This is a genomic window from Oliverpabstia intestinalis (assembly GCF_009696065.1).
Taxonomy (GTDB): domain Bacteria; phylum Bacillota; class Clostridia; order Lachnospirales; family Lachnospiraceae; genus Oliverpabstia; species Oliverpabstia intestinalis.
Genome location: NZ_VUMS01000005.1, coordinates 57672 through 115342, shown reverse-complemented (window position 1 = coordinate 115342; position 57671 = coordinate 57672). Strand labels below are relative to the sequence as shown.

48 protein-coding genes and 1 other annotated feature (2 of these 49 cut by a window edge) are annotated in these 57671 nt (G+C 43.5%); of the genes, 4 read left to right on the top strand and 44 right to left on the bottom strand.

Annotated features, from left to right (window positions below; all coding sequences use genetic code 11):
- Positions 1-228, top strand: partial view of a histidine phosphatase family protein gene (locus FYJ57_RS03810; RefSeq protein WP_154431591.1) — the 3' portion only. 504 nt of this gene lie to the left of the window's left edge; 228 of the gene's 732 nt are visible here — the last part of the coding sequence; the start codon falls outside the window, past its left edge; its stop codon occupies positions 226-228.
- Positions 229-387: 159 nt separating this feature from the next.
- Here the strand turns inward: FYJ57_RS03810 and FYJ57_RS03805 are convergent, their stop codons facing one another.
- Positions 388-3285, bottom strand: a complete 2898-nt coding sequence (locus tag FYJ57_RS03805) for a YhgE/Pip domain-containing protein (RefSeq protein WP_154431590.1) — start codon at positions 3283-3285, stop codon at positions 388-390.
- A gap of 365 nt (positions 3286-3650) precedes the next feature.
- On the opposite strand from FYJ57_RS03805, the gene FYJ57_RS03800 reads away from it, so the two are divergent.
- On the top strand, positions 3651-4274 hold the full coding sequence (locus tag FYJ57_RS03800; protein ID WP_106493199.1) for a TetR/AcrR family transcriptional regulator: 624 nt from the start codon (positions 3651-3653) through the stop codon (positions 4272-4274).
- A gap of 295 nt (positions 4275-4569) precedes the next feature.
- Here the strand turns inward: FYJ57_RS03800 and FYJ57_RS03795 are convergent, their stop codons facing one another.
- The 15 genes from FYJ57_RS03795 to FYJ57_RS03725 all read right to left on the bottom strand — a co-directional run bounded on the left by FYJ57_RS03795 (position 4570) and on the right by FYJ57_RS03725 (position 17181).
- Positions 4570-5223 (bottom strand): SGNH/GDSL hydrolase family protein, encoded by a 654-nt coding sequence (locus tag FYJ57_RS03795; protein ID WP_154431589.1) that lies wholly within the window; start codon positions 5221-5223, stop codon positions 4570-4572.
- 230 nt (positions 5224-5453) lie between these two features.
- Positions 5454-6806 carry an MATE family efflux transporter gene (locus tag FYJ57_RS03790; protein WP_154431588.1) on the bottom strand — a complete coding sequence of 451 codons (1353 nt, stop codon included), beginning with the start codon at positions 6804-6806 and terminating at the stop codon, positions 5454-5456.
- Between the two features lie 338 nt (positions 6807-7144).
- A complete protein-coding gene (locus tag FYJ57_RS03785) occupies positions 7145-7840 on the bottom strand; it encodes a DNA alkylation repair protein (RefSeq protein WP_154431587.1) in 696 nt (231 codons plus the stop codon).
- 269 nt (positions 7841-8109) lie between these two features.
- Positions 8110-8964, bottom strand: a complete 855-nt coding sequence (locus FYJ57_RS03780; RefSeq protein WP_334296347.1) for a YitT family protein — start codon at positions 8962-8964, stop codon at positions 8110-8112.
- 753 nt (positions 8965-9717) lie between these two features.
- The gene (locus tag FYJ57_RS03775; RefSeq protein ID WP_154431585.1) at positions 9718-10674 is read right to left on the bottom strand and encodes a helix-turn-helix domain-containing protein; all 957 of its coding nucleotides are present in this window, start codon (positions 10672-10674) and stop codon (positions 9718-9720) included.
- A gap of 150 nt (positions 10675-10824) precedes the next feature.
- Entirely contained in the window at positions 10825-11145 is a 321-nt protein-coding gene (locus FYJ57_RS03770; protein WP_154431584.1) for a DUF3784 domain-containing protein, read from the bottom strand.
- 41 nt (positions 11146-11186) lie between these two features.
- Positions 11187-11519 (bottom strand): DUF3784 domain-containing protein, encoded by a 333-nt coding sequence (locus tag FYJ57_RS03765; RefSeq protein WP_154431583.1) that lies wholly within the window; start codon positions 11517-11519, stop codon positions 11187-11189.
- 51 nt (positions 11520-11570) lie between these two features.
- Positions 11571-11942, bottom strand: a complete 372-nt coding sequence (locus FYJ57_RS03760; RefSeq protein ID WP_235904375.1) for an eL24 family ribosomal protein — start codon at positions 11940-11942, stop codon at positions 11571-11573.
- Between the two features lie 117 nt (positions 11943-12059).
- The gene (locus tag FYJ57_RS03755; RefSeq protein WP_154431582.1) at positions 12060-12434 is read right to left on the bottom strand and encodes a TnpV protein; all 375 of its coding nucleotides are present in this window, start codon (positions 12432-12434) and stop codon (positions 12060-12062) included.
- A 4-nt stretch (positions 12435-12438) separates the two neighbouring features.
- Entirely contained in the window at positions 12439-13857 is a 1419-nt protein-coding gene (locus FYJ57_RS03750; RefSeq protein ID WP_154431581.1) for a plasmid recombination protein, read from the bottom strand.
- 197 nt (positions 13858-14054) lie between these two features.
- Positions 14055-14282, bottom strand: coding sequence for a DUF5348 domain-containing protein (locus tag FYJ57_RS03745; protein ID WP_055053912.1), 228 nt, complete (start codon positions 14280-14282; stop codon positions 14055-14057).
- A gap of 150 nt (positions 14283-14432) precedes the next feature.
- The gene (locus tag FYJ57_RS03740; RefSeq protein ID WP_154431620.1) at positions 14433-14654 is read right to left on the bottom strand and encodes a complexin-2; all 222 of its coding nucleotides are present in this window, start codon (positions 14652-14654) and stop codon (positions 14433-14435) included.
- Between the two features lie 127 nt (positions 14655-14781).
- A complete protein-coding gene (locus tag FYJ57_RS03735) occupies positions 14782-15783 on the bottom strand; it encodes an AAA family ATPase (protein ID WP_205839904.1) in 1002 nt (333 codons plus the stop codon).
- Entirely contained in the window at positions 15755-16972 is a 1218-nt protein-coding gene (locus tag FYJ57_RS03730; RefSeq protein WP_154431579.1) for a site-specific integrase, read from the bottom strand. The genes FYJ57_RS03735 and FYJ57_RS03730 overlap by 29 nt, the downstream gene beginning before the upstream one ends.
- A gap of 14 nt (positions 16973-16986) precedes the next feature.
- Positions 16987-17181: a helix-turn-helix domain-containing protein gene (locus tag FYJ57_RS03725; protein WP_154431578.1), complete on the bottom strand. Its 195-nt coding sequence runs from the start codon at positions 17179-17181 to the stop codon at positions 16987-16989.
- A 102-nt stretch (positions 17182-17283) separates the two neighbouring features.
- Between FYJ57_RS03725 and FYJ57_RS03720 the strand changes: the two genes are divergently transcribed.
- The gene (locus FYJ57_RS03720) at positions 17284-17949 is read left to right on the top strand and encodes a helix-turn-helix domain-containing protein (RefSeq protein WP_235904374.1); all 666 of its coding nucleotides are present in this window, start codon (positions 17284-17286) and stop codon (positions 17947-17949) included.
- 217 nt (positions 17950-18166) lie between these two features.
- Here FYJ57_RS03720 and tuf read toward each other — a convergent pair whose 3' ends face one another.
- The 16 genes from tuf to FYJ57_RS03640 all read right to left on the bottom strand — a co-directional run bounded on the left by tuf (position 18167) and on the right by FYJ57_RS03640 (position 38180).
- Entirely contained in the window at positions 18167-19360 is a 1194-nt protein-coding gene (tuf, locus tag FYJ57_RS03715) for an elongation factor Tu (RefSeq protein ID WP_154431577.1), read from the bottom strand.
- Positions 19361-19516: 156 nt separating this feature from the next.
- Positions 19517-21634, bottom strand: coding sequence for an elongation factor G (gene fusA / locus FYJ57_RS03710; protein WP_154431576.1), 2118 nt, complete (start codon positions 21632-21634; stop codon positions 19517-19519).
- A gap of 14 nt (positions 21635-21648) precedes the next feature.
- Positions 21649-22119 carry a 30S ribosomal protein S7 gene (rpsG, locus tag FYJ57_RS03705; protein WP_022398582.1) on the bottom strand — a complete coding sequence of 157 codons (471 nt, stop codon included), beginning with the start codon at positions 22117-22119 and terminating at the stop codon, positions 21649-21651.
- Positions 22120-22334: 215 nt separating this feature from the next.
- Positions 22335-22748, bottom strand: coding sequence for a 30S ribosomal protein S12 (gene rpsL / locus FYJ57_RS03700; RefSeq protein ID WP_022008863.1), 414 nt, complete (start codon positions 22746-22748; stop codon positions 22335-22337).
- A gap of 244 nt (positions 22749-22992) precedes the next feature.
- Entirely contained in the window at positions 22993-26709 is a 3717-nt protein-coding gene (rpoC, locus tag FYJ57_RS03695; RefSeq protein WP_154431575.1) for a DNA-directed RNA polymerase subunit beta', read from the bottom strand.
- 86 nt (positions 26710-26795) lie between these two features.
- Positions 26796-30623 carry a DNA-directed RNA polymerase subunit beta gene (gene rpoB, locus FYJ57_RS03690; protein WP_117525041.1) on the bottom strand — a complete coding sequence of 1276 codons (3828 nt, stop codon included), beginning with the start codon at positions 30621-30623 and terminating at the stop codon, positions 26796-26798.
- Between the two features lie 232 nt (positions 30624-30855).
- Positions 30856-31227 (bottom strand): 50S ribosomal protein L7/L12, encoded by a 372-nt coding sequence (rplL, locus tag FYJ57_RS03685; RefSeq protein ID WP_154431574.1) that lies wholly within the window; start codon positions 31225-31227, stop codon positions 30856-30858.
- A 150-nt stretch (positions 31228-31377) separates the two neighbouring features.
- On the bottom strand, positions 31378-31866 hold the full coding sequence (gene rplJ / locus FYJ57_RS03680) for a 50S ribosomal protein L10 (RefSeq protein ID WP_118568443.1): 489 nt from the start codon (positions 31864-31866) through the stop codon (positions 31378-31380).
- A 35-nt stretch (positions 31867-31901) separates the two neighbouring features.
- Positions 31902-32036, bottom strand: a sequence feature (ribosomal protein L10 leader region).
- Positions 32037-32321: 285 nt separating this feature from the next.
- The gene (gene rplA, locus FYJ57_RS03675; RefSeq protein ID WP_022172801.1) at positions 32322-33014 is read right to left on the bottom strand and encodes a 50S ribosomal protein L1; all 693 of its coding nucleotides are present in this window, start codon (positions 33012-33014) and stop codon (positions 32322-32324) included.
- Positions 33015-33107: 93 nt separating this feature from the next.
- The gene (rplK, locus tag FYJ57_RS03670) at positions 33108-33533 is read right to left on the bottom strand and encodes a 50S ribosomal protein L11 (RefSeq protein WP_154431573.1); all 426 of its coding nucleotides are present in this window, start codon (positions 33531-33533) and stop codon (positions 33108-33110) included.
- A gap of 88 nt (positions 33534-33621) precedes the next feature.
- Positions 33622-34137, bottom strand: coding sequence for a transcription termination/antitermination protein NusG (gene nusG / locus FYJ57_RS03665; protein ID WP_154431572.1), 516 nt, complete (start codon positions 34135-34137; stop codon positions 33622-33624).
- A gap of 16 nt (positions 34138-34153) precedes the next feature.
- Positions 34154-34378 (bottom strand): preprotein translocase subunit SecE, encoded by a 225-nt coding sequence (secE, locus tag FYJ57_RS03660; RefSeq protein WP_154431571.1) that lies wholly within the window; start codon positions 34376-34378, stop codon positions 34154-34156.
- 25 nt (positions 34379-34403) lie between these two features.
- Positions 34404-34553, bottom strand: coding sequence for a 50S ribosomal protein L33 (gene rpmG, locus FYJ57_RS03655; protein ID WP_106493166.1), 150 nt, complete (start codon positions 34551-34553; stop codon positions 34404-34406).
- Positions 34554-34795: 242 nt separating this feature from the next.
- Positions 34796-35674, bottom strand: coding sequence for an ROK family protein (locus FYJ57_RS03650; protein ID WP_154431570.1), 879 nt, complete (start codon positions 35672-35674; stop codon positions 34796-34798).
- A 119-nt stretch (positions 35675-35793) separates the two neighbouring features.
- Positions 35794-36732: a type I phosphomannose isomerase catalytic subunit gene (locus FYJ57_RS03645; RefSeq protein ID WP_022172796.1), complete on the bottom strand. Its 939-nt coding sequence runs from the start codon at positions 36730-36732 to the stop codon at positions 35794-35796.
- Positions 36733-36818: 86 nt separating this feature from the next.
- Positions 36819-38180 carry an MATE family efflux transporter gene (locus FYJ57_RS03640; protein ID WP_154431569.1) on the bottom strand — a complete coding sequence of 454 codons (1362 nt, stop codon included), beginning with the start codon at positions 38178-38180 and terminating at the stop codon, positions 36819-36821.
- A gap of 304 nt (positions 38181-38484) precedes the next feature.
- Between FYJ57_RS03640 and FYJ57_RS03635 the strand changes: the two genes are divergently transcribed.
- On the top strand, positions 38485-39357 hold the full coding sequence (locus FYJ57_RS03635; protein ID WP_154431568.1) for a helix-turn-helix domain-containing protein: 873 nt from the start codon (positions 38485-38487) through the stop codon (positions 39355-39357).
- Between the two features lie 139 nt (positions 39358-39496).
- Here the strand turns inward: FYJ57_RS03635 and FYJ57_RS03630 are convergent, their stop codons facing one another.
- The 12 genes from FYJ57_RS03630 to FYJ57_RS03575 all read right to left on the bottom strand — a co-directional run.
- Positions 39497-39979 (bottom strand): deoxycytidylate deaminase, encoded by a 483-nt coding sequence (locus FYJ57_RS03630; RefSeq protein WP_154431567.1) that lies wholly within the window; start codon positions 39977-39979, stop codon positions 39497-39499.
- A 212-nt stretch (positions 39980-40191) separates the two neighbouring features.
- The gene (locus tag FYJ57_RS03625; RefSeq protein WP_022171907.1) at positions 40192-41223 is read right to left on the bottom strand and encodes a DnaJ C-terminal domain-containing protein; all 1032 of its coding nucleotides are present in this window, start codon (positions 41221-41223) and stop codon (positions 40192-40194) included.
- Positions 41224-41507: 284 nt separating this feature from the next.
- Positions 41508-41933 carry an Hsp20/alpha crystallin family protein gene (locus tag FYJ57_RS03620; protein ID WP_022171908.1) on the bottom strand — a complete coding sequence of 142 codons (426 nt, stop codon included), beginning with the start codon at positions 41931-41933 and terminating at the stop codon, positions 41508-41510.
- Between the two features lie 211 nt (positions 41934-42144).
- Complete coding sequence (locus tag FYJ57_RS03615) at positions 42145-43689, bottom strand: polyhydroxyalkanoate depolymerase (protein WP_205839903.1); 1545 nt, start codon at positions 43687-43689, stop codon at positions 42145-42147.
- 139 nt (positions 43690-43828) lie between these two features.
- Entirely contained in the window at positions 43829-44710 is an 882-nt protein-coding gene (locus tag FYJ57_RS03610) for an aldose 1-epimerase family protein (RefSeq protein WP_154431565.1), read from the bottom strand.
- Positions 44711-44893: 183 nt separating this feature from the next.
- Entirely contained in the window at positions 44894-47311 is a 2418-nt protein-coding gene (locus FYJ57_RS03605; RefSeq protein ID WP_154431564.1) for a glycoside hydrolase family 3 protein, read from the bottom strand.
- A 286-nt stretch (positions 47312-47597) separates the two neighbouring features.
- Positions 47598-48647 carry an NAD(P)-dependent alcohol dehydrogenase gene (locus FYJ57_RS03600; protein WP_154431563.1) on the bottom strand — a complete coding sequence of 350 codons (1050 nt, stop codon included), beginning with the start codon at positions 48645-48647 and terminating at the stop codon, positions 47598-47600.
- A gap of 314 nt (positions 48648-48961) precedes the next feature.
- The gene (locus tag FYJ57_RS03595; protein WP_154431562.1) at positions 48962-49399 is read right to left on the bottom strand and encodes an SGNH/GDSL hydrolase family protein; all 438 of its coding nucleotides are present in this window, start codon (positions 49397-49399) and stop codon (positions 48962-48964) included.
- A gap of 291 nt (positions 49400-49690) precedes the next feature.
- Complete coding sequence (locus FYJ57_RS03590; protein ID WP_154431561.1) at positions 49691-56080, bottom strand: Ig-like domain-containing protein; 6390 nt, start codon at positions 56078-56080, stop codon at positions 49691-49693.
- Positions 56081-56084: 4 nt separating this feature from the next.
- On the bottom strand, positions 56085-56597 hold the full coding sequence (locus FYJ57_RS03585) for a hypothetical protein (protein ID WP_154431560.1): 513 nt from the start codon (positions 56595-56597) through the stop codon (positions 56085-56087).
- Positions 56597-57532: a hypothetical protein gene (locus FYJ57_RS03580; protein WP_154431559.1), complete on the bottom strand. Its 936-nt coding sequence runs from the start codon at positions 57530-57532 to the stop codon at positions 56597-56599. Before FYJ57_RS03580 ends, FYJ57_RS03585 begins: the two co-directional genes overlap by 1 nt.
- Positions 57532-57671, bottom strand: the end of a protein-coding gene (locus FYJ57_RS03575; protein WP_205839902.1) for a serine/threonine-protein kinase. It continues 1711 nt past the right edge of the window; only the last 140 of its 1851 coding nucleotides appear in the window; its start codon lies off the right edge, out of view; its stop codon occupies positions 57532-57534. Before FYJ57_RS03575 ends, FYJ57_RS03580 begins: the two co-directional genes overlap by 1 nt.

The following is a 57671-nucleotide window of genomic DNA, read 5'->3' as shown; positions in this document are numbered from 1 at the left end:
CTGTTAAGTCACCTGCTGCACATTTCCCCGATGGTTTTGTGGCACGGCACCTGCGCTGCTCCAAGCTCCGTCACAACCCTCGTCACCGAAGAGCGCCGCCCGGGGATCGCATATTTCCGTATGAGTTCTTTCGGAGATATTTCCCACCTGTACGTCAAAGACGAGCCACCGGCATTCGCAGCGCGGTTTTGTGAGTGCTATGACAATGAGGATGAGAGACACGATTAATTGCTATCTGGATGTACCGGTACATCGTTTCGTAAATAACTGTATCATTCACGCAGGATACGGATTCGAGTGTGCAGTTCAAAAAACAGTTGCTATCGAATCTCATATAGAGATTTCGGTAGCAACTGTTTTTTTATTGTTCCTTATGTAACTGTTCTCTTATGCCAGTCCTTTTTCTTCCAGGAAATCATGGAAAATCGGTTTTCCTGCTTTGATCCGTCTGGTGCGGAACTGGAATTCGATGATGGTCAGGATCGTAAATACGATTGTGATCACACACATAACAATAACTGGTGTCCGGATGCTTTCTCCTGCGCAGATGACGCTTCGGAAGGCATCTACGGAATAGGTGAACGGTACCCATGCATGAATCTTCGATACGAATGCCGGTGAAAGCTGTACCGGATAGGTTCCGGCGGAACCTGCCAGCTGGATAACCATGAATACCAGCATCAGGAAGCTTCCTACTTTACCAAGGCTGATATTGAAGAAGTACATGATCGAGGTAAATGCCACGGAAGTCAGGCAGGCAAATGCCACTGCCTTACCCATCTGGGCCGGGGTAAATCCGTCAAATACATGAAGCAGGAAGATCACCAGGATACCCTGCAGAAGCGCCAGTGGATATAATACAGAAGCTTTGCTTCCCCACCATGCGAATCCGGATTTTAATTTTCCGTTGTATTTTGTCAGCGGATACATCAGACAGAAAGCAAGTGCTCCAACCCACAGACCTACGGACATCATGTACGGTGCCATCGCATGACCGTTGTTCGGTACTTCTGTCATTTTTGCTTCATCATCATCTACAGGAGCTGCAATCATCTCATAATTTACATCTTCTGCTTTATTTTCTTTTACAGTTTCGGCTCCGTCTGCCAGACTGCTCTGGAGTGTATCGGAACCATCGTCCAGTTTCTTTAATCCATCACCCAGTTCTTTGGAACCGTCATATAACTGACTGGATCCATCCTGGATCTGACCGGCACCATCGGTAAGCTGTGCGGCACCGCTGTTTAATTTGCCGTTGTTTGCTACTAAAGTTTTTGTTCCATTATATAAGGTGGATGTACCATTTGCCAGTGTGGTGGCTCCGCTTCCCAGTGTCTTCGCACCATCGGCAAGCTGCTGTGTTCCGCTTGTCAGTGCTGCGCTGTTACTGTTCAGAGTGGATACACCAGCGGTGTAAGCAGTAAGTCCGGTATTCAACGTCTGAGCACCGGCTGCCAATGTTTCAATTCCCGCATCCAGTGTCTTCATTCCTTCTGCTGCTGCCGGGAAAGAGGATGTCGCATTCTGTAATTGAGTAAGACCTGCAGATACCTGGCTTACACCTTTATTGACATTTGCTGCACCAGCACTTGCGGACTGTAGTGCTGCTGAAAGCTGTTTGATAGAATCCGTGGAAAGATCTTTTGTCTGATCCTGAAGATCTTTCGCTCCTGCTGCCAAACTATTTGCTCCTGCTGTGAGTCCGGTCGCATACTGTTCAAGTCCGGCTGCCGCAGCTGAGAGACTTTCGTTTGCCTCTTCCATACCGGAAGTAATCGCTGTTGTTGTACTGTTCGCTTTGCTCACATAAGCCTCTGTATTCACGGTGTCTACAGAGCCTGTATTCGCTGCTGCGCTGTTTAATGTACTTACCAGATTATTCAGCGTCTGTGCATCTATCACAATACTTCCGTCATCCTGTTTCGTACATGCTGAAAGCTGCTGTGCTGCTGAAGTCATTGTGACAGAAGCACTCTGTAATTTTGTATTAGCCGTCTGAATCTTGCTATTGCCGTCATTGGCTGCACTTTTTGCGATTGTTGCATATCCGCTCAAAGCATTTGCAACATTCTCCTGCATATTACTGATTCCTGTAGCAGCCTTATTCACAATACCTGCTACTTCCGTAACAGAACTGCTGGCATTCTGAATGCCACTCACTGCACTGCCCAGTCCCTGACTCAGTTTCGCAAGCTGTTCCGCACTCGCTGAATGTTCAAGAGTACTTACACTTTTACTGATCTGTTCCAAACCTGCTGCCAACTGTGCAGTTCCATTCTGCAATGTTCCTGTTTTATCAGCGCCGGTTACCGCATTGTTCAGATTTACGATTCCCGCATAAACCTGTCCGATATTTTCCAGCCCGGACAACTGTTTTGCTCCGGCTGCCAGCTGCTCACTTCCCTCTGCCAGCTGTTTACTTCCGGAGTTCAGTGCCTCGGAGTTGCTGTTCAGGGTTGCTACGCCATCGGTGTATTCTTTCACACCGGAGTTCAGCCGATCCACACCGTTAGTCAGTGTCGGAAGACTTGCGGTCAATGTGCTGACACCGTCATCCAGCTGTTTTGCTCCGTCATTGACCTGTGAAACACCGTCGGTATATGATTTCAGTCCTTCGGTCAGTTCCTCAGATCCCTCTTTGAAAGTCAGGGTACTGTCTGCCAGAACTTTCAGGTTATCTGTGATTTTCTTATTACCATCATATGCATCGTCCATACCGTCTTTGATCTTTTTTGCCCCGTCGGCTGCTTCCTGCATACCGTCTCCGGCGGTTCCGATCTGATCAAAAATAGCTTCCGCATAGGTTTTGGTTACTTCCTCACGGATGCTTGTTTTAATCTTGCCCAGAGCCGTTTCACTTAACTTGGAAGCAATGTAATTGGTTCCCGGATTCGTCTCATAATTCAGGATCATTTTTTCCGGCTGATCATCCATGACCGTTGCCGCATTGGCAGAGAAATCCTTCGGAATGGTAATTACCATATAATAGGTACCATTTTTCAGACCTTCCTTTGCCACATCTGCGTCTACAAAGTTGAATGCCAGTGAATCATTTTCTTTCAGATTATCCACCAGTTGATCTCCAACTGTCAGTGTAGTATCTCCGTACTCGGCTGGCTCATCTTCATTGACGATGGCTACTGGAAGTTTATCCACATTTCCGTAGGGATCCCACATGGATGCCAGGAAAAGCCCCGCGTAAATCGCAGGGATCAGCGCAATTACGATGACTACTAAAAGCAAAATCTTGTTGTGAAATAAACTTTTCCACTCTTGTTTTAGCATTGTATCCCTTCCTTTTTGATGTATTTGTCGACTTTTTTCTATTAATGGATGTGTATTCCATTATTCGTTTTTTATTCTATTAGTAGATTAAAAAGCTATTAGTCGACAATATGTTGATTTTCTTTTCGGAATGTATTATACTAAAGAAAGATAAGAGATACAAGCATCACATTTCTTTTCAATCGTTTATTACTGGACGTTTTGTATTGTATATGTCTATTTGAGATTCTTAAAAATTTCTAATAAATTTCAGGAATTTTTGTTTATATTTTTTTCAGATATGATTTTAAATCTTCCCGGGAAGTTTTCTTGACCAAAAAAACTCTTTGAGAAAATACGGGAGATACAATAAAAGGGGGATTTTTATGGAAACGAAAAAAGGAGAAAAAATGGATCGCCGGGTGCGAAAAACCCGTGCACAGCTTCGCGCCGGTCTTGCCAGACTGATGCAGCAGAAAAATATTAAAGAAATCACGGTAAAAGAACTGGTGGATGAGATTGATATCAACCGTTCCACTTTTTATCTGCATTACACAGACATTTACCAGATGCTTCAGAGCATAGAGGGCGAACTGATGGAAGATATTCTGGAAGCCATCAAAGAGCATCCGCTGGATCCGGGAATGAAAGAAGAAGGGTATTCTTTTGCCATCCAGCTGTTTCGGATTCTGGCTGCCAACAAGGATATCTGTGCGGCACTGATGGGGCCGAACGGCGATATGGCTTTTGTGGAAAAGATTGAAAAACTGGTCGAGGACGCTGTTTTGCCGGAACTTTTTACGATGTTCCCACAGAATGTCAACGACATCAAATACGCCTACGCTTTCTGCATCAACGGCTGCGTGGGAATGATCAAATGCTGGCTTACCGGTGATTCCAACGATACTCCGGAGCACATGGCATATCTGACTCACAATATTGTTTCCGAGGCGCCTCGTAATTTTGCAGCAAAAGTTTTAAATTCTGCGCAGGAAAGGACAACAGTCTGAGAAATACGACGATCTGCAAAAAAATTTTTGTCCGCTGACAGAATATTCCACTGAAACAAATACAGATATCAATAGAAAGTTTCAGGGTTGAAATCTGCTTTTACACTCATTTCAACTCTGGAACTTTCTGTTCATATCTGCTTTTAGTTTATGCCTTTCATGCCACTCATCTTTCAAAGTTTACAGATTGTAGCTGTACTTATGACTATCACGTTTCGGAATCAGCCAGAACTCATACCTCATAGTTCACCTGGTGTTCATGATTGACCGCGGATTACCTGCCGTTTTCCACTTTCTACACCACCTGTCTCCAGCCACTTCTCTTCCACAACATCCGCTCAGTTTTTTCATACACTGCCTGTGCGAAGATCTGATGTCCCTGTGCATTCAGATGTTCCTGATCTGCCTCGCTGCACTGCACATAATCAGAAGCTCGCAAATATCCGATCTGTCTTTCTGCAGCGATTCGTTCATATACTGTTTCCAGTTCCTTCGACACCGTCACTGACTGTGGCGAAAAGTCCTGATCATATCTTTCCTGCCATACTTTTTCTCCGAGATAGATCGGTGAGATCAGCAGAACATCTGTCTGAGGTGCAAAGGTCTGAATCTGATCCAGCAGACACTGGATTCCTTTTCCGATCACTTCTGCCGATGCACCAAAGATCGTTTTGCAATCATTGGTCCCCAGCATAAGCACCACCAGATCCACCGGGTGATGTGTTTCCAGTAATGTCGGCAACAGTGCTGTGCCTCTCCGTCCCTGCCGGAACGGATCTTCAAACACTGTCGTTCTTCCGCAGAGCCCCTCCTCGATAATACGGACATCTTTTCCTTCATAAGCCTTCTGCAATCTTCCTGTCCACCGTACTTTAAATGGCAGCCGCTCCCCGCTCTCTCCGTCATATCCCCAGGTGTTCGAATCTCCAAAACACAAAATCTGTTTCATTCTGTCATCTTCTTTCTTTTTTAATATCTTCGTAACTGTTCAGTACCTTCGCAGAACATGATCTGCTGAATCATACCTATATTCGTTGTTTTTATATTCCTATTATTCCGCTATGTTTTTATGCTTTTATTATCATATACAATTTTCCTGACTTTGTCTAATAGAAAAAAGCAATATCCAGCTATAGGCTATTTCTATAACTAAATATTGCTTTTATCTTCTCACTCTTTTTATCGGTTGCCGTTACCTTCCAGTATCCCCGTCACCTTTTTGACGCAGTGCAGGCAGGTCGGTGCTATGTAACAGCATGCTGCGATCCATGCCGCCTGATCCGCGAAGCAGATTGCCGTATACCCCAGGGCTCCGACAAATCCCAGACTGACAATCGTTCTTGCCAGCATCTCCGTCACACCGGAAAGTACTGCTCTTCCTGAATATCCAAGTCCCTGTGTCACCATACGGCTCACATTCAGGATACCGAGACTCCAGAAGAAATATCCAAGACACCGCAGATATTTTCCTGATGCATCCAAGACATCCGCTGCTGATTTTTCCACAAAGATCATCGACAGCGTGCGTCCTCCGAAGATCAGCACCAGCCCGATCAGCAGACCATATATCGTTGCAATCGCAACTCCCTGCCGCAGTCCCTTCTTGATCCGTTCCGGCTGCCTTGCGCCCATATTCTGGCTGCAAAATACAGATGCCGAAGTAGCAATTGCATCAAACGGGCACATCGCAAACTGTTTGATTCTCATGCCCGCGGTAAATCCGGAAACACACACACTTCCCAGTCCGTTATTTGCCGACTGCATTACCATACTGCCAATTGCAGTGATGGAAAACTGCAGTCCGGTAGGAAGCCCCATCGCCAGAAGTTCTTTTACCGCCGTTATATTTACCATTCTGTTTTCTTTTGTCAGATGCAGTACATTCATCTTTCTTCCAATAAAAACAAGACACAGTATGCCACTGATCGCCTGTGCTGTAATTGTCGCAGCGGCAGCTCCCGCACATCCCCATTTCAGTACCACGATACAGAACAGATCAAGAAAGATATTCAATATCGCTGAAAATGCCAGAAAGAAAAAGGGTGTCCGGCTGTCTCCCAGAGAACGGAGAATACTGGATAAATAATTGTATAATAAGGTAAATGGAATTCCCAGAAAAATAATCAGCAGATAGTGATAGGCTCCACGGAAGATATCCTCGGGAACTGACAGCAGATGCAGGATCTGTGGACAGAATACAGAACAAAGAATCGTCACTGTCACACCGATTCCCCCAGTCAGTACCGCACCGTTAAATACATAATTTCTCATCGTATCCATCTTGTCTGCCCCAAAGTACTTGGCAACCGGTACACCGAATCCGGTACAGCATCCCATACAGAATCCAAGAACCAGAAACTGTACACTGCTGCTTGCTCCCACACTTGCCAGCGCTTTCGCCCCAAGAATCTGTCCTACGATCGCCGCATCTATAATATTATACGTCTGTTGCAATAAATTTCCGATTAAAAGGGGAAGTGCAAACTGAAGCATCAGTTTTAACGGGTTCCCCTTTGTCATAGATGTTGACATTGTTTCGCTTCCTTTCATATGAATCTGCTCTGTTATTATTTAGCGGATTCTGTTATTTTACATCACTGTTTTGCTATTCTACAGTTATCTCTATGTACCGCTTCCGCATCTTCCAGTTATATTTCTCTCTTTGTTCCTGTAACTTTCTATGCGTTTTGATACTTTTCGATATTCTTCCTGTTTTTATTTCCTTGGATAACGTAAACTCTTCGTAACTGTTCAGTACCTTCACAGTTACGAGCAAAAATGCATTTAAAATCACCTTCGGTGATGGCATTTTTGCTTGTATGTCTCGGGATTTTGGCATATTTATGCCAAAACACCTCGCGGGATAATGGCTACTGAATAGTTAAACTCTTCAAATATACTTTCTGCTCCGGTGTGATTCGAAAGCTCTCCACCGCTTTCTGAATCGTCTTCTGGTGCACCCAGCGATCCAGTTTCCGTTCTTCCAGATATGGAATCACCGTATCCCACTGCTTCGCAAGCGCTGTCGCAAAATACCAGGCAATCATCATATTTACATAATATTCTTCCGACCGTACCCTTGCAACCAGATCGGCATATTCCGGTCTGTACGCGTCATCCAGATACAGCCTCATCAATATCCCGATTCCATACCGGATCGTGTAGGTGTCTGTGGAAGTCACCCACTCCCGAATCACCGGAAGTAATTCCTCCCGGTGTTTTTCGAAGCATTTCGGCGCCGGCAGATCGCACGTTGCCCAGTTATTTATATATGGAAGAAACTCCTTCACTTTCCGCAGACATTCCGGGTAATCTTTGATCTTTGTTACCAGCAGCATATGCAGATTGTTTTCTTCATAATAGCGATGTGGCAGTTCTTTTAAAAACGCCTCGGCTTCCTGGCTGTGATCTCTGGCAAATTCCCCGGCGAACTTCCGCAACACCGGCGTGCGGATTCCAATAATATCTTCTTTCGGAATTCCCGGAATCAGTCTGGCATGAAATTCCCGATACCCAGGATCCTGCAATGCAAATAACTGTTTTTGCAGTTCTGTTTTCATTTTCATATTTCCTCTCTTCTTCGTATTTTCTGCCGGTTCTTCCTTCATTCCGCTTTGTTTATTCCCAGGCATACATGATGACACTCCACGGTTTGCATGAAACGCTCTAGTTTCCTCGCCAATTTCTGCAAAACCTTTTTTTTACAATTTCTTTCCCTTTTCTCTTTACGTTGTCCGTTGCTTCCTTTCCGGCTTATTTTTTATAGATTTTCGTATAGTTCCATATTAGACCATCCGTTTTGCTTTGTAAACTTTTTGACGATTCTTTTCTTTCATTACCTTTTCGGTTGATACCTCATATCCGACACCGTATATACTGTAATAAATGCCTTCGGATCTTCACGGTTCATGTAGTTCATCAGTTTCTGGTACTCGCCTTTATCTACAATCGTAATAATCTCGTTTCTTTTTTCCATATTATAGGCTCCGATCGACTCATAGATTGTCGCACCACTGTGCAGATCATGAATGATAAACTGGCGCAGTTCCTCTTCTTTTTTCGTAATGATACAAACTCTCCGCTTGATATTATGATCAAAAATAAAGTGATCCAACACCAACCCGTTAAAATATGTTCCAAGCACACTCAGTACCACTGTCTTTTTATCGTACACAAGTGCCGCCGACAGCGCCACACACATCCCGGACAACGACATCGCTTTTCCCAGATCCATGTGCAAATATTTGTTCATAATCTTCGCCACAATATCCAACCCGCCCGAAGATGCATTGCGATTAAATAATATACTCAGCCCCACACTGACTACCAGAATATAACACAGCACATCCAACTCCTGGCTGTTCGTCATCGAGCCAAAATCCGAAAAAATCCTCTCAAACACACCCAGAAACAGTGGAAGCATCACACTGGTATATACTGTTTTCACCCCAAACTCTCTCCCACAGGTGAAAAATCCGATAATCAGCAAGACCACATTCAAAATCATCGTAATCGCCGACAACGGTAGGGGAATAAAATTCGAAAGCACAATACCAAGACCTGATATGCTGCTTACGGAAGCATGGCTCGGTACAAGAAAGAAATAAACCGCCGCGGCAATAATGGCTACCGCAACCGTTAATATACTTGTCTCTTTGATGATACTTTTATAATCTGTTTTTAGATTCATCATTTCTAAGTTCTCCTGCTTATTTTTTCCAGTCTATTATAGTACAGATCTTCACGATAAGAAACAGAAAATTCCAGAACTTTTCCCCATACAGAAAAACCCCGGAAACCTTGCGGTTCCGGGGTATCTTACGTTTGGACACAATGTTATCTTGCGATAACCATATATATAATTTTATCTGCTAATCAGTGATTACTCGATGATAGAAGCAACACGGCCTGATCCTACAGTACGTCCACCTTCACGTTTGTGAGGTTCTTAAAATCTCATTATTTTCTGTGATTTTCGTGTCTATATTGTCCTGTATTGTGGATTTTCCAGGCTATATTTCTATTCTCTTCATTTTCTAGTATCAAAATGGTATCACAGCCAGATTTTTATGAGCCGTCAACTTTCCGGTTGCAGATTCCTGTCCTGACTGTTATAATCGAAACATGGGTGCTATCATAACGGTAGGCGGTTAGTCCTTCAGCAGAGGGACTGTGACCCTCTGATTACATAGAAACTCGAAAGAGAATCCACTGGAAAGGAGGGCTAAGCCATGAGTATTGTTGATTTTATAGCAGTAGTGAGCTTCGGCTTAACCTGCTTTGGTCTTGGATATACCTTTGGCAAGGATAATAATAAACCACAAAAATAGCCGCCCTGGTCTGGTAAACTAAGCGGCAATTTTTGTCAAAACATATATCGGACTAACCGTCTATCGGTAGCACTCTTTTTCTATAATCATATTAGCACGCATGTGTGAAAATGTCAAAAATTTTCTTCATTCTCTTGGTTATTAATCTCCTTAATCAGCTGTACTGCCTTCTCTGCATCATCGGTTTTCACGAATATATCCACACCATATATTCCAAATCCAGGTGTCCCATGCATTGCAACATTCGCATCTGCTTCCTGTGAAAAAACTGCTATTCCATTTTGCTTTAACATTTCTACAAGTTGTTCTGTCTCTACTATACTCTGTGCATTATAAATTTTTGTCCATTCTACCTTAGATAGGGAAGTTTCCTTTTTCTCCTGAACATTTGACGAATTCTGGTTTCTTTTTCGATTAATAAATGCCAAGGACCTAAGAATAATAAATGCCACAATAGTAATACCAATCAGAAATCCCAATGCTAATCGTGTTATCTGTGTTTCTGTAGCTCCCATTCTGAATAAGCATACACCATAGATGACTGTAAAAATTCCTGCACATATCACACTGGTGAGAAAATCTCTCCATATAGTAGCACTTTTTGGCAAGCATTTATCCCATATTCCATTGTACACCATAATAGAGGCGTACAGGATTCCTCCTACCAAAACAGTTGCTGTCTCTCCTAAAACCAAGCGAATATCCACAGTTAATAACATCTGAATAATAATCGCTAACACACTAATCACAAACATTGATGCAAATGCAAGATTTCCAGCCTTTAATGCTTTTTGTTTCACCCATCCTTCATACACCGCAACTTTGTCCAGTGTTTCTTTCATCTCTTTATTCATAGTCTGGCTCCTTTCTCCATCCAGGAGCTCTCTCATCTCAACATCGTAATATTCAGCAAGTTGAACAAGTATACTGAGATCTGGCATATTTATTCCTGTTTCCCATCTGGAAACTGTTCTTGCAGATACCTCAAACTTCTCGGCAAGCTGCTCTTGCGTAAGATTCTTTTCTTTACGACATTGTTTTAAAAAAGCTCCAATCTTTTTTGTGTCCATGTCTCTACCTCTCTTCCACTTACAGCTTACCAATATGTACCAAAATTACCACGACATAAAACGAGAATCCGCTAATTTTCAACCGGACATCGTATGTCTAAAACAAATAAAAGGTATTTTCACCCCAAAAGCATTCTATTCCTCTATAAATTAACCTTCTCTTTTATGTCTGTCCATAAGCAGCAGAATAAACATAACAAACCATATCACCCATGCAATTAAACAACCGATTCCTATATGCCAAACATCTATAATCATTCCAGCAATAAAAGGAATTGACATAAACATCATTCTCTTCCCATATGCCTTACACATAGCATTTTCATCATATTTCTTTCGTTCTTCTGCCGATTTCATATTATAACCAGACAAGAAGTTGGATGCTTGTCCTTTTGACCTATAAAACCATATTCCAAATAAAAGCATAATCACTGCCATTGCAAAGTCAAAAATAATATAAATATAGAGCATATAATACCTTCCTTTCAGTCAATTCCTCAAACCAGAAGTTATTACTTTTTGCATAGTGTGTTTTCTAAAATGATAATAACCACGACATCAACTACAATGATTCCCAATGCAATATATACAAAAAATGCCGGCAAAAAATTTTCAAACAGCCCCATAATTAGTATAAGAATTGCTATAATAGACATTCCAACTCCCATTGTCCTGCATAACTTCTTTTCATCATATTTTTTCTTTTCTTCTTTTGAAGCTGTATTATATCCAGAAATAAACCAGCTTCCGTGTCCGAAAAGTAAAACTATAGAAACTACCGCAAATATCACAAAGACAATCCATACTATCCAGTCAGGACCTGTTGCTAAATCTGCCAATTTCATCTATATACTCCTCCTCAACTTCTGGTAAATTTGCTCTAAAGACTGAACTTATCATCGAATAAGTCCCATCCATATTCCAACCGCTATAAGTATCATACCTAATATTCTTCCTATAAATCTCGACTTTTTATTTCCAAATAAAGCAATTGTTTCTGGAGTAGTAAATGGAAGTAAAACAACAGTAATACCCATTACTATAATTCCACCTCCGATCATGCAATTGCGGCTTGACACAACGCCATAAAACATAACTAAAAACCCTAAAATAATACCTAAAATAAAATATTTAATTTTATGTCTATCGTTTTCAATTATCTTTCTATAGCTGTTTTCACATTCATTGCTGCAAAATTCCAAATCACTATCTAATTCTTTGCCACAATACCTACATTTTTTCATAGTAACTCCTTCGATAATTTTCAAAATTTTATTTAAAAACTCCCGATTTGTCTTTGCTTTATTCTACCATAGTTCATTTTAAAATACTATTCCAATATACACAAAGCAGAAAAAAGCGATCCTTTCGACCGCCTTTTTCACCTACATATATATCATATTTTTCAATACAATTTCTTCTGCACTGGCTTTTATATTATTCATTAATCTAACACATTTCATCTGATCCTGTGCCTTTAATTCTTCAGTTACATCCTGTTTTTCTGCCATCTGTTTCATAAGCATTTCCACCTGTTCTCTGGCTTCCTGATCTGTCTGATTCAGATGTTCATTCAGCTTTCCAGTCAATAACAGATACTGATACCTTGCTGATTTGTGTTCTTTTAAGAACTGCTTTCGTAACATTCCATATTTTCCATATGTCGGTTCTTCTTCGTTCAAAACCAGATCCGGCAAATAGTAATCTCCATGCAATGTATAGCTCATTCCATTTTTCGCATCATAAATCTGTTTTTTCATAGCATTAAATCTCCAATCCTTTGTATTTTGTTTTATTCTTTTTACGTTGTTGATTTTCCATCTGGCTCTTTTGAGTAGCCCATTCCAACTGTCTCAGAACACTTCCCTTTGGCATTTGCTCCATTCGCCGTTTTTCTTCCAGTGCCCTTTGTTCTTTAATATCCTGCTGCACCACATCCTCTACAGTTTCCATTCCCAGAATACGCACCACTCTGTCATATCTGTCCGAAATCTCTTGTAAACGTTGATTATCATTTGATAATTTTCCATTTTCTTTACGCACAGCATCTAACTGTTTCTGGATATTATCACATTCCTCAACAGATTTTTGATATTTATTTTTCCAGCTTTCTACCATTTTATTAAGTTCTACAATCTTTCCAACTAATGCAGCAATCTGATTCTTCATCTTGATAAACAATGGTTTGATTTTATTTTCCCTGTAAGGTACAGCACGTTCAAATGTTCCTGCTTCTGGTAAAAACGTCTTAACCATTCCATATTCTTTTATTTCCTTGCTGGCATTATCCATAATCGGCTTCAGCACATCTCGACGCTCTTCCAGACTTTTTAGTTCTTTTTCTGCGTCCTCTGCCCTTTGTTCTGCTTCTTGCTTCTCCCTAATTGCCTGTTCCTTATCGTCTTTTAAAATCTGGATATCTGCTCTGGATTCCGCAATCTGTACTGTCAATTCTTCGTTTTCTGCAGTTAGATACTCTTTCTCCTGCTCCAGCTCCTGTACTTCCTTTTTTCGTTCTTTCTTCTTGAAGTTATAAACATCCAAATGTTCCTCATGAGTACCTTTCTGTTCCCATTCGATGCCATGTTGTTTTGCAATCTCTGCCAGAACTTCTTTTTCATGGTTCATCCACTGGTTTAACTCTGTATCATGCTTATTTCCGCCTTGAAATCCAAGACTCTTTAATGCCTGTTTCAACGAAACTCTGGTGTCCATTCCTTTTCCTTTCCAATCAGTCACATAAGGAATAAAATCAATATGTAAATGTGGAGTAGCTTCATCCTGATGTAGATAACAACCAAATACCCGTAGCGTTAAATTCCGTTTCTGGAAGTCCTTTACATATTCATCCAGTACTTTTACAGCCAGATCTCCTTCTTCTGTTCCAACAGCCATATCTTCTCGATTTCCAATCTGGAAAATCACTTCATGGAACAATTTTTCCTGTTTTCCCTGCCGGATTTTTTCATAGTAATTTGTAATCTGTCGATCTTTTCTTTTCCCGATATTATATCGTTCTACAGCTTCATCAAACAGTTCTTTATAAACTTCTTTTAAATTCTCATTCTGATAGCAAATATTTAGTTGCACTCTGTCTGGATCAACATTTTCTGCTATAAATTCCCTTCTGTTATGAGCCAGAGAACCTGTCCCGATCATACCACTAATTGTTCGTTTTATCATAATGTTTCTCACCTCTTTTCTGAGCAAGTGCCAGATAGCACATAATTTTTATTTACGCCAGTCATGGCGATATTAAGAAATCTTCGCCGGACACGGCGGTTTTGTTACTTTTGTCAAAAGTAACGCAAAAGCACTTTCGACAGCCGTTCCGTCCATCAAAAGTACCCTTGCGCCCTGCCGGGGGCTATCCAGTCAAATTATTCCGGTATTCTTGCCTGTACATATTCCAAATCTCCACAGTACGGCGTTCCCACCAGATACCATTCTCTTGCCGGATTCATCTCCATTCTTGTCCTTACCCACTTATCATCGACCAGCACCTCAAGACCTTCTCCACAGTGAAATCCCGTATCAATCCATAAGTCTGATGCCAATAACCCATATCTGTCATTACTACTGTTATATCCTAATCTTCCCTGCTTCATTGAATCATTCTCCCTTCTTCACAACTATCAAATTTACAGCAACTTCACCGTCCAACTTCAGCTTTCCGTCTGCGCCTTACCAACTTTCTCCTTGTTTACTTCTTACAGGGGCGTGGCACGCTCCTGTAAAAAGGTAATCAACACGAACTCTTACCATCGAAAGCTCTCTTGCATTCCTTTTCTGTCCAGATACTCCTGCCGGAACTTTTCCCGTTCTTCTTCTGTTGGTGCAGTTTTGGATTTACTGTATACCTCACGATTTACCATTGCATCCAGCTTTTTCTCCAGACCTTTTCTTATATCATCCGCTTCCTGTTCCTGATCCAGTAAATGGTATTTTATAATCTTTCCAAATAAGTCTTCTGGGATCATAACGCTTTTCAAGTTCTCACCTTCTTACAATTTATGTAAGGACGCAACACTGCAATGTCTTTACAGATTGCAACCTTACATTTTAATTCCGCATTTTCTATATACTCTGCAATGTTGCACCCTTAATTTATTCCGGCTTAGCTTTATCTAAATCCCAATACCAGGAATTACCGATTCGTCTTGCCTTAATTCCAAGTTCCTTTTTTGCATTTTCCAGTGTTCTTTTAGAAATATTCAACTCTTCTGCCATATCAAAGATTTCACTGCTTTGCACAGAAGTTGATGTTTCTGCCAGTTCCCTCAGCAGCTTCTTTGCCTGTTCCAGTTTATTTACCTTTGGGGCAATTCCACCAAGCACCTCATCTGCTGTGATTTCATAGTCACCTATCCACTCAAATCCTGTTTCTGTCAGGCGAAATGCTTTGGAATGTCCAAATGCAGCCAGATTATTTTTAATCTGCACCACTGCTCTTAAATCCGGTTCTCCCTCTATTCTTCCTACCAGTAATACGCTTCTGGCTACCGCAAAAAAGTCAATCGAACCCATTCCTCTATATGCAGCTTTATTTCCCCCAGCTTTATTCATGTGTCCAATCAATAAGATTGCACATTTGTATTTTTCTGCCAGCAAGCTCAATCTTTTCGTCATATCCCTTGCTTCATTTGCCCGGTTCATATCCATTGTTCCTCCAAGGTATGCCTGAATCGGATCTAAAATAAGCACTCTCGCACCAGTCTGTTTGATAGCAGTTTCCAGTCTTTCATCAATCATGGAAAGTGATTTTTCTGTTTCATCTATAACCATGATTCTTTCACAGACCGCTTCTGCCAGCTCCAGTCTGGGTTTTACTGTATCTGCCAGTCCATCTTCCGCTGTCTGATAAATAATATTTACTGGTTCTGTTACTTTCATATCGTTATCCAGTCCTTCCCCTTTAGACAATCTCGCTGCAATATTTAATACCAACGTAGTTTTTCCATCACCCGGATCTCCCTGAATAATTGTTAATTTTCCATAAGGGATAAACGGATACCAGAGCCAGTCCACTGTCTGGGACTGGACATCTGACATCTTTATCATTTTCAATTCTGTTTTATTCTCATTTCTCTGTTCCATAAATTCCTCCATTTTCCAAACTATTCTCGCCAATTATCTGTTGTTCTCTGGAAGAATCCCTGCTATAATCAACTTGTCTAGGGTTGACATTTGTGGATTCGTCCTCATTTGTCACATTGCTCCGGTTGTTCGTGCTTCCGGAGCTTTTTATATTTTCATCATCCAGCATATCTGCCACCACTTTCTGCTGATCTGGATATAAGTGACCATAAGTATTCAATGTAATGCGAATGTCCGTATGTCCAAACCTTTCTTTAATCATCAATGGCTGTACGCCCTTATTAATCAGAAATGCTGCATGACTGTGACGAATATCATGTACTCTTATCTTTTTTACTCCGGTTTTTTGAACCACCTGTTTTAACTTATGCTGTACTGCTTCATGGACCATTGGAAAAATCCGTTCATCTTCGGGTAACTCATACAGTCTGCTAATATAGTCCCGAATCTCTTTTTTCAGAAATTCCGGTATAGATATTGTACGGTTCGATTCTTCCGTTTTCGGAGACGTAATCACGTCCTCTCCATGCATACGGTAGTAAGTTTTATTGATATGAAGCAGATTCCTTTCAAAATCAATATCCGCAGGTGTAATGCTGAGTGCTTCGCCTTCTCTCGCTCCTGTCCAGAATAATAATTCAAACAGCACATAATATTTGCTTCCCGGTTCTATTCCGGTCATAAACTGCCGATATTCTTCAATCGTCCAGAATTTCATTTTCTTTTTTGAAGTCTTTCCCATGCGTTTTACCTTGTCACAGGGATTATCTGCCAGATTGTAGATATTCTTCGCATGATTGAACAATGCCGTCATCTGATTCTGTATTGTTTTCAGGTAATCATCTGAATATCCTTTTTCAATAATCGTATTCTGCCACTGGATAATCTCTGCTGGTGTGATACTGTTCATCGGTCTGTCCTTAAAATACGGTAACAGTTGAGCATTCATCGTATCTCTTTTGTTCTTGATACTCCTGTCCTTCAATGTCTGAGACTTGTCCCGGAAATAGACCTCTACAAACTCTTCCATTGTCATATCCATGTCTGCTTTCGCTGTTCTTTTGTATTCCATTTCGAAGTTTAACGCTTCTTTCTTAGTACGGAATCCTCTTTTTACTTTTCGCTTTTTGGCTCCTGTCCAGTCCTCATAATAAAATGAAACATACCAGGTTCCTCTTTCTTCATCTTTGTACGCTGCCATACTTTCTCACCCCCTTACATTGCAATCTGGGAATATCCATAAAATTTCTTTTCCCAGAATGCCCTTGGTATCTTACCTGCAACGGTTACATATCCCTCATCTGCAAGCTCTTTGTTCAGTTTGCGAAGCAGCTTGTAAGCATATCCAAGTGAAATCCCCATGCTCTCTGCAACTTCTTCCGCTGTAATCATATAGTTTTGTCTCTGCATACTATTTCCTCCTTATCTATAATTATCATTTTCACTGATACTATATCATTTTAAATAATCATTGTCAATAATTTTTATCTGTGTGAATGATATTTTTCTATATTGTTGATTTTTATCATTTGTGATATACTGTTCTTAGCTTTTAAGGAGGTGGCTAATATGCAGGAATCATCTATTTCAGAAAAAATAAAAGAGCTGCGAACTGATCTAAAGATGAATCAGAAAAACTTTTCCGCAGCTATCGGTATACGTCAGTCAACTTTATCCAGTTATGAAAATGGTGTGGTTACTCCCTCCAATGATGTGTTATTGACTATTGCTCAGAAATTTCACGTCTCTCTGGACTGGTTGTTTGGATTATCTGAAAATAAAGTACAGATTTCTACTCTCAGCGATATTATTTGGGTTTTACTGCAAATGAATGAATCCAATGAACTCCGGTATGAACTGGATATAAATAATAAACTTCCCGGTGATATAGAAACAGAAACACAGAAATGGTATGCCGGACTTCGCTTTTATGGAAATGATCCGGAACACTCTTTAAATGCAGATATGTGTAATTTTCTTGCCGATCTGCAAGAGAATAGGGAAAGCCTGGAATCTTATTTCACAGGCAAAGATATGTTTGACATGTGGAAAAAACAGATGTTAGAATACTACACTTCCAAACCCGTCACTCATAAAGAAATTGAAGAACTGGATTTTGAGACACGAATCCATAAACGAGATGAACTTTTAGCACAGAAATTTTCCAATAACGAATAGAAATAGTATCATAACAGTATCACAGGCAGATATGCGGAGATTTTCATTTTCTTCCCATATCTGCCTGTTTTTAATTTATTCGCTATTCTTTACAGCCTTATTTTAATCTTTTACACAACAGAAAAACCCCGGAAACCTTACGGTTCCGGGGTATCTTACGCTTGGACACATATACCTTACGGTACTCAATATATATAATTAAGATGTTATGCTAAAATTACTCGATGATAGAAGCAACACGGCCTGATCCTACAGTACGTCCACCTTCACGGATAGCGAAAGTCAGACCCTGTTCCATAGCGATCGGATGGATCAGTTCGATTGTCATTTCTACGTTATCACCAGGCATGCACATTTCTGTACCTTCTGGCAGGCTGATAACACCTGTTACGTCAGTTGTTCTGAAGTAGAACTGCGGACGATAGTTGTTGAAGAACGGAGTATGACGTCCACCTTCATCTTTTGTCAGAACGTAAACCTGAGCTGTGAATTTTTTGTGGCATGTTACAGAACCTGGTTTAGCCAGAACCTGTCCACGAACGATTTCTGTTCTCTGAACACCACGCAGCAGAGCACCGATGTTATCACCAGCCTGTGCTTCATCCAACAGTTTACGGAACATTTCGATACCAGTTACAACTGTTTTCTTAACGTCTTCTTTAACACCCAGGATTTCAACTTCGTCGTTCAGATGCAGAACACCACGCTCTACTCTACCAGTAGCAACAGTACCACGACCAGTGATTGTGAATACGTCCTCTACAGGCATCAGGAACGGTTTGTCAGTGTCACGTTCTGGATCCGGAATGTAGCTATCTACAGCATCCATCAGTTCCAGGATTTTGTCTCCCCATTCGCTGTTCGGATCTTCCAGAGCTTTCAGAGCAGATCCCTGGATAATCGGAGTGTCATCTCCCGGGAATTCGTACTCGTTCAGCAGCTCACGGATTTCCATGTCTACCAGTTCCAGAAGTTCTTCATCGTCTACCATATCACATTTGTTCATGAATACAACGATGTAAGGAACACCTACCTGACGAGACAGCAGGATGTGCTCTTTTGTCTGAGCCATAACACCATCGGTAGCAGCTACAACCAGGATAGCACCATCCATCTGAGCAGCACCAGTGATCATGTTTTTAACGTAGTCAGCATGGCCTGGGCAGTCAACGTGTGCGTAGTGACGTTTGTTTGTTTCATACTCAACGTGAGCAGTAGAGATTGTGATTCCACGTTCTCTTTCTTCTGGAGCTTTATCGATATTTTCGAATGCTACAGCTTCACCTGTACCCAGTCTTTCATGCAGAGTTTTTGTAATAGCTGCAGTCAGAGTAGTTTTACCATGGTCAACGTGTCCAATGGTACCAATGTTACAATGTGGTTTGCTTCTTTCAAATTTAGCTTTAGCCATTATTAATTTTCCTCCTTAAAACTTGCGCCTTACGGCAAAATTTTAATTTACTATATTATTAGACCTGCTATCCTTGATTATATTGCAAATCAAGGATATTTGCAAGTCATATTTCCATAATTTCAGCAATTACGGGCGCCTGATAGTAAGGCGTTATTATTTAGACTTTGAAGACAGAACTTTTTCCTGAACAGACTTCGGAACTGGTTCATATCTGTCAAAGAACATGGAGTAGTTACCACGTCCCTGAGTTCTGGAACGAAGGTCTGTTGCGTAACCGAACATTTCAGCCAGCGGAACATATCCACGGATCATCTTTCCTCCACCGATATCTTCCATACCTTCGATACGACCACGACGGGAGTTGATATCACCGATAACATCACCCATGTAATCTTCCGGAGTAGTAACTTCGACTCTCATGATAGGCTCCAGCAGTACAGGAGATGCTTTCTGCATAGCTTCCTTGAACGCCATAGATCCGGCAATGTGGAATGCCATTTCAGAGGAATCGACTTCATGGTAAGAACCATCGTATACGTTCGCATGAACACCTACTACAGGGAATCCGCCCAGAATACCGGACTTCATAGCTTCTTCGATACCTTCGCCTACTGCCGGAATGTATTCCTTCGGAATAGCACCACCAACTACAGTAGATTCGAATTTGTAAGTTTCTTCTGCGTTAGCATCCATTGGCTCAAATTTAACTTTACAGTGACCATACTGTCCACGTCCACCGGACTGTTTTGCATATTTATGCTCAACGTCAACCGGTTTTGTGATGGTCTCTTTGTATGCAACCTGAGGAGCACCAACGTTAGCCTCTACCTTGAATTCTCTCAGCAGACGGTCAACGATGATATCCAGATGCAGCTCACCCATACCTGCGATGATTGTCTGACCAGTTTCCTGATCGGTATGAGCACGGAAAGTAGGATCTTCCTCTGCCAGTTTTGCCAGAGCTTCACCCAGTTTACCCTGTCCGGCTTTTGTCTTAGGCTCGATAGCCAGCTCGATAACCGGTTCCGGGAATTCCATGGACTCCAGGATTACCGGATGCTGATCATCACAGATGGTATCACCGGTAGTACTGAACTTGAATCCGATCGCTGCTGCGATATCTCCGGAGTAAACTTTATCCAGCTCCTGACGTTTGTTAGCGTGCATCTGCAGGATACGTCCTACACGTTCTTTTTTATCTTTTGTAGCATTTAATACATAAGAACCGGAGTTCATGGTTCCTGAATATACACGGAAGTATGCCAGTTTACCAACGAACGGGTCAGTCATGATTTTAAATACCAGTGCGGAGAACGGTTCATCATCAGAAGAATGACGAACTACTTCGTTTCCATCCAGATCTGTTCCGTTGATAGGCGGAATGTCTGTAGGAGCCGGCATGAACTCCAGGATAGCATCCAGAAGTTTCTGAACTCCTTTGTTTTTGTAAGCAGATCCGCAGCAAACCGGAACAGCTGTACACTCGCAGGTACCTTTTCTCAGTGCTGCTTTCATTGCTTCTACAGAAGGTTCTTCACCTTCCAGATATTCCATCATCAGATCATCATCCAACTCGCAGATTTTCTCTACCAGTTCTGTATGATACAGTTCTGCTTCGTCCTGCATATCTTCCGGAATATCTACTACAGAGATATCATCACCCTTATCATCGTTGTAGATGTAAGCTTTCATCTCGAACAGGTCAATGATTCCCTGGAATTCATCTTCTTTACCGATTGGCAGCTGAAGACAAATTGCATTTTTTCCTAATCTTGTTTTAATCTGATCTACAGCGTTGTAGAAGTCTGCACCCAGGATATCCATCTTGTTGATGAATGCCATACGAGGTACATTGTATGTGTCAGCCTGACGCCATACGTTTTCAGACTGTGGTTCTACACCACCTTTTGCACAGAACACACCAACAGCACCGTCCAGTACACGCAGGGAACGCTCTACCTCTACAGTAAAGTCTACGTGACCTGGGGTATCAATGATGTTGATACGATGTTCCAGAGCACCTTTTTTCGGTTTTGTCTGTTCTTCCAGAGTCCAGTGACATGTGGTAGCTGCGGAAGTAATGGTGATACCTCTTTCCTGCTCCTGTTCCATCCAGTCCATGGTAGCAGTACCTTCATGTGTATCTCCGATTTTATAGTTTACACCGGTGTAATATAAGATACGCTCTGTCAGAGTGGTCTTACCAGCATCGATATGCGCCATAATACCAATATTTCTGGTTCTCTCTAATGGATATTCTCTTCCAGCCAATTGGATTTCCTCCTTTAGAATCTGTAATGAGCAAATGCCTTATTAGCTTCTGCCATTTTATGCATGTCTTCTTTCTTCTTAACAGATGCACCGGTGTTGTTCATAGCATCCAGAAGCTCATTTGCCAGTCTGTCTTCCATGGTCTTCTCTCCTCTTTTACGAGAATACAGAGTTAACCAACGAAGAGCCAAAGCCTGACGTCTTTCCGGACGAACCTCGATAGGTACCTGATAGGTAGCTCCACCGATACGTCTAGCCTTTACTTCCAGTACAGGCATGATGTTGTTCATAGCTTCTTCAAAAACTTCGATAGCTGGTTTTCCAGCTTTTTCTTCAATTTTAGCGAAAGCGCCGTATACAATCTTCTGTGCTACACCTTTCTTACCGTCTAACATGATGTTATTGATAAGTTTGGTAACCACTTTGTTGTTGTACATCGGATCTGCTAACACGTCTCTTTTCTGAGTATGTCCTTTACGTGGCACGTTACTTCCCTCCTTAATCAATAGATTATCTCTTAGGTACTCACATGACAGCCTGAGCAGTTAAACAGGTACTGTCGACTATGTGTTCGCACTGGTAAATTCCTCTATTTCACCCGCAACCATCAGGGTATAAATGGAATGACCGTACATAGTATTGTGATATTGTCAATTTTGTTTCGCTATGCCGCTAAGCAGCCGTAGCGTAGCTTTTCATCTTATTTTTTAGGTCTTTTAGCTCCGTATTTGGAACGAGCCTGTTTTCTGTTAGCGACACCTGCGGTATCAAGAGTACCTCTGATGATATGGTATCTTGTACCAGGTAAGTCTTTAACACGGCCTCCACGGATCAGAACAACGCTATGTTCCTGAAGGTTATGACCTTCTCCTGGAATGTAGCTTGTTACTTCGATTCCGTTTGACAGACGTACTCTGGCAATCTTACGAAGAGCTGAGTTAGGTTTTTTAGGTGTAGCAGTTTTAACAGCTGTACACACACCTCTCTTCTGTGGAGAAGACAGATCGCTGGATTTTTTTCTTAAAGAGTTAAAGCTTTTCTGCAGAGCAGGAGCGGTAGATTTCTTAACAGAAGTCTGACGTCCTTTTCTTACTAACTGGTTAAATGTTGGCATTCCATTTCACCTCCTGTAATTATTCCTTTTCTGGTTCTGCGGTTGCTATTTCTAAATCATACGACTATGCAGCCGTCTTACCTTTTATAAGGTAATTTTGCGCACATTAAAATAACTGCATTTCCATGCGCACCTGTAGTATCATAGCATCGAAAAAATAAAAAGTCAAGGGAGTATTACTGATTTTTATCAGTTTCCCCTGACTTTTTACTTATTTACTCATTATTACCTGATATCAGTGACTTTACTCTTCGCTATCCTCAAGAGTTACCAGTTCTTCAGCGATTTCATCTGTTTCTTCATCTGTCTCAGCAGTTTCGGAAGCTTCTTCCTCTACTGTGATATCTTCCGGTACAAGTTCCAGATCTTCATCGTCCAACAGGATATCGTCCTCTTCTTCCTTCAGCATATCATCTGTGGAAAGTTTGATGTTGCTGTAACGCTTCAGACCAGTACCGGCCGGAATCAGTTTACCGATGATAACGTTTTCTTTCAGACCTACCAGGTGGTCAACTTTTCCTTTGATAGCAGCTTCTGTCAGGACTTTTGTTGTCTCCTGGAAGGATGCTGCTGACATAAAGGAATCGGTTGCCAGAGAAGCTTTGGTAATACCCAGCAGAACCTGTTTTCCTTCCGCCGGAGCTTTTCCTTCTGCTTCCATCTTTTCATTGATATCTTCATATTCAAGGAAATCAACCATCGTACCCGGAAGAAGTTCTGTATCTCCGTTGTCTTCGATACGGATCTTTTTCAGCATCTGACGAACGATAACTTCGATATGTTTATCGTTGATTTCTACACCCTGCAGACGGTATACTCTCTGTACTTCACGGATCATATAATCCTGTACGGCACGTACACCTTTGATTTTCAGAATGTCGTGTGGGTTAACAGAACCTTCTGTCAGTTCATCACCGGCTTCCAGCATCTGTCCGTCTGTAACCTTGATTCTGGATCCGTAAGGGATCAGGTATGTCTTGGTTTCTCCGCTTTCTTTATCGGTAATTACGATTTCTCGTTTCTTCTTGGTATCTTTGATTGCAACTTCACCAGGAATCTCTGTGATAATGGCAAGTCCTTTCGGCTTTCTTGCCTCGAACAGCTCCTCGACACGAGGAAGACCCTGTGTGATATCGCCACCGGCAACACCACCACTATGGAAAGTACGCATGGTCAGCTGTGTACCAGGCTCACCGATGGACTGTGCGGCGATGATACCTACAGACTCACCAACCTGAACAGCTTCTCCTGTTGCCATGTTGGCACCATAACATTTTGCACAGATACCAACTTTACATTTACAGCTCAGAATCGTACGGATCTTGATCTTGTCGTAAGGTTTGCCTTCTGCATTGACACCTTCGCTCATGATCTTAGCTGCACGTTTCGGTGTGATCATGTGGTTTGCTTTTACAAGCACATTACCATCTTTATCTTTGATTGTCTCGCAGGAGAAACGTCCTGTGATACGTTCCTGCAGACTTTCGATTTCTTCTTTTCCGTCTGTGAATTCTTTCACATACATACCCGGAATCTCATCTCTGCCTTCCGCACAATCCATCTCACGAACAACCAGCTCCTGAGATACATCTACCAGACGTCTGGTCAGGTAACCGGAATCGGCGGTACGAAGGGCGGTATCGGACATACCTTTTCGAGCTCCATGGGCGGACATGAAATATTCCAGTACATCAAGACCTTCACGGAAGTTTGACTTGATAGGCAGCTCGATGGTGTGACCGGTTGTATCGGCCATCAATCCTCGCATACCGGCCAGCTGTTTGATCTGTTTATCAGATCCACGGGCTCCGGAATCGGCCATCATGAAGATGTTGTTATATTTATCCAGACCATTCAGCAGGGCTTTTGTCAGCTCATCATCGGTCTGTTTCCAGGTTTCAACGACTTCTTTGTAGCGCTCTTCTTCTGTGATCAGACCACGTTTGAAGTTTCTGGTGATTTTATCTACAGTTTCCTGCGCCTGTTCGATCATCTGTGGTTTCTGAGGCGGCACAGTCATATCGGAAATGGATACAGTCATAGCAGCTCTCGTAGAATATTTGTAACCGGTGGCTTTGATATCATCCAGTACTTCCGCAGTCTTTGTCTGTCCGTGAGTATTGATAACTTTTTCAAGGATCTGTTTCAGCTGTTTCTTTCCTACATGGAAATCAACTTCCGGAAGCAGTTCGTTACCCGGAACACTTCTGTCTACAAATCCCAGATCCTGTGGCAGGATCTCGTTGAACAGGAATCTACCCAGAGTGGATTCTACTGTTCCTTCCAGGACTTCTCCTGTCGGCAGAGTTTTTTCACGGCGAACGTGAATTCTTGTCTGCAGTGTCAGGTATCCGTTTTCGTAAGCCAGGATAGCTTCGTTCAGGCTCTTGTAGTATCCGCCTTCTCCCTTGCTTCCCGGTCTTTCCTGTGTCAGGTAATAAATACCCAGGACCATATCCTGTGAAGGAACGGCTACCGGACCACCATCGGACGGTTTCAGCAGGTTGTTCGGAGACAACAGCAGGAAACGGCATTCTGCCTGTGCTTCTACGGACAGCGGAAGATGGACAGCCATCTGGTCACCATCGAAATCGGCATTGAACGCGGTACAAACCAGAGGATGCAGCTTGATCGCTTTACCTTCTACCAGGATCGGTTCAAATGCCTGAATACCCAGACGATGCAGTGTAGGAGCACGGTTCAGCATAACCGGATGCTCTTTGATAACGTCTTCCAGTACATCCCATACTTCCGGCTGTACTTTCTCGACCATTTTCTTTGCGTTTTTAATGTTATGAGCGGTTCCGTTTGCAACCAGTTCTTTCATAACGAACGGTTTAAACAGCTCGATTGCCATCTCTTTCGGCAGACCACACTGATAAATCTTCAGTTCCGGTCCAACGACGATTACGGAACGTCCGGAGTAGTCAACTCGTTTACCCAGCAGGTTCTGACGGAAACGTCCGGATTTACCTTTCAGCATATCGGACAGAGATTTCAGAGCTCTGTTACCAGGTCCGGTTACCGGACGGCCACGGCGACCGTTATCGATCAGCGCATCTACAGCTTCCTGCAGCATACGTTTTTCATTTCTTACGATAATATCCGGGGCTCCCAGCTCCAGCAGTCTTTTCAGACGGTTGTTACGGTTGATGATACGACGGTACAGATCATTCAGGTCAGATGTAGCAAAACGTCCACCGTCCAGCTGTACCATAGGACGCAGATCCGGCGGAATAACCGGTACAACATCCATGATCATCCACTCCGGTCTGTTACCGGATTCGCGGAATGCTTCTACAACTTCCAGACGTTTGATGATACGGGCACGTTTCTGTCCGGTTGCATTTTTCAGTCCGGCTTTCAGTTCTACGGATTCTGCTTCCAGGTCTATGGATTGCAGCAGCTCTTTGATAGATTCTGCGCCCATACCTACACGGAAGGTGTCTCCAAACTGTTCTCTCGCTTCCTGGTATTCTCTCTCTGTCAGCACCTGTTTCAGCTGCAGATTGGTATCACCCGGATCGAGGACAATATAATTCGCAAAATACAGAACTCTCTCCAGTGTTCTCGGAGACAGATCCAAGATCAGACCCATACGGGACGGAATTCCCTTGAAGTACCAGATATGAGATACCGGCGCTGCCAGTTCAATATGGCCCATACGCTCTCTACGAACGCTTGATTTTGTAACTTCTACACCACAGCGGTCGCAGACAACCCCTTTATAACGGATCTTTTTATATTTACCACAATGACACTCCCAGTCTTTGCTTGGTCCGAAGATTCTCTCGCAAAACAGACCATCTTTTTCCGGTTTTAATGTACGGTAGTTGATGGTTTCTGGTTTTTTTACTTCACCATGAGACCATTCACGGATCTTTTCCGGAGATGCCAGACCAATTTTAATCGCATCGAACGTCATTGGTTGATATACTTCTTTATTGGTTGTTTCAGCCATTTGGTTGCTCCTTTCTAGGATTCATTCCCACGGCCGCTGTTACGCGGCCACAGGACTTTTTCTATCGCATCAGAGAATGTTTTCTCTTAGAAATCTAATTCTTCGTCAGCTGATTCATCAGCTGCGTCTTCTTCTACATCCACCAGTTCTTCGCCTTCGAATTCCTGTTTGCTGAAACCATAGTTTCCGTAGGACTCTTCTTCATCGCGGTTGTATCGCTTGTCACCCTCGATGATGGAACGCAGATCAGTATCGCCATAGTCGATATTTTCCATGATTTCCACTTCTGTATTATCATCTTTCAGGACTCTTACATCCAGTCCCAGAGACTGCAGCTCTTTGAGCAATACCTTGAAAGACTCCGGAATACCCGGTTCAGGGATATTGTCACCTTTGATGATCGCTTCGTATGTCTTCACACGACCGATCACATCATCGGATTTGACTGTCAGGATCTCCTGCAGAGTATAAGATGCACCGTATGCTTCCAGTGCCCATACCTCCATCTCTCCGAAACGCTGGCCACCGAACTGAGCTTTACCACCCAGAGGCTGCTGTGTTACCAGGGAGTATGGTCCGGTAGAACGTGCATGGATCTTATCATCAACCAGGTGATGCAGCTTCAGATAATGCATGTGACCAATGGTTACCGGACTGTCGAAATATTCACCGGTACGACCGTCACGAAGTCTTACTTTACCATCTCGTGAGATTGGAACACCTTTCCACAGATTTCTGTGATCTCTGTTCTCATACAGATAATCCAGAACTTCCGGAAGCAGCTCTTCTTTATGCTTCTCAGAGAACTCTTCCCAGGACAGATTTACATAATCATTTGCCAGTTCCAGAGTATCCATGATGTCGTTCTCACTTGCGCCATCGAATACAGGAGTGGCAATGTTGAATCCAAGAGCCTTTGCGGCCAGACTCAGATGAATCTCCAGGACCTGTCCGATATTCATACGGGAAGGTACACCCAGAGGATTCAGCACGATATCCAGAGGACGACCGTTCGGCAGGAATGGCATATCTTCTACAGGCAGAACACGGGAAACAACACCCTTGTTACCGTGACGACCGGCCATCTTATCACCGATAGAGATCTTTCTCTTCTGTGCAATGTAGATACGAACAGCCTGATTTACACCAGGTGACAGTTCGTCGCCATTTTCTCTTGTAAATACTTTCGCATCCACAACAATACCGTATTCACCATGTGGTACCTTCAGGGAAGTATCACGTACTTCTCTTGCTTTCTCACCGAAAATAGCACGTAACAGACGTTCCTCAGCTGTCAGTTCAGTCTCTCCCTTCGGAGTTACCTTACCAACCAGAATATCTCCCGCACGGACCTCAGCACCGATACGGATAATACCACGTTCATCCAGATCTTTCAGAGCATCATCACCGACACCCGGAACATCTTTTGTGATCTCTTCCGGTCCCAGCTTGGTATCTCTGGACTCTGCTTCATATTCTTCGATATGAATAGAAGTATATACATCTTCCTGTACCAGTCTCTCACTCAGCAGAACCGCATCCTCGTAGTTATAACCTTCCCAGGTCATGAAACCGATCAGCGGGTTCTTACCAAGAGCAAGTTCACCATTGTAAGTAGAAGGACCGTCAGCGATTACCTGACCTGCTTCTACATGTTCGTTCTTGAATACGATTGGTTTCTGATTGTAACAGTTGGACTGGTTACTTCTCAGGAACTTGGTCAGACGGTATACATCTGTGGTACCGTCATCGTTTTTCATTGTAATCTCTTTGGATGTAGACTTGGTAATGGTACCTGCCTTCTTGGCAACCACACAAACACCGGAGTCTACGGCAGCTTTGGCTTCGATACCGGTTCCGACTACAGGAGCTTCTGTAATCATCAGCGGTACGGCCTGACGCTGCATGTTGGATCCCATCAGCGCACGGTTCGCATCATCGTTCTGCAGGAACGGAATCAGGGCTGTAGCTACAGAGAATACCATCTTAGGAGATACGTCCATGTAATCGAACATTCTTCTTTCGTATTCCTGTGTCTCCTCACGGTAACGACCGGATACATTCTTATGAAGGAAATGTCCTTCTTCATCCAGAGGTTCGTTCGCCTGTGCTACATGATAATTATCTTCCTCATCAGCTGTCATATAAACAACTTCGTCTGTAACGCGAGGATTCTTCGGATCTGTTTTGTCGATCTTACGATATGGAGCTTCCACAAATCCGTATTCATTAATTCTTGCATAAGATGCCAGAGAGTTGATCAGACCGATGTTAGGTCCCTCAGGAGTCTCTACCGGACACATTCTTCCGTAATGAGAATAGTGTACATCTCGAACCTCGAATCCGGCACGGTCTCTTGACAGACCACCAGGTCCCAGTGCGGACAGACGTCTCTTATGAGTCAGCTCACCCAGCGGGTTGTTCTGATCCATGAACTGAGACAGCTGAGAAGAACCGAAGAATTCTTTTACAGCAGCGGTTACCGGTTTGATGTTGATCAGAGACTGTGGAGAAATACCCTCCGGATCCTGTGTTGTCATTCTTTCACGAACAACACGTTCCAGTCTTGACATACCGATACGGTACTGGTTCTGCAGCAATTCTCCGACCGCACGGATACGACGGTTTCCTAAGTGGTCGATATCATCGTCGGTTCCCAGACCATATTCCAGATGTAAGTTATAGTTAATAGAAGCAAAAATATCTTCTTCTGTAATGTGTTTCGGAATCAGATCATGAATATGATGTTTGATGGCTTCTTTCAGTTCATCAGCATCTTCATATTCTTCCATCAGTTGTTCCAGTGCAGGGTAATATACCAGCTCTGTAACACCCAGTTCTTCCGGATTACAGTCTACATGTGCGGTCAGATCTACCATCAGGTTGGACAGAACTTTTACATTTCTTTCTTCTGTCTGAATCCACACAAACGGAACTGCCGCATTCTGGATAGAAGTTGCCAGTTCTTTTGTTACTTCTGTACCTGCTTCTGCCAGGATCTCACCTGTGGTAGTATCCACTACGTCTTCAGCCAGTACATGACCGCTGATACGGTTTTTCAGATGCAGTTTTTTATTGAATTTATATCTACCTACTTTAGCCAGATCATACCGTTTCGGATCAAAGAACATGCTTGTGATCAGGCTTCTTGCGCTGTCTACTGCCAGCGGTTCACCCGGACGGATTTTTTTATACAGCTCTAACAGACCTTCTTCATAGCAGGTTGCTGTATCTTTGGTAAAGCTTGCCAGAATCTTCGGCTCCTCACCAAACAGTTCTGTGATCTCTGCGTTGGTTCCTTTTCCCAAAGCACGAATCAGAACAGAAATCGGAACCTTTCTTGTTCTGTCTACACGTACCCAGAAGACATCATTGGAATCTGTTTCATATTCCAGCCACGCTCCTCTGTTCGGGATTACGGTAGAAGAAAACAGTCTTTTACCAAGTTTGTCATGAGCAATCGCATAGTAAATACCAGGGGAACGTACTAACTGACTGACAATAACTCGTTCTGCACCATTAATTACGAAGGTACCGGTTGCTGTCATCAACGGCAAATCTCCCATGAAAATCTCATGCTCTTTAATTTCGTCGTTTTCCTTATTGTACAATCTCACCTTTACTTTTAAAGGTGCTGCATAAGTTGCGTCTCTTTCTTTGCACTCCTCGATGGAATATTTCACATCATCCTCGCACAAAGTAAAGTCCACAAATTCCAAGCTCAACTTGCCACTGTAATCAGTGATCGGAGAGATATCAGCAAATACTTCCTTTAAACCTTCCTCAAGGAACCAGTTATAGGAATCTTTCTGAACCTCAATCAAGTTGGGCATTTCCAAAACTTCTTTTTGTCTCTGGTAGCTCATCCGCATACTTTTACCGTTTGTAATAGGACGTATTCTGTTTTTTTCCATTGACCGTTTCACCCCTTGTGTATTTGATTTATTACTGCTCATGCCTTTTTCGTGCTTTTAAGATTAGACTAGTAGGCATATCTTGCCATAATAGTGCATTTTTTACAATATCACAGTTTGTCAAGAGTGTCAACCCAATTTTCTAATCTTTTTTATTTTTCATTACAAAAACCCGGAAGAGCATTGTAACTCTTCCGGGTTCTCCATCTTTCAACCAAATGCTGTAATCTGATTATTTCAGAGTTACTTTAGCGCCTTCAGCTTCCAGTTTTGTTTTGATTTCTTCAGCTTCTGCTTTTGCAGCTGCTTCTTTGATTACTTTCGGAGCACCGTCTACTACTTCTTTAGCTTCTTTCAGTCCCAGACCTGTTGCTTCACGAACAACTTTGATAACTTTAACTTTGTTAGGACCAACTTCTGTCAGCTCTACGTCAAACTCATCTTTCTCTTCTGCTACTTCTGCTGCACCTGCTGCTGCTACAACAACACCTGCTGCTGCGGATACACCAAATTCTTCTTCACATGCTTTTACCAGTTCGTTCAGTTCCAGAACGGACAGTTCTTTGATAGCTTCAATAAATTCAGCTGTAGTAAGTTTTGCCATTTTTATTTACCTCCAATTATAAGTTTTGTTTTCTTTTTTAATTTTTTTGGGGCAGCTTACGCTGCTAGGAAGTTCGACATCGCTTTGCGCTGTCGAACAGCTAAGTTTCTAACCTCAGGCTGCGCTTTCAGCTTGCCTTCGCTAAGAAACTTATGCTTCTTTTGCTTCTGCGATCTGGCTGATGACGCGAGCAAAGTTGGCGATTGGGGACTGGATGCTTCCAAGCAGTTTTCCAAGAAGTTCCTCTCTGGAAGGTACTTCGGACAGTGCTTTAATTCCAGCCTGGTCATAGTAACCACCTTCAACAACACCTGCTACCAGTTCCAGCTGCGGAGCTGTCTTTGCGAATTTCGCAAGGATTCTTGCAGGAGCAGTTGCATCTTCTTTAGAGATAGCCAGAGCGTTTGTTCCATCCAGATGTTTGCACAGTTCTTCACATGCTGTTCCCTGGAATGCAAAGTTCATCATTGTGTTTTTGTATACTTTGTATACAACACCAGCTTCTCTTAATTCCTTACGCAGCTGAGTATCCTGTGCCACTGTCAGACCACTGTAGTTTACAAGTACAATACCCTGAGCATCAGCGATGTTTGCAGAAATCTCTTCTACGATCGGTTTTTTCAGTTCAACTTTTGCCATGATTGGTGCACCTCCTTATAGATTTTGTGTACCGCCAAATATGAAAAAAGCCTCTTCGCGCACCGCAAAGAGGAGTCCAATTCTTCATTAAGAATGTATATTTCCTCGGCAGGCGTTCTAGCCTTATGCCTTCCGGCACCTGCTGTCTTCGGCGTGATACTGGTGTATTATAGCATCACGTTTTCACCTTGTCAAGCCTTTTTCTCGTAAATTTTTCCACTTTTTATACTTCTGCTTTTTATAACTTTTTGCACATCTCTTTTCAATGCCTTCGGGCAACCAAACCAGATCCACATCTTTTCCCGTGCTCCCATTTGGCATTGGGCATTCACCAGCCGTCAGCCCGCGAGAGTTGGAGTATGATCCAAAGGCAGCGGGCGTCCTCCCTCCAATCCCCCACAAAAAAAGAGCGTCGCCTACAAAGGCTCCGCTCTTCTTCATTTGCACTTATATAATTACACAAGTTTTAATGGGTTAATCTTAACACCAATTCCCATAGTAGGAGCGATTGTTACGCTTCTCAGGAACTGACCTTTCAGTGTAGAAGGTTTTGCTTTATTGATTGCACCCATCAGCGTCTGGAAGTTGTCCGCTAACTGTTCTTCTGTAAAAGAAGCTTTTCCGATTGGCACGTGAATAATATTTGTTTTATCAAGACGATATTCAATCTTACCAGCTTTGATATCCTGAACAGCTTTTGTAACGTCCATTGTTACTGTACCAGCTTTCGGGTTTGGCATTAAGCCTTTCGGTCCGAGTACACGACCCAGACGACCAACAACACCCATCATATCCGGTGTAGCAACAACTACATCAAAGTCAAACCATCCTTCGTTCTGGATCTTCGGGATCAGCTCTTCTGCTCCGACGAATTCTGCTCCAGCTGCCTGAGCTTCATCAGCTTTCACACCTTTTGCGAATACCAGGACACGAACAGTTTTACCGGTTCCGTGAGGCAGAACTACTGCGCCACGAATCTGCTGGTCAGCGTGACGTCCGTCACAGCCTGTTCTGATATGAGCTTCGATTGTTTCATCAAATTTTGCAACTGCAGATTTTTTAGCTAAAGCGATTGCTTCATCCGGATCATACAGTTTTGCACGATCAACTGCTTTGGCAGTTTCCATATATTTTTTACCGTGTTTCATTTCCTATAACCTCCTGTGGTAATTGCGGGGATTGCCCTCCCACGATATTCGTTTGTTTGTGACCTTATGGTCTCAAAGTTACATTAGTAAAGATTAGTCCTCAACTACGATACCCATACTTCTTGCAGTACCAGCGATCATGCTTATAGCTGCTTCGATGCTTGCTGCATTCAGATCTGGCATTTTCATTTCAGCGATCTCTTTTACTTTATCTTTGGAAATAGTAGCTACTTTTGTTTTGTTCGGAACACCTGAACCTGATTTGATGTTACAAGCTTTCTTCAGCAAAACTGCAGCTGGTGGAGTTTTGGTTATAAAGCTGAAACTTCTGTCTGCGTATACAGTGATAACTACAGGGATGATCAGATCTCCCTTGTCAGCTGTTCTAGCATTGAATTCCTTTGTAAACTGTACGATATTTACACCATGCTGACCCAGAGCCGGTCCAACTGGTGGTGCTGGTGTTGCTTTACCAGCAGGAATCTGTAATTTGATATATCCTGTTACTTTCTTTGCCATTGTAATGACCTCCTATAATGTGGTAATTGCGGGGATTTCCCTCCCACGAATCATTTCCGTGCGAAACTTCATACTTCGATGATTCTGTTTACAACTTCTTAATTTCTGCGAAACTGATCTCAACCGGTGTTTCGCGACCAAACAACTCAACATTGATTGTCACAGTCTGCTTCTGACTGTTGAGCGTCTGGATAATACCAGTAGTATCTTTCCAGGCTCCTCCGGTAACAACTACGCTGTCGCCTTCTGCAAAATCGATTTCGATGGTTTCAGGCTGGATACCCAGCATGCCGATCTCTTCTTCGCTCAAAGGCACCGGTTTAGATCCCGGTCCGACGAATCCGGTCACACCACGGGTGTTACGAACAACATACCATGTATCATCGTTCATCACCATGTTGATCAGTACGTATCCCGGGAACATTTTTCTGGATACCAGCTTCTGTGCACCGTTTTTCAACTCTGTCACATCCTGCATCGGTACCCGAACTTCCAGAATCTGATCTTCCAGATGTCGGTTTTCGATTGTTTTCTCAATGTTGGCTTTCACTTTGTTTTCATAGCCCGAATATGTATGGGCTACATACCAGTTTGCTTCTGCCATTTCCTCACCCTTGTCCTTATTTAATCAGCAAATTAACGAACTCCAGAACCGCACTGTCCAGAACGGAAATAATCACGCCCATGACTACTGTGATACCAACAACGGCAACCGTCTGTTTGCCGACTGTTTTCTTGTCAGTCCAGATAATCTTGTCAAATTCGGACTTCAGACCTTTGGTCCAGCTCTTTTTCGGAGCTTTCTCCTTTTTCGGAGCCTTTTCTTTTTTTGCAGATTCTGCCATAGTCCTCACCTCTTACACGACAATCTTATTTCGTCTCTTTGTGCATTGTGTGTGTTCTACAGAATTTACAATACTTTTTGGTCTCCAGTCTTTCCGGATGATTCTTTTTCTCTTTTGTCATGTTGTAATTCCGCTGTTTACATTCTGTACATGCCAATGTGATTTTTACGCGCACGACTTCCACCTCCACTGTGTTGATTTGCGTTGTTGCAACGGACTTTTTTCTTTTGCCATCGAAATTCACGTCTTTCGATTTTAGGCATAAAAAAAAGACCTACTTCCATGTCGCTTACTTACTATACCATGTGTCAACAGGAAAGTCAAGTAAAAGATATGAATGTGTCTCGTTATTCACGGAAAAATAAGAAAGCTGTCGCAGATTCCCCCACGACAGCTTTCTTATTTTATATAAGGATATTATTTCTCCAGTTCCAGCTCATCCACTGCCAGTTTCAGCGCACCCATAATTCCCTGATTATCATTCAGGCTTGGCAGTACAATATAATTATCCAGATCATCCATCTGTTTCGTCTTAATATAACCGGCCATCTGTTTTCTTACTTCTTCTCTGACTAACGGCATCATATGTTCCTGATGCATAACACCGCCACCAAGAATAATTCTTTCCGGAGACAGTACCAGAATCAGATCTACCAGAGCCTGTCCGATATAATAAGCTTCCAGCTCCCATACTTCTTTCTTATCTGCCAGTTCTATTCCTTTTTTGCCCCAGCGTGCTTCGATCGCCGGGCCTGCAGCCAGACCTTCCAGACAGGTTTTGTGATATGGGCATTTGCCTTCGTAATGATCTTCCGGATGTTTTCTCATCAGGATATGTCCTGCTTCCGGATGCAGCATACCATGAAGCAGTTTTCCGTTGCTCATAATACCCATACCGACACCGGTTCCGATAGTTATATATACGCTGTTTTCCAGGCCTTTGGTGATTCCCCAAGTGGATTCTCCCAGTGCAGATCCATTTACATCCGTATCAAATCCCACCGGAATATTCAGTGCTTTTTTAAAAGCACCGACAATATCGCAATTTGCCCACGCCAGCTTTGGTGTGGTCGTGATATAACCATAGGTTTCAGAGTTACGGTTTACATCAATCGGTCCAAAGCAGCCGATTCCCAGTGCTTCGATCTCTTTATCTTTAAAATACTCAATCAGTTTCGGAAGTGTGATCTCCGGAGTTTCGGTAGGAATAGATATCCTCTCAAAAATCTCCCCGTTTTCGTTTCCGATTGCGCAGACCATCTTGGTTCCGCCTGCTTCCAGTGCTCCCAGTCTCATATCTGTATTCTCCTTTTTACCTGTGTTTCGAACAGCTTTTTATACCGTTCTCAGATTATCTCTGTTATATATATTCCGTCTAACTTTTTAATTTCCTTTTATTAAGTCCGGATTTTCTCTTAATGTTTTTCCGGATTCGAACAGATCAGACTCATCACGCCTTCAAAACGGCACTTTCCGTATCCTGCCGGTACGATAAAATGCTGACCCTTTTCTAGCGGAATTCCATTTACAGTACCGGAACCTTCTACTACGCTGACATCTGTAAAATATTTGTCAAATTCAATAGTAAATACACCGTCCACATCATACTTGTCTACAGAATAGAATGGACAGGTGATCAAATGTTTATGTTCCGCCCCCTGCAGGTTCTCGGTATAGGTATCGCATTTTGCCGGCTCAAACGGTGCCACAATTGTGTCAATGCTCTGTTCCACATGCAACTGTCTCGGTTTTCCGTCGGACAATCTGTCATAGTCATATACACGATATGTAATATCGCTGTTCTGCTGTGTCTCCAGAATCACCGTACCTCCTTTGATTGCATGCAGACATCCCGGATTGATCTGGAAAAAATCTCCTTTTTTCACATCTGTCACACGGATAAATTCATCCCATCGTCCCTGACGGATCATCTCTTCCAGTTCTTTTTTATCCTTTGCATTGTGGCCAATAACAATTTTTGTACCCGGCTCACAGTCCAGCACATACCAGCACTCTGTTTTCCCCAACGAACCATTTTCATGTTCGGATGCATATGCATCATCGGGATGTACCTGAATACTCAGATCATTTTTCGCATCAATGATTTTAATCAAAAGCGGAAACTGGCTGCCCGGATAATTTCCAAACAGTTCCGGCTCTTCTTCCCATAACTGGCTCAGATATCTTCCATCGTATCTGCCGCCTGCAATCTTACAGTCACCATTTTTATGAGCACTGATTGCCCAGCACTCTCCTGTTGTGTCACTTGGAATATCATATCCAAACGAGTCTCTTAATTTTGTTCCACCCCAGATAGCCTCTTTGAATACCGGCTCCAAAAATAACAGTTCCATAGGTAATACCCTCCATGTTTTCTCAGTTTCCTTTATTATACTTCCCATAGCCCGGGAAGTAAAGGAAAAGCCGCTGACCTTCAGGCTCACATGGCTTTTACAGGAGTAGTCTGCGGCTGTTTGGGAACCATTTGCCGGATTGTAAGATAATATGCAATTCCCAGCGGAATGCATGCCCCGATCCATGCCAGCGGGCTTGCGGAACTTGCACCGGCAAATCCAAAATGCTCTACCAGCAAAACAGCTGCCGTTGCACGCATGACCAGTTCCATAATTCCTGCCACTGTAGGCACCCATCCGTTACCAAGTCCCTGCAGGGTAAAACGATAGATAAATAACAGTCCCAACACCCAGTAACAAGATCCGCTGATGACCAGATATGTTTTGGATAAGGCAATGACATCCCGTTCACCACTTCCCACAAACACAGCGGACAGATTACTTCCGGCAAAAATATTCATAAGTCCCATCAAAACACTGACGGTCAGAGAAATCAGAATACACTGGAACACTCCTTTTTTTATTCTCTCATACTGGCCGGCACCATAATTCTGAGCAGTATATGTAGTCATTGCCTGTCCAAGAGAATTCAGTGGCATGGTTGCAATGGAATCAATCTTCTGTGCCGCCGTATAAGCTGCTACGGATACCGCGCCCAGACCGTTCAGAGCAAACTGCAGAATCAGGGCACCGATCGCAATGATGGACATCTGAAACGCCATTGGAAGAGCAATTCGCAGATGATCACCCAGTTGTTTTCGCGCCAGATGAAAGTGGTGGCGGTTAATCCGAAGTACCGGCATTTTCTTCCATATATATACAAAGCAGCAGATTCCTGACAGGAGCTGAGAAAATATAGTTGCCACACCTGCCCCTGCAACTCCCATACCGACTACGGCAATCAGTACAATGTCCAGTACAATATTGACACAGCAGGCAAAAATCAGAAAATACAGTGGTGTCCGACTGTCGCCCAATGCACGCATCGTATTTGATCCCAGATTAAATAATACACTTGCTCCGATTCCCCAGAATATAATCCGGATATAAGAAACCGCATCGTCAAGGATTTCCTCCGGTGTCTGCAAAAGTTCCATGGCAGGACGAACCAGTGCCACTGCAAATAATGTCATCACAATTGTGAGTGCAATACTTAGAATAATACCGGCAGCAAAGCTGCAACGGATTCCTTCCTCATCCTCCGCACCGAAACGCTGGGCAATGAGAATCGACAAACCCGAGGTAAATCCCATAACAAATCCGAGAATAAAGAAAGATACACTTCCTGTACATCCGACAGCCGCCAGGGCATTGACTCCTATAGTACGTCCTACAATTACGGTATCCGCCATACTGTAGAACTGTTGAAAAATATTACCCACAATCAGCGGAAGCGCAAATAAAAGGATTAGTTTTACCGGTTTTCCTGATGTCATACTTTTTGTCATTTTCTTTTTTCATCCTTTCTTTTTTTGCATACCATGTGGCATCTTTTACCGCTGGCTGCCAATTTTTATATGACTGTAACTGTTCAGTATCTTCACAGTTACGATAGTTTTATTATAAAGTACAGTCGAAAAAGTGGAATGTACTTTCTTGTGCATCGGATGGTTTATGTTGTATACTTAACTTATCAAATATGTGTTGAAATGTAACTATTCAGTAGCCACTGTCCCGCGAGGCATTTTGGCTCGTAACTGTGAAGGTACTGAACAGTTACGTTGAAATTATATTTATGACAGGGGGATTTTTATGGAACCATCGGTGTATGATCTTACTTACAATGATCTCAATCCCCGCTTTCTGTTCTGCTGTAATCTGCTTCGAACAGAGCCTGAGATGAATTATCATTGTCATGATTTTATTGAATTTGTGCTTATACTGAAAGGAAAAACAACATTTCTTATAGATGAGAAGTTGTATGATGTGGAAGAAGGGTCCGTGATTTTGCTGAATCCCGGAACATATCACCAGAGCCTTCCTGCAGCCGGAACTTCTGCCCGGGAATTTTATCTGGCTTTTTCAAATGTGGAATTTGCCGGATGTACCAGAGGGCATTTTTCTCTTTTTAAAAATTATCAGCTGCTGGCAACATTGCCGGACAGTTATAAAGAACCGTTGTTTCGGCTGTGTAACCTGATGGAACAGGAGTCGAAGACCTGCCAGCCGGGGCGGTATTTTATGCTGAAGTCCTATCTGATTCAGGTGATCTGTCTGCTCTGCCGATATCAGAAGCAGGAACTTGAGGAAGATGTAAAGCGTCAGTATGCACCGCGGTATGAGTTCAAGTCGGTAAATAAGAAGTATGTAGTTCAGCAGATTATGCATTATATGGAGACACATTATAAAGAGAAGATTTCGCTCGATCAGATTGCGGCAAATATGTATCTGAGTTCTTTTTATATTTCGAAGATTTTCAAAAGTGAGACAGGGGATACGCCGATCAATTATCTGATCAGCCTGCGGATGCAAAAGGCCCGGGAACTGCTGGATGAGAACCCGGAGCAGTCGATTCAGGCTGTGGCGATGGCTGTAGGATATGAGGATGCTTATCATTTCAGTAAGTTGTTTAAGAAGTATTTTGGACTGTCGCCGCTTTATTATAAGGCAAGGATTCCGCAGTAAGGTTTGTTGGGGATGTTGTGAGCCCCGGAAGCCCGCGATCCCTCCTCGGTGCGCGGGCTTCCGGGGCATTGAACTTTACTGGCCAGGACTGTTTCCTTGCGGCTTTTTCTGTCTTTATTTTCCGGTTATCATTTTTGTTTTACAGATGCCACACCAGATCTTGGGCCGGAACCACTTCGTACTCACCGGCTTTGGCACCTACACGGAGGTAGACGTTTTTGATTCCGGCCTGGATGATAAGGCGGGAGCAGATGGGGCAGGGTTTTGCGCGGTGAACAGAATTATCATCGGGATTGATGCCGGCAAGGTAGAGGTCGGCACCGATGGTCTGTTCGCGGGAACAGTTCAGCAATGCATTCTGCTCAGCATGAATCGCACGGCAAAGACCGTACCCCTCTCCCTGATGCATACCCAGTTTGATTCTCGGACACTCGCCGATATCGCAGCAATTGTCGTAACCACGCGGGGATCCATTATAGCCGGTGGAAATTACCACATCATCTTTTACGATCACCGCACCGTATTTTCGTTTGATGCAGGTGCTTCGATAGGCAAATGCTTCGGCTACATTCAGGTATGTATCTGTTTTGGATATTCGTTTTGTTCCTTCCGGACCTACCATGTTGTTTCCTCCTGATCATCTTAATGTACTCTCGGAATCTTACTTTTCTTTCTATAGAATAGCTCAGAAGCAAAGTTTTGTAAACCAGATCTTATGGTTTTTGACTTATTGTTCACGCAATTCAAAATTGCTTCATTAGATTCATTTTTGTATGCAATGTACACAAAAAGCAGACAGTAACAACTGTTCAAAGTTATTCCTGTCTGCTTTTTTTATCCGCAAGCCTGTTTGTATTCCATCAGTTTCCGGCGTGCCTGCTGATTCAGGTGACGGGGCACCTGGATCTGAACGGTGACGTACTGGTCGCCGTGGACGTTCGGATTTTTCATGGATACAATTCCTTTTCCACGCAGCCGGATCTTGCTGCCCGACTGAGTCCCTTCTTTGATTTTACAACTAACATCCCCGTATAATGTGGATACTCTGGTTTCTCCGCCGAGAGCGGCGGTTGTGTATGGGATACTGACCGTGGTGTAGACATCGACGCCTTTTCGTTCGTATCCCGGTTTTCTTCCAACCTTTGCTTTCAGCAACAGATCGCCAGGTTCACCGCCTCCGATTCCCGGATGGCCTTTTCCACGCAGTCGAACGCTCTGTCCGGTATCGATTCCCGCAGGAATATGCACTTTCAAAGTGCGGTTGCCTCCTGCTTCCTGCAATGTGATCATCTTGTCGCAGCCAAATACAGCCTCATCAAAAGTAAGTGAAATCTCTGCTTCCAGATTCTCCCCTTTTCCGGAATAAGTTTCATGAAATCCATGTTTACCATAGAATCCATCATTTTCTCTCTGATGGAACTGCTGATAGAATCCGCTGTCGTTATGAAATCCTTCGCTATGGAAATTCCCGCCTTTTGCTCCCCGGCGAAACATATTTCCAAACAGATCTCCGAAGATGTCATCTCCACCTGATCCGTTAAAATGGTACTCCCGATAACCATTCTGGCTGTTATCGCTGCCGAAGTTTTCATATCCATATTGTTTCTGTGCTCTCGCGGCATCCGCATTGAAGCCCGGCTCGAAGGCGATATGTCCGAATTCATCGTATAATTTTTTCTTTTCCTCATCTCCCAGTACTGCATAGGCTTCCGAGATTTCTTTGAATCGTTTTTCTGCCTCTGCATTACCGGCGTTGGTGTCCGGATGATATTTTTTCGCCAGTTTTCGGTAGGCTTTTTTAATTGCCGAACTGTCTGCCTCTTTACTTACGCCAAGCACTTCATAGTAATCTCTTTTATTTTCCACTTGTTCCACCTCCTTTGGGAACTTGTTACATCCTGTACATTTGGCTTGCTGCCTGTATATATAAAAAAGAGAGACTCCGGATATAAAGTTTGTCCTGTCCCTCTGTGGCAATCTCTATAGTGAACGGGTTTTAAAACCCTGTTATTTTCCTTTTTCTGTTCACTCGATTTCACAGTAATGAGCGCACAGTTTATTTATCCGGCAGGCGCCCGGTCCGCGCCTGCCGCATGAATGGATAAAACTCGTAATACGTGTTTTGTCTCAATTTTCATCTCCCTGCTCTTTTATGCAATAGAGATGTATTTTGCTTCTTTTACTTCCGGTTTTGCTTCTTTTTTCGGAATCTCCAGTTTCAGGACACCATCTTCAAATTTTGCTTTGATGTCTTCCTGGGTGATATCTTCTCCTACATAAAAGCTTCTCTGACAGGTTCCACTGTATCTTTCTTTGCGGATGTACTTGCCGTCTTTGTTTTTCTCTTCTTTGTTCTGTTTGGTCGATGCGGTAATGATCAGGTAGCCGTCTTTGACTTCTCCCTTCACATCTTCTTTTTTGAATCCCGGCAAGTCAATGGATACGTCAAATCCGTCTTTGTTTTCTACTACATCGGTTTTCATCAGGGCGTTCTGTGCACTCTGTGTATAAGTTCTCTCCGGAACTCCAAAGAAATCATCCATAAAATTCTCACCAAAAATACTAGGCATTAACATAAGTCATTTCTCCCTTCTATTTGTTCCGCCCGGTGGCGGAGTGATTGCTTAATTGATTATTCGTGTAGAACATACGGTAGTTGAACTTCTTTATTTCTCTTCCTTTGTTCTATCTGTACTATAACACCTAAATTAGCACTCGTCAAGGGGGAGTGCTAATTTTTTTGTGAAAATTTTGTGTCCTTTCTTCTTGTTCTTTTTTTCCTGAAGTTTACAGTTTCAGAAGGTCTGTGCCGTCTTTTTTCTGGCGGTAGCCGGCAAAGTCCTGACTGCCTTTGTACATGCGGCTGCTGCCGTTGGTGGTCTCCGGGGCGATGCCTGGAGCTGTCAGGATATCGGTGGCAGCGGAGAGGCAGATTGGAGCCGGATCACCTTCCGGGGTATTCTGATAGTTTACATATGTATTACTCTGATAATATGCCTTGGGGCTGTTATAGGTCCAGGACTCTTCTTTGGGGGCGTTTCCGGCGTAGATGATAATGTTGTCGGTGACTTCGATTCCGCCGCCTTCGATCATTGTATCGCCCCAGATCCGATGACGGATAAAGTCCACGCCTTCTTTTATATAGAAGATATTGCCATAGATTTTCGCGTCCACGTTTCGTACCGGGGTCAGGATGCCTGTTCCGTCATTCTGACTGATGTTGTAGCGGAAGATGTTGTTGACGCTCTCGCCCTCACAAAACATCACACAGCCACCGCCATTGTTGCAGCTGTAGTTGTACTGGTAGATCGTTCCGTCACCGGAGTCGGCATCCCACGCCTGACCATCCTGATTATAGACAGTGTTGTAGACTTCGTTGTACTGGAACAACGCTGTTTTGCATTTCCATGGCCAGATGGCGGCTGCAGTCATACCGCCACGGTTTCCTTCTTCGTTGTACAGATCCGGGTGGATGTCCACAGCGATATTTTCGGACACATTGTACTGGATCAGCGGTTCAAAGCAGTACATCGGTGTGATGCCGTCTCCGCCGATATCTTTGACAAAGTTGTGTTCGATCACAACATTGGTGGAGCCGTAGGTTTTCACCACTTCATCGGGCAGTTCCAGTGTGGTAAATTTGTCATGCTGGTACGTGTAGCCTGCGGCAATTCCCCATCTGCGGCAGTTCTCAACTTTACAGTGGTGGATATGAATACCGTCATAACGGGCAATTCCGGTCTTTTCTTCGTCATCCGGACGGGAGACTGACATGTAGATGCCGCCATTGTTCAGATGTTTGTCGTAGATATTTCCCTCTACATCATGGATATACAGATGATCGAGTTCGATCTCATGGAGCGTCCCGTGATTCTTCGCAATCACGGATACGCCGGTGCGGTTCATACGGTCTGCCTGGTTCAGGCGTTCATTTTTGACGCATGGGTTGTTTGTAATTTCCAGATTCCGGATGGAAATGTATTCTGCATCGTATAAAAGAACCGCTGAGGACAGATAGCCTTTCCAGGTATGTACTACATTGTCCAGATGTCCGCCATAGTTCTGATACCAGATCCCGTTTCCGTCCGTCTCGATCCGTGGAAGACCACCCTCCCCGTACGCATCTACAACAACCGGAGCCTCCTTTGTTCCACCTGCATACAGGTGCAGGTACTCTCCGATAAATATTGATCCCCGCTCCAGAAGGATCTGATCGCCCGGCTGTATCTCCATTTGGTTTACCTTTCTCAGACTGCGGAATGCTTTCTCCGGTGCATACCCGCTGTTTGCATCATCTCCGTTTACACTGCTCACATAAATTGCTCTTCCCATACAAAAACCTCCCTGTAATTTCTATAATTATAAAATTTATCCTCTGTTATTTTTCTTCTGCCGATAACAGAAAAGTGCCGGATTCTTACATCTGACACTCTTTTCCCTGTTGTAAATACACCTCTTAAGATACTCTGTTCTATCCGATCAGAATCGCATACTGCTTTTTCCAGCATTCTCCCGGCTTCGCCCGGTTAATTCCCGGCTTTTGGGAAATATCTTCGCAAAACCCTTCATCATCACATCTTCCCGCCCAGGGTTCCAGACAAACATACGGTCCTTTCGGAAGGGACCAGATTCCAAAACTGCAAAATTCATCGATACAACGAACTCCCGCATAAAGCTGCCCGGTGGCTTTTCTTCTGAGCCATACTTCCCGGATCTGTGCATCGTCAACTACCAGTGTGTCCACATCAAACAGCTGGTCACTTAACACCAGCGTATGATCTGTCAGTTTCACCCGGTATTTCTGATCCGGTTTTCCGGTACCGTTGACCAGATCGACTGCGGTAGCGGTAAACTCTGTATTTTCCGGAAAATATAGTTCGTAATCTTCTTTCTGTTCTCCTTCTTTTTCAAAACGGAAGCCCGGATGTCCGCCAATCGTAAAACTCATGACTTCCCCGGATCGGTTTTCCACTTCCCAGCTGACGAGAATCTCTTTTTCTCTCAATTCATAGGTGATCCATAATACAAAATCAAATGGATAGTACTTTCTTGTCTCTTCGTCAGACATTAACCGGTAGCGAAGTTTTTCAGTACTTTCTTCCACACAGGTGAATTCTTTTTCTCTGGCAAATCCATGCTGACGGGTCTGATATTCCTTTCCGTTGATCTTCATTTTTTTCTGCCAGGTACTTCCCACATTCGGAAAAAGAATCGGAGACCGGTAGCTCCAGAAAGCCGGATCCCCATTCCAGAGAATCTCCGCACCGGTATCCTTTCTCATAATCCGCATCAGTTCTGCTCCGCGGTCACTGACTTCTACATAGAGGAAAGGATTTTCTATCTTTCTGTTCATCGTTTGTTACTCCTCTTACACGCTCTGTTTTCTTATTACTATACCCTGTTTTTTTCCAGTAATCCAGTACGGCCTTTTATATTTTTGCAAAAAAAAGCAAACAGAAAGTAGATTCTTTTTCTGTTTGCTTTTTTTCTCACTTTTTATGCATATTTTTTGATTAATCGTAACTGTTAGTTATATTTAATCGATTTTCAGGATCAGTTCCAGTACACGTCTTGCACAGTGTTCCAGATCAGCACGGGTAAGTTCACCAAGTTCTATAGCCTTCTTCACACGTTCCGGATAACCGGTTGCCATCTTGACATCATTGCCGGCTTTGATCTCTTTGTAATGCTCACCACGGGTCCACCAGTCTGTGGTAACCATGCCCTGGAATCCCCATTCTCCGCGAAGGATGTCTTCCAGAAGTTCTTTATTTTCCGAAGCTCTGTGACCGTTGATCACGTTGTAGGAGCTCATGATCGTCCACGGATCGGATTCTTTTACGATAATTTCAAACTGTTTCAGATAAATCTCACGAAGGGCACGTTCGGATACACGGGAATCGCTGTGCTTTCTGTTTGTCTCTTTGTTATTGGCGGCAAAATGTTTTACGGAAGCGCCGATATGCTGAGACTGGATACCACGTACCATACCTGCTGCCATCTTACCTGCAAGCAGCGGATCTTCGGAATAATACTCGAAGTTTCTTCCGCACAAAGGATTTCTGTGAATGTTGACAGCGGGTGTCAGCCATACGGCGATATTATTTTCTTTCACTTCTTCTGCTCCGGCTGCACCTACCTTTTCTACCAGATTCGGGTTCCAGGTGTAGGCAAGAAGAGTTGCGCATGGCCATGCAGTTGTACACACGCCACATTCCGGTGCGATACGAAGACCTGCAGGTCCGTCGGCTGTCATAATGTTCGGTACACCGTAATCCGGCAGGTTACCGAAACCAAAGGTATTGGCCACGCCGGTATTTGGCTGACCTCCAAGCAGTTCGATCAGATCATCGTCGGAAAGCTGGCTCATGAACTCGTCCAGAGTGATCTTTCCTTCTGCTACTTCGATAAACGGTTTTACGCCTTTTTTTACTACGTAGAGTACAAGACGCTGCTCGCGGAAGCGTACTTCCGGCAGGATGCCCTCATCAGTTCCCGGAACCATTTTTTCAAATGCACAGGCATTGGGATTATTTCCTTCAGTCTGAGGCAGTTCCTCGTAGGTTCCGTCGGAAAGCATTCTCTTAGACAGACCTGACGGTGTCAGCTTTGCTTCCAGCTGTTTTACCACGGTATCTTCTGCTACCAGATATTCATAAGCTGTTTTTTCATTATTTCTTACGGAGGTTCCAATATAAAAAGCATATGCGCCTTTTTCCAGAACATAAGCAGATTTTGCTACTTTTCCAAGATCATCGTAGGATGCCATTGCTTCTTTTGTGACGGTCAGTACCATCGTATGACTCTCTCCTGGCTGCAGAAGGCGGGTTTTCTTAAATGCACCCAATTCTTTCGCCGGTTTCTTTAACAGTCCCTGTGGTGCACTGTAATACAGCTGTACGACCTCTTTACCAGCCATATCTCCGGTATTGGTTACTTTCACCTGTACGTTGATAGAGTCTGCCTCTTCCCATGCTTTCTGTGTCTCCACCTCGAAGGTTGTGTAGGACAGACCGTAACCGAACGGATAAACCACTTTTTCAGCTGCGCCCGGAATCGTCTCAAAATAACGGTAACCAACGTAAATATCTTCGGTGTAATCCACATATTCTACAGACTCATGGAAGTTTTCCGTGGACGGATAATCTTCCAGTCTTGCAGCAAAGGTATCTGCCAGTTTACCGGATGGATTGACCTGACCACACAACACCTGAGCCATTGCGGTTCCGCCTTCCATACCACCCTGTCCACCGTATAAAGCAGCACTGATCTTATCATCTCTCTTGATCCAGGACAGATCGATCACACCACCGATGTTCAGGACAACTACAATCTTATCATATACTTTTTCTACCTGCGCCAGCAGTTTTTTCTCACCCGCTGTCAGGTAAAAATCTCCATCCGGATACAATTGCGCAGACAGTTTCGGCATGCTGGTCTCGTCCGGCCACGGGTTGAACTCGCCATTGTATTCCACACTGGAACGATCCCATCCTTCTCCGGAAAAACGACTCAGTACAACAAGCGCAGTATCCCCGAATGCTCTTGCGCCATCCAGAAGTTCCTGTGGCAGTTCCGGTTCTTCGGTCATACCCGGTGCTCTTCCGATTGCATACTGTTCTTCTACATTTTTCTTATAGAATTCTGCTACCGGTTCGTATACCTGTACCTTATCTTCCAGGGTTTTGAAACCGTCGTACAGATTATGTACATAAGATACGGTTACATCGCCGCTTCCGCCGCCACCTTTGACATAGTCAAAACTTCCGCGTCCGAACAGTGTGATCCTGGAACCGTTCTTTAACGGCAGGATATTGTTCTCATTTTTCAAAAGCACTATACCCTCTGTCGCTGCCTCCAGGGATAATGCAATATGTTCTTTGCTTGCTGTTACATATCTGCCTGCTTCCAGGGGAAGATTTGGCTGATACATGACTCTTGTCCATTTTTTCATCTCAAACCTCTTTTCCGGCCATCCCGCCGCACTCTCCGGCGGACCGCCATGCCTGTTATTTTCGTTACTGTTCACTCTGTGACCAGTAACTATTTTCCTGCGGCGCAATCGTCGCCCACTACTTTTATTTTACTCAAAAAACAAGAGATTTTCCAGATATGATTTCGGCTGATTTATAGGTCAATTCCGACTTTTTATTTTAAAAGTGCCAGGCACTCTTACAAAGTTCTTGCGTAGAAATGCCTGACACCTGTATACTTTTTGCTTTTTACGATTCTTTCAACTCTTACGGATGAATCTTAATCACACCTTTTACAATGTCTGCCTTATTATGCACACTCTCATCCATCGCCCGCTGCACATCGTCAAGATCGTAAATATTAGTAACGATTCCTTTTACGTTTACTTTTCCGGAAGCTACCGCATCGATTGCGATCGGATAGATATGGCGGTAACGGAAAACCGTTTTGAAAGTCAGTTCTTTGTCGAGAACCAGACTCATCGGCAGGGTCATCTCACCGCTCTTGCTGTAGCCGACCAGAACGATCGTGGAACCCTTCTTCGCCATATGGATCGCCTGTCTGGTGGTGATCTCTGTACCGGCGGTCTCGATGATCAGGTCCATACCGGCCCCGCCGGTCAGTTCCTGTGCTTTGGCGATCACATCCTCTTTTGCGCCGTTGATCACTCCGGTTGCTCCCAGTTCCAGGGCTTTTTCCAGACGTTTTTCCATGATATCTACCACATAAACCTCAGATACTCCACGGGCTTTCAGTGCCATCATGGAAACCAGACCGATACATCCGGCACCCATCACCACTGCCTTCTGTCCCAGATGAGCATCTCCCTGGATCGCTGCATGGAAACCGACAGCCAGAGGTTCGATCAGCGCGCCCTCCAGTGTGCTTACATTCTCCGGGAGTTTGAAGCAGAGAGCCGCCTCATGCGCAACATACTCCTGAAAGACACCGTCTACCGGCGGCGTTGCGAAAAATACGACATCCGGACAGAGATTGTATTTGCCCTGTTTGCAGAATTCGCAGTGTCCGCAGGTCTTTCCCGGCTCCAGAGCTACTTTGTCGCCGACTTTCAGATGTTTGACATCTTTTCCCACTTCCACGACAACACCACCCGGCTCATGACCGAGAACAAACGGCGGTTCTACCACATAATCGCCGATGGCTCCGCTCTCGTAATAATGCAGATCCGATCCACAGATTCCCACATAATCCAGCTTTACCAGAACTTCATCATCCTTCGGCGTCGGAATGTCACGCTCCGTAAATCCCATCTTGCCGATACCGTTCATCACTGCTACTTTCATCTTACCTTCCATGTGAAATGCCCTCCATATATGAGTTTTTGAAACTTAATAAAATAGTTTTATTATCTTTCTCAAAGATACCTCTTTTCTATGGAAATGTCAATTACAAAAGCAATATTTTTTATGTGCAATGCATTTTGGTGTTACTGTTCACTGGTAATATCTCGCGAGGTGTTTTTTGTGAGCGAAGGTCACAGAAAACCCGAGACATATCGCGCGAATTTATGCGATTAGCATAAATTCTGTGCATCGCGCAGCGTGTTGCTGGGCACGGAGTGAACAGTAACATTTTGGTCTGTGACCGGGAAAGTACTGAACACATCCGGTCAGAGAATAAACACTTTTAAAATCAACACAATCAGCACCATTACAATAACCGCTTCTATTCCCAGCAGCACCGGAATCAGCCACTGTGTCCAGCTGCGTTTCTTTTTCCTGTGTGTTGTCTTTTTCTTTTCTTCTTCGATTCCCCGGATCCATCCTTCTGCCAGCTGCTGCATTCCCCTGGCATTTGGATGGATTCCGTCCACGGAATCATATGCGACTCCCATTGCCGCCAGATCCACCAGATGACATCTGTATTTCTGTGCGGCAGTGCGGATCGCCTGATTATAATCCTCAAAGGCATTTCCATTCAGATATTCCGGAAACATGTTCTGACCATTTAAGACTCCACATCCAATCGTTGCACAATACAACTGTGCCTTTGGATAACGCCCCTTCATAGTCCACAGCATCCGTTCATATGCTATCTGAAAATCCATCGGATAGATTCCAGGCTTTCCCGGCTGATGCTGTTCTTATCTCTTATCTCAAATATCAAATATTCCTCGTATAGCTTTTTCATATATGATCCCTCTCTGTAACTGTTCAGTACTTTCACGGTTACCCTTCTCTTTTGGTTCTGCGCTCTCAGCATATGATTTTACACATATTCAAAATCTTATGCTGACAAAGCAGAATAGGCTGCTGCTCTTTTAGCAGCAGCCTGGCTCAGCTTGTTTAGAGATTATCAATGACTGCTCAGTTTCTTCACAGTTATGACTTTCTCTTATTTATTTTTCATCTTTTTTTCTTTTCTTACCTGCAAGGAAGATACCTGCGCCTGCAGCTGTTTTTCCTGCTGCGGCTGCTGTTCCTGCGGCTGCGCCACTGAAGTGTACGCCTGCGGCTATTGCAGCTGCCACTGCTGCCACACCGCCTCCAATCGTACCGTAGAATGCCGGTTTGTTGTTGTAGAACTGTACCCATGTATTTGCAGATACCAGGACGTCTACGCTTGCGGTTGTTGCTTCGTTGTTTGCTTTGTCATAAGCTTTTACAGATACATTCCGGAATGTGTTGGAAGAATCCACACTCAGTTCCAGAGAACCGCTGTTTGCAGATACTTCGTCTGCATCGAAGGTCTGTTTCAGCTCATCGTCTACGTAATACTCAACTTTATCCAGAGCCATGTTATCATCTACGTTTGCTGTGAATTTCTGACTTTCTACTTTGTATCTTCCGCCGTCTTCGATGTTAGCCAGGGAGATAACCGGTGAAGTCTTATCCACTGCAAAGAGGATATCTTTGGACTTGGCTGTGTTGGTTGTTACGTTGGTTGCACGGTCTTCGGAGTAGATGGAAACGTTGTAGTCTCCTTCATTCTCGAAGTTGGATGCGTTGATGGTGTACTTGTATTCTTTCCAGCTTACATCGCTTCCGGACTCACTTACTTCAAAGTCTTTGTTCTGTTCCAGAGTCTTCTGTGTACCGTTCTCGGATACCGTCAGTTCCTGGAAGGTCAGGGTATCTACGTTGATCTCGGATACTACCAGATTCTTCGGATCGTTGGTGTAACCATTCTTGATCAGTTCTTCTGTATAATCATCATACAGATAAGTAGAACCGTCACGGTTTACAGAGAAGATCTTGGATGTGCTGTACTGATTTCCTGCTTTGTCAGTTGTCTCAGCAGTCAGAGTATAGATGTCATCCATATTTTCTTTGAAGTTGTAGAAAGTAAGTGTCTGACCTTTGTTGCTTGCTACAGAAGTGTACATACCTGTGGTATCTACTTCTCCCTTGTTGGCTCCGGTCAGGTGCACAACTGTCTTGCCGCTGTCAAAGTTGATATCGTTCAGTGTGATAACTGGAGCTACTTCTCCGTTATTTGCGGAACGATCTTCGATGTTGGTGATCTCTACTGTCGGTTTTGTCTGGTCAACGGTAAAGCTTTCTGTTGCATATGGATCGGATACATTGCTTGCCAGGTCTGTTGCACTGATGGTAAATGTATAATCTGCATCTGCAGAGTAAGAAACGGTTGCTACATGTGTATCCCCGGATCCTGACCATCCGCTTACGCCAGGTGCGGAAGCTGCTGCACCATCCAGCTGTGCTGTTGTTGTAACTGTCACTTCACCAGGATTGAAATTATGCTCGGTGATGGTGATGGTTGCTGTTCTTGCTTCTTTGTAATAGTTGTTGTTCAATGCACTGTTGTTGTCATAAGAAACCTGGATCACAGGTTTTGTCTTATCAACAGTGAACTCATCCAGTTTCTCAGTATTGGACTTGTTGCCTGCCAGGTCGAAGCAGTCATAAGTTACAGTGTAATCACTGTCACCGCTGAAGGTTACAGTAGCTGTATGGATCTCTCCGTTGTGAGACCATCCGCTGACGCTGTATCCACCGCCTGCTGTAGATGTAACCTGTGGCTGGTAGCTTTCATCAAAGTTACGCTCGTCTACTGTGATTGTCAGAGTTTTGTCATTGTTGTAGTATTTTCCGTTATGTACATCGCTCTGATCGAAGGAGAATGTTACGATCGGGGCTTTGTTATCCACTTTGATACTGATTTCTTCAGATGCTGCATCGTTGGTGGACCAGTCATCTGCGGTAACTTTTACGCGAACATCGTTGGAGTAGAAGTTATCCGGGTTGATGGTTACATGTCCGGTCCAGCTCTGCAGGTGAGATGTTCTCTCCAGGTTTGCCAGTGTTCCGGATTCTACATAACCGGTAGTTCCGTTTGTGATTGTGTAGGAAATTGTCTTCAGTCCTGCATATGCATCGTTTACAACAGGATCGGTAACGCTGATGTCAAATCCAGGATTATCGGCAGCGCTGTATACACCTTTGCCCCATCCAGGATTGGTAGGAGTGATCTTCACTACCGGTACCGGTGCCACATTATCAACGATGATTCCGTCAGTACTGATGTACTGGATATTTCCTGCTTTATCTGTGATCTTTTCATATACAACCAGGTTCTGGCTTGCTGCCAAGCTGATCTTGCTGCTGTAACCGGTCCATCCGGTTCTTGCTTCCAGTTCGCTTCTTGTCAGTGCTTTTGCAGAGGTCAGATACTGAGTAGCTGCCACACCTGCAGTCTCATCATCACTTGTCATAGAAGCTCTTACACTGTTCTTACCAAAGTGTCCAAATGTAATTGCGCTCAGGAACTTGTTCCATGTTTCAGAAGCAGATCCGTTCACCAGATCTTCTACTGTTACAGTACCTTCCGGTTTTGCGCGGTCCAGGGTAACTGCCTGTTTGATAGTTTCATTGATCGGATTACCAGCCAGATCGGTGTAGTCATAAGCGAAATCATAGTTGGCATCTACACTGATAGTCGGCAGAGACAGTTCATATACAAAACGGTTGTCTTCTGTGCTGACATTTCCTTTGTTGGTCCATTCTTCGCGGATCGCTGCGTCATAATCTGCAACTTTCACTGCTTTTCCTTTGCTGTTTACTGCGGTGTAAGCAACTTTTGCATCTTTTGCATCGAAGTTTCTCTCTGTGATCACTGCTGTTACAGCTACATAAGCTACTTCTTCATTTGCATAAGCACGTCCCCGGGACGGATCCAGAACAAAGCTTGTTCCGTTCGGACGATATGCAGTGTAAGTAACCTGCATCTCAGGTCTTACTGTGTCGATCACGAAGGAGAATTCCTTGTCTTCTCCTGTATTTCCGGCTGCATCAGCTACCTTAGTCTGTACCGTGTATTCACCATCTTTGTGGAATACGATCGTGAATTTGTATACGGTACTGTCTGTGGTATCTGCAAAATTATTCACCGGATCCATTGAGATTTCTTTGATACCCAGAGCATCTTTCTGAGAATTCAGCTCTTCCAGAGTATACTCGGTTCCGTTCAGTGTTACTTTCAGAACGTTTAAAAAACGCTCGGTTACATTAACAGAATAGGTAACATCACTGTTTGCATATTTGGCATTTAAGAAAGCGCCATTGTTGTTTGCCTGTGCATAAGAAGAATCTACTGTCGGTGCGATAGAGTCCAGAACCAGTGTGTAGTCTGAACGGGTTTCCATTGCATTGCCTGCGTTGTCATTGGCTGTCGCGGAAACTGTGATCACCTGAGATTTTTCCGGGTCGTTCTTCAGTTCCAGAAGTTTTTCGATGGTACAATATTTTTGAAGTTCTTTCAGAGTTACGTCTTTCGGGAAGCCATATTCATTTGTTTCTGTGACTTCTTCTTCTGTAACTTTTTTACCATCTCCCCAGTGTCTGGAAATGGTATACTGCATTTTTTCCAGTCCGGAGTAGAATTTGCTTTCACTTGCGTTTTCTTTTGCTGTCAGATTCAATTCTGCATCACCTGAATAATAGGTTCTGCTGTCTACTGTTCCCTGCTGAGTGGTTGTCGATGCTGGTTTTTCATTGTATTCAACCGTAATGTCATGGAAGTTTTCCAGAACAATACCATTGGATCCGTAGATTTTTGTATTTCCTACATTGTCCATTACTTTTACAAAAACAATATAGTTGTTGGATTCCAGAGTCTGACCATCCTTTAATTTACCTACCGGAACAGTGCAATCGTCTTTTCCAGCTACAAAATGTTCATTGACCAGTTTCTCTGCATAGTCATCCGGAGTAAGTAATCCTTCAAAAGAGCTGTCCTTGTCTGTGTTAGCCACAAAATAAGACCATCCCTTTATTCCTGATAATTCATCAGAAAGTACAACTTTTGCTTCGATGTTTTTATTCTTGTAAATGCCAAACGTGATTGTCGTTGCCAGATCGGTTACTACCTTGTTCTCTTCGCCGAATTTAATTTCGCTGCACTGTGGTGCATCCGGATCGTATTTGAAATCAATCTTAAATTCTTTTGTTCTGTTTAATACTTTTCCGTCGTTATCTTCCTTAGCAAGATAGATACCTTCTTCTACATTAGTTCCTGCTACGTACGCTTCTGCTTCTTTTAAACCTTCCGTTGTAAGATCTGTACCATTTTTCAGATAAATCTTGTTGTATCCGCCTTCTAATGCAAATTTGATTACTGCATCTTTTCCGTAATAACGGACATGATCTTCATTTTCATAAGCATGTGTGCTTGCGTTGTTGTTGATTGTCACATAATCTGTAGCATCTGTAATATTTTCTTCTGTTACTTTCAGATTACCATGTTTATAAGAATTAAAATCAAATTTGTAATTGCTTGTCGGATCTCCTGATTTCTTATCCAGTTCCAATGCATTGGTGTGTTCAGAACAGGTTGCAGTATCATTCTTCTTTACATTTTCCGGTGTAAGACCTGTAGCAGTGGTATCCACTACTGTAGGATAGGTGAATCCTTTCAGCTTCTTAATTGCATCCTTTCCGGCAAATCCGGTGTCTCCGCTCGGAGAATTTACAGATACCAGCTGATCCAGAGCTGTTGTATATCCCAGGCTTCTGTATGGACGTGTGGAATCTGCTACGGTAAGGTTCAGGGTTCTTTTCTGGATGGTTACTTTGGCTTCCGTTTTCTGATCCTTGATAACAAAATTATCGGTTATATCTTTACTATTTGCGTATTGTGTCAAAGAAAAATCTTTCGGCGCAAAAGTAAATTTCTGCTCTTTTTCATTGCCGTCTACGTTAACAATTCCACTTTGATAACCTTTGAAAACAATATTTTTGAACTTTTCTTCTACGATTGTCTTGGCAGCATCCGTCAGAGTATCATCACCTGTCAGAGTAGCCTGTACGTCAACGCGATCCGTTGCATCATATATTTTTGTATTGTTATACTCTGTCTTATCTGTACCTGCTACAGAAACAGACTCTTCCAATTTCAATTTATATGGATTTACTTTTACAAATAATTTTTTTTCGAATTTGTAGTTTGCTGTCTCTGCCTTTATTGTTATTGTTACACTTTCGTCAGATGCATTTACCGGTGTGATCGTAATCTCACGGGTATCCTTATTCACACTTACTGCAGCAACTGCATCGTTACTTGATCTTGCGGAAAGTAATTTGATCTCCTGATCTTCATTTCCCAAGTCTTTATCTTTATTTGTTGTAAGCTTTGTAATCTTTTCTACAACCGACTGCGTTCCGTAAGTGATCTGTAACGGATTTTTCTCATCGTGATCTTCTGTCAGGAAAATCTTTCCGTCTACTTTTCCGGGCTGATACCCTTTACTAAATGTAACATCAGTTCTCTGACATCTTGCCGTTTCATCAAACTCAGCTTTTACTGTCATTAATTTATCAAAGAATTTCTTTAATTCTATAGTTCCTTTATAATTACCATTTTCATCTGTCTGAACATCTACCTTTGTATCTCCAACCCAGCAGTGAATGGTTTCGTTAGCAAGTCCTTTTCCATTCACAGTCAATTTACCGGAAACATCTACACTCTTATCCCATGGTGCATTTGAAGAACAGTTAATTGCAAGTTCCGGTTTTACCTTTGTAACTGTGATTGTTTTTGATGCTACTGATTTTCCAGCTATGGATGCCTGTAATGTTATGCTCTGGCTTCCATTCTCCACATATACCTGACCGTTTCCGTCTACAGATGCAGTTTCGCCTGCTGTAATTGTCCAATTGGTTGATACATTTGCCCAGACACCGGTCAGTCCATATGGTACTGTTGTGAGAGTTGTTATGAAATCAGCACCGGTGATTTCAGTTTTCGGTGTTAACCCGGTAATGTGAATCTCTCGATAGGTATCTGCATCTTTTATCTCTGTTTTTTCGCTATATGTAACATTGTAATTATCAGATGTACAGCTTGCGACTGTTAATCCATCCCCAATGATATTTTTTTCATCTAAATTCACATGCATGACATCTTCCTGCTCTGCAAATTTTAATGAAACCTGTCCTACTCGTACATTTTCGATAAGACCAGCATCACAAACAACTTTTAAATATATCTTAGGTGTTGGTTTTGGTACTTCCGGTGCAGATGGTGCAGTCGGTCCTTCCGGTTCGCCGGATGGTGCTACCGTGCCTCCTTCACCGCTTTCCCCAGGTGTTCCTGTTTCTGTTGTACCCGGAGTGACTTCTCCACTGCCGCTTCCCTCTTCTGCAAGAGGTGCGATCGTTTCTCCTGCTTCCGTGGCCATAACGGTGTATGGACTGGAGGTTACGCAGGTTGACAATGCGAAGACAACGGCCATGGCGAACGCCAGGATTCTCTTTGTTTTTTGTTTCATGTCCTCAGACTCCTTCCTTCAGCTGAGTATTTTTCTCGGCTGATTCCTCTTTTACCTTTCGGTATCTTATAACTTTTCTTTTATGCAAAAACTTGTATACCCTTCCGTTCAGGACGAAGTGTCCGTAGAAGGATACCATGGTTATCCACATACAAACTAACATGACGGGATCCGGTATGTTGAACACGTAGGTTCCGAGTATGATCACCAGGAATCCCGGGATGAATGCAAGATCTGCAATCAATCCTTCTTTGGTGGATCCGGGTGCAAGTGCACCGATATGCTCCACCGAGCGATAATTTTGATAGCTTTTCAGATTTCTTATCTTCTGACAGCTGAGGATGTAGAGGAAAATGCCCCACAACAATCCTACCCAGAAGATACCCCCGGCAAGTACTGCTATTGCCGGGTGTTTTTCTCTGTCAACTATCGGAAGAAATGCGACCACTGTAGATGATATAAGGAAGAAAATCATCGACAGATCATTAAATATCCTTGCTGTTTTTCCCTTATTCATCAGATCACCTTCTCCGTATGTATCAGGATGATACTTCTTTCTATCTCAAAGGTACTGTTGGAATGCTGCAGCATGTTCGGATCCAGAACCATGGTTCCTTCCTGTTCCGGTGTAGATACATGCTGTCTTTCCTGTACCGGGTTGGCGATCATGGACGGATCCAGGATATCCGTGGCTGCCATACCGCCTTCCTGAAGCATGGCTTCTGTCAGAATATCAGTAGCCTGTGCATCCTCTCTCATAGACGGAGCTAATGCACCGGTGGCTTCCGAACCTGTCATCATGGACGGATCTAACACATCCGTAGCCTCGGATCCTGTCATCATGGATGGATCCAGTACATCTGTGGCTTCCGAACCTGCCATCATGGACGGATCTAATACGTCCGTAGCCTCGGACCCTGTCATCATAGATGGTTCTAATACATCTGTGGCTTCAGATCCACTCATCATGGACAATTCCAATACATCTGTGGCTTCAGATCCACTCATCATGGACGGTTCCAGCACATCTGTGGCTTCCGAGCCGTTGGCTGCAGGTTCCTGCATCATGCCATTGGCTTCGGAACTATTTGCCATATTCAGATTCATCTGACCGGTTGGTTCGCCAAATTCCTGGCTCATCCGGCCGCTGAGATCATCGGTAAGATTGTCTGTATAGTGACGTCTCTGTACCAGCTGTCCGGTTCCTTTTTTCTTATTTTTTGACTTTTTATCCATAGAAACGATACGTCCGGAGTCGCTGCTGTTGGCTGCCATCTCTTCCATGGCTTTCTGAGCACTCTTTCCCCGGTATTCGTTAAATACCTGCGGGATATGCAGATAGAAGAAAAGGAATATCGCCAGTGCAAGGAACAGCAATGCAGCAATCCCAAATCCCAGCTGCAGATTGCTCAGAAGCTGGATCTGCTGTTCAATATTTTGTGTCTGCCCCATTACTGATCACCTCCGCTCTTCACGGCATCAGAATTCTGTGCATACAGAGATTCTACCAGTTTCTTTGTATTGTCCACGGTTGTTATCGTATTATCACGGATCCGCTGTGCCGTCTGGTTGGAACCGGTATCAGCACCGG

Bases quoted from the DNA above. Each gene is read 5' to 3' on its own strand.
- FYJ57_RS03745 (WP_055053912.1), bottom strand. From the start codon at position 14,282: ATGAAGCAGGGAAGATTAGGATATAACAGTAGTAATGACAGATATGGG.
- FYJ57_RS03600 (WP_154431563.1), bottom strand. From the start codon at position 48,647: ATGGAAGGTAAGATGAAAGTAGCAGTGATGAACGGTATCGGCAAGATG.
- FYJ57_RS03725 (WP_154431578.1), bottom strand. From the start codon at position 17,181: ATGCAGAGACAAAACTATATGATTACAGCGGAAGAAGTTGCAGAGAGC.
- FYJ57_RS03800 (WP_106493199.1), top strand. From the start codon at position 3,651: ATGGAAACGAAAAAAGGAGAAAAAATGGATCGCCGGGTGCGAAAAACC.
- tuf (WP_154431577.1), bottom strand. From the start codon at position 19,360: ATGGCTAAAGCTAAATTTGAAAGAAGCAAACCACATTGTAACATTGGT.
- rplA (WP_022172801.1), bottom strand. From the start codon at position 33,014: ATGAAACACGGTAAAAAATATATGGAAACTGCCAAAGCAGTTGATCGT.
- FYJ57_RS03635 (WP_154431568.1), top strand. From the start codon at position 38,485: ATGGAACCATCGGTGTATGATCTTACTTACAATGATCTCAATCCCCGC.
- FYJ57_RS03750 (WP_154431581.1), bottom strand. From the start codon at position 13,857: ATGATAAAACGAACAATTAGTGGTATGATCGGGACAGGTTCTCTGGCT.
- rpoC (WP_154431575.1), bottom strand. From the start codon at position 26,709: ATGGCTGAAACAACCAATAAAGAAGTATATCAACCAATGACGTTCGAT.
- FYJ57_RS03645 (WP_022172796.1), bottom strand. From the start codon at position 36,732: ATGGAACTGTTATTTTTGGAGCCGGTATTCAAAGAGGCTATCTGGGGT.
- FYJ57_RS03595 (WP_154431562.1), bottom strand. From the start codon at position 49,399: ATGGATTTTCAGATAGCATATGAACGGATGCTGTGGACTATGAAGGGG.
- FYJ57_RS03735 (WP_205839904.1), bottom strand. From the start codon at position 15,783: ATGGAGGAATTTATGGAACAGAGAAATGAGAATAAAACAGAATTGAAA.
- FYJ57_RS03775 (WP_154431585.1), bottom strand. From the start codon at position 10,674: ATGGACACAAAAAAGATTGGAGCTTTTTTAAAACAATGTCGTAAAGAA.
- FYJ57_RS03740 (WP_154431620.1), bottom strand. From the start codon at position 14,654: ATGATCCCAGAAGACTTATTTGGAAAGATTATAAAATACCATTTACTG.
- FYJ57_RS03630 (WP_154431567.1), bottom strand. From the start codon at position 39,979: ATGGTAGGTCCGGAAGGAACAAAACGAATATCCAAAACAGATACATAC.
- rpsL (WP_022008863.1), bottom strand. From the start codon at position 22,748: ATGCCAACATTTAACCAGTTAGTAAGAAAAGGACGTCAGACTTCTGTT.
- FYJ57_RS03755 (WP_154431582.1), bottom strand. From the start codon at position 12,434: ATGAAAAAACAGATTTATGATGCGAAAAATGGAATGAGCTATACATTG.
- rplK (WP_154431573.1), bottom strand. From the start codon at position 33,533: ATGGCAAAGAAAGTAACAGGATATATCAAATTACAGATTCCTGCTGGT.
- rplJ (WP_118568443.1), bottom strand. From the start codon at position 31,866: ATGGCAAAAGTTGAACTGAAAAAACCGATCGTAGAAGAGATTTCTGCA.
- FYJ57_RS03640 (WP_154431569.1), bottom strand. From the start codon at position 38,180: ATGACAAAAAGTATGACATCAGGAAAACCGGTAAAACTAATCCTTTTA.
- FYJ57_RS03585 (WP_154431560.1), bottom strand. From the start codon at position 56,597: ATGAATAAGGGAAAAACAGCAAGGATATTTAATGATCTGTCGATGATT.
- FYJ57_RS03605 (WP_154431564.1), bottom strand. From the start codon at position 47,311: ATGAAAAAATGGACAAGAGTCATGTATCAGCCAAATCTTCCCCTGGAA.
- rpoB (WP_117525041.1), bottom strand. From the start codon at position 30,623: ATGGAAAAAAACAGAATACGTCCTATTACAAACGGTAAAAGTATGCGG.
- FYJ57_RS03580 (WP_154431559.1), bottom strand. From the start codon at position 57,532: ATGGGGCAGACACAAAATATTGAACAGCAGATCCAGCTTCTGAGCAAT.
- FYJ57_RS03650 (WP_154431570.1), bottom strand. From the start codon at position 35,674: ATGAGACTGGGAGCACTGGAAGCAGGCGGAACCAAGATGGTCTGCGCA.
- FYJ57_RS03805 (WP_154431590.1), bottom strand. From the start codon at position 3,285: ATGCTAAAACAAGAGTGGAAAAGTTTATTTCACAACAAGATTTTGCTT.
- FYJ57_RS03770 (WP_154431584.1), bottom strand. From the start codon at position 11,145: ATGCTCTATATTTATATTATTTTTGACTTTGCAATGGCAGTGATTATG.
- rplL (WP_154431574.1), bottom strand. From the start codon at position 31,227: ATGGCAAAACTTACTACAGCTGAATTTATTGAAGCTATCAAAGAACTG.
- FYJ57_RS03730 (WP_154431579.1), bottom strand. From the start codon at position 16,972: ATGGCAGCGTACAAAGATGAAGAAAGAGGAACCTGGTATGTTTCATTT.
- FYJ57_RS03590 (WP_154431561.1), bottom strand. From the start codon at position 56,080: ATGAAACAAAAAACAAAGAGAATCCTGGCGTTCGCCATGGCCGTTGTC.
- FYJ57_RS03780 (WP_334296347.1), bottom strand. From the start codon at position 8,964: ATGAATCTAAAAACAGATTATAAAAGTATCATCAAAGAGACAAGTATA.
- FYJ57_RS03795 (WP_154431589.1), bottom strand. From the start codon at position 5,223: ATGAAACAGATTTTGTGTTTTGGAGATTCGAACACCTGGGGATATGAC.
- secE (WP_154431571.1), bottom strand. From the start codon at position 34,378: ATGGCAGAATCTGCAAAAAAAGAAAAGGCTCCGAAAAAGGAGAAAGCT.
- FYJ57_RS03620 (WP_022171908.1), bottom strand. From the start codon at position 41,933: ATGTTAATGCCTAGTATTTTTGGTGAGAATTTTATGGATGATTTCTTT.
- FYJ57_RS03790 (WP_154431588.1), bottom strand. From the start codon at position 6,806: ATGTCAACATCTATGACAAAGGGGAACCCGTTAAAACTGATGCTTCAG.
- FYJ57_RS03615 (WP_205839903.1), bottom strand. From the start codon at position 43,689: ATGGGAAGAGCAATTTATGTGAGCAGTGTAAACGGAGATGATGCAAAC.
- nusG (WP_154431572.1), bottom strand. From the start codon at position 34,137: ATGGCAGAAGCAAACTGGTATGTAGCCCATACATATTCGGGCTATGAA.
- FYJ57_RS03765 (WP_154431583.1), bottom strand. From the start codon at position 11,519: ATGAAATTGGCAGATTTAGCAACAGGTCCTGACTGGATAGTATGGATT.
- FYJ57_RS03610 (WP_154431565.1), bottom strand. From the start codon at position 44,710: ATGAACAGAAAGATAGAAAATCCTTTCCTCTATGTAGAAGTCAGTGAC.
- FYJ57_RS03785 (WP_154431587.1), bottom strand. From the start codon at position 7,840: ATGAAAATGAAAACAGAACTGCAAAAACAGTTATTTGCATTGCAGGAT.